Origin of the sequence: Pseudoalteromonas sp. MMG024 (genome assembly GCF_021654175.1) — a bacterium.
Classification (GTDB): domain Bacteria; phylum Pseudomonadota; class Gammaproteobacteria; order Enterobacterales; family Alteromonadaceae; genus Pseudoalteromonas.
On record NZ_JAKFZO010000002.1, the window covers coordinates 57,672 to 115,342 of the forward strand.

At 40.0% G+C, this 57,671-nt stretch carries 50 protein-coding genes (2 of these 50 cut by a window edge); 20 read left to right on the plus strand and 30 right to left on the minus strand.

The genetic code is table 11. The features are described from left to right. Window positions 1-2,274 carry the 5' portion of a DUF2339 domain-containing protein gene (locus tag L1068_RS02070; RefSeq protein ID WP_237128842.1) on the minus strand. It extends 420 nt beyond the left edge of the window, so the window shows 2,274 of its 2,694 coding nt (coding positions 1-2,274); its start codon is at window positions 2,272-2,274; its stop codon lies off the left edge, out of view. Between the two features lie 57 nt (window positions 2,275-2,331). Between L1068_RS02070 and L1068_RS02075 the strand changes: the two genes are divergently transcribed. After that, the gene (locus tag L1068_RS02075) at window positions 2,332-3,147 is read left to right on the plus strand and encodes an SDR family NAD(P)-dependent oxidoreductase (protein ID WP_237128843.1); all 816 of its coding nucleotides are present in this window, start codon (window positions 2,332-2,334) and stop codon (window positions 3,145-3,147) included. Here L1068_RS02075 and L1068_RS02080 read toward each other — a convergent pair. Next, on the minus strand, window positions 3,144-4,685 hold the full coding sequence (locus L1068_RS02080) for an HD domain-containing phosphohydrolase (RefSeq protein WP_237128844.1): 1,542 nt from the start codon (window positions 4,683-4,685) through the stop codon (window positions 3,144-3,146). The two genes, L1068_RS02075 and L1068_RS02080, sit on opposite strands and share 4 nt — an antisense overlap. 497 nt (window positions 4,686-5,182) lie before the next feature. Here L1068_RS02080 and L1068_RS02085 point away from each other — a divergent pair, with 497 nt between their 5' ends. Further along, the gene (locus L1068_RS02085) at window positions 5,183-5,575 is read left to right on the plus strand and encodes a DUF4019 domain-containing protein (RefSeq protein ID WP_010559018.1); all 393 of its coding nucleotides are present in this window, start codon (window positions 5,183-5,185) and stop codon (window positions 5,573-5,575) included. Window positions 5,576-5,642: 67 nt separating this feature from the next. Here the strand turns inward: L1068_RS02085 and L1068_RS02090 are convergent, their stop codons facing one another. Together L1068_RS02090 and L1068_RS02095 are read right to left on the minus strand one after the other, a co-directional pair. After that, complete coding sequence (locus L1068_RS02090; protein WP_237128845.1) at window positions 5,643-8,999, minus strand: methyl-accepting chemotaxis protein; 3,357 nt, start codon at window positions 8,997-8,999, stop codon at window positions 5,643-5,645. 221 nt (window positions 9,000-9,220) lie between these two features. Continuing rightward, complete coding sequence (locus L1068_RS02095; protein ID WP_237128846.1) at window positions 9,221-10,459, minus strand: DEAD/DEAH box helicase; 1,239 nt, start codon at window positions 10,457-10,459, stop codon at window positions 9,221-9,223. Window positions 10,460-10,661: 202 nt separating this feature from the next. Here L1068_RS02095 and L1068_RS02100 point away from each other — a divergent pair, with 202 nt between their 5' ends. The 5 genes from L1068_RS02100 (at window position 10,662) to nhaD (ending at window position 18,083) form a co-directional block, all read left to right on the plus strand. Next, window positions 10,662-11,198, plus strand: a complete 537-nt coding sequence (locus L1068_RS02100) for a hypothetical protein (protein WP_237128847.1) — start codon at window positions 10,662-10,664, stop codon at window positions 11,196-11,198. Between the two features lie 14 nt (window positions 11,199-11,212). After that, complete coding sequence (locus L1068_RS02105; RefSeq protein WP_237128848.1) at window positions 11,213-12,289, plus strand: MBL fold metallo-hydrolase; 1,077 nt, start codon at window positions 11,213-11,215, stop codon at window positions 12,287-12,289. Window positions 12,290-12,372: 83 nt separating this feature from the next. Beyond that, on the plus strand, window positions 12,373-14,055 hold the full coding sequence (locus tag L1068_RS02110) for a diguanylate cyclase (RefSeq protein WP_237128849.1): 1,683 nt from the start codon (window positions 12,373-12,375) through the stop codon (window positions 14,053-14,055). Window positions 14,056-14,205: 150 nt separating this feature from the next. Next, window positions 14,206-16,302 carry a M13 family metallopeptidase gene (locus tag L1068_RS02115; protein WP_237128850.1) on the plus strand — a complete coding sequence of 699 codons (2,097 nt, stop codon included), beginning with the start codon at window positions 14,206-14,208 and terminating at the stop codon, window positions 16,300-16,302. A 368-nt stretch (window positions 16,303-16,670) separates the two neighbouring features. Then, window positions 16,671-18,083, plus strand: a complete 1,413-nt coding sequence (gene nhaD / locus L1068_RS02120; protein WP_237129087.1) for a sodium:proton antiporter NhaD — start codon at window positions 16,671-16,673, stop codon at window positions 18,081-18,083. A 36-nt stretch (window positions 18,084-18,119) separates the two neighbouring features. Here nhaD and L1068_RS02125 read toward each other — a convergent pair whose 3' ends face one another. Next, on the minus strand, window positions 18,120-19,016 hold the full coding sequence (locus tag L1068_RS02125; protein ID WP_237128851.1) for a LysR family transcriptional regulator: 897 nt from the start codon (window positions 19,014-19,016) through the stop codon (window positions 18,120-18,122). Window positions 19,017-19,129: 113 nt separating this feature from the next. Here L1068_RS02125 and L1068_RS02130 point away from each other — a divergent pair, with 113 nt between their 5' ends. Then, entirely contained in the window at window positions 19,130-19,819 is a 690-nt protein-coding gene (locus L1068_RS02130) for a pirin family protein (RefSeq protein ID WP_237128852.1), read from the plus strand. On the opposite strand, the gene L1068_RS02135 is transcribed toward L1068_RS02130, so the two are convergent. Continuing rightward, window positions 19,820-20,155 (minus strand): hypothetical protein, encoded by a 336-nt coding sequence (locus L1068_RS02135; protein WP_237128853.1) that lies wholly within the window; start codon window positions 20,153-20,155, stop codon window positions 19,820-19,822. A gap of 225 nt (window positions 20,156-20,380) precedes the next feature. Continuing rightward, a complete protein-coding gene (yegD, locus tag L1068_RS02140; RefSeq protein WP_237128854.1) occupies window positions 20,381-21,745 on the minus strand; it encodes a molecular chaperone in 1,365 nt (454 codons plus the stop codon). A 272-nt stretch (window positions 21,746-22,017) separates the two neighbouring features. On the opposite strand from yegD, the gene L1068_RS02145 reads away from it, so the two are divergent. The 5 genes from L1068_RS02145 (at window position 22,018) to L1068_RS02165 (ending at window position 25,868) form a co-directional block, all read left to right on the plus strand. Next, window positions 22,018-22,968 (plus strand): endonuclease/exonuclease/phosphatase family protein, encoded by a 951-nt coding sequence (locus tag L1068_RS02145; protein ID WP_237128855.1) that lies wholly within the window; start codon window positions 22,018-22,020, stop codon window positions 22,966-22,968. Window positions 22,969-23,030: 62 nt separating this feature from the next. After that, window positions 23,031-23,186, plus strand: a complete 156-nt coding sequence (locus tag L1068_RS02150; protein ID WP_237128856.1) for a DUF2986 domain-containing protein — start codon at window positions 23,031-23,033, stop codon at window positions 23,184-23,186. Window positions 23,187-23,511: 325 nt separating this feature from the next. Beyond that, window positions 23,512-24,243: a transporter substrate-binding domain-containing protein gene (locus L1068_RS02155; protein WP_237128857.1), complete on the plus strand. Its 732-nt coding sequence runs from the start codon at window positions 23,512-23,514 to the stop codon at window positions 24,241-24,243. Window positions 24,244-24,610: 367 nt separating this feature from the next. Next, window positions 24,611-24,922, plus strand: a complete 312-nt coding sequence (locus L1068_RS02160) for a hypothetical protein (RefSeq protein WP_237128858.1) — start codon at window positions 24,611-24,613, stop codon at window positions 24,920-24,922. 19 nt (window positions 24,923-24,941) lie between these two features. Beyond that, on the plus strand, window positions 24,942-25,868 hold the full coding sequence (locus L1068_RS02165; protein ID WP_237128859.1) for a hypothetical protein: 927 nt from the start codon (window positions 24,942-24,944) through the stop codon (window positions 25,866-25,868). Window positions 25,869-25,991: 123 nt separating this feature from the next. On the opposite strand, the gene dbpA is transcribed toward L1068_RS02165, so the two are convergent. After that, complete coding sequence (gene dbpA, locus L1068_RS02170) at window positions 25,992-27,392, minus strand: ATP-dependent RNA helicase DbpA (protein ID WP_237128860.1); 1,401 nt, start codon at window positions 27,390-27,392, stop codon at window positions 25,992-25,994. Between the two features lie 101 nt (window positions 27,393-27,493). On the opposite strand from dbpA, the gene L1068_RS02175 reads away from it, so the two are divergent. Continuing rightward, window positions 27,494-27,970 carry an NYN domain-containing protein gene (locus L1068_RS02175; RefSeq protein WP_237128861.1) on the plus strand — a complete coding sequence of 159 codons (477 nt, stop codon included), beginning with the start codon at window positions 27,494-27,496 and terminating at the stop codon, window positions 27,968-27,970. Between the two features lie 208 nt (window positions 27,971-28,178). On the opposite strand, the gene L1068_RS02180 is transcribed toward L1068_RS02175, so the two are convergent. From L1068_RS02180 to L1068_RS02190, 3 genes are read right to left on the minus strand one after another with little or no spacing between them, the layout of a single operon-like run. After that, window positions 28,179-30,257, minus strand: a complete 2,079-nt coding sequence (locus tag L1068_RS02180; protein ID WP_237128862.1) for a polysaccharide biosynthesis tyrosine autokinase — start codon at window positions 30,255-30,257, stop codon at window positions 28,179-28,181. Continuing rightward, window positions 30,258-30,782: a polysaccharide biosynthesis/export family protein gene (locus L1068_RS02185; protein WP_237128863.1), complete on the minus strand. Its 525-nt coding sequence runs from the start codon at window positions 30,780-30,782 to the stop codon at window positions 30,258-30,260. Further along, a complete protein-coding gene (locus L1068_RS02190) occupies window positions 30,776-31,912 on the minus strand; it encodes a hypothetical protein (RefSeq protein ID WP_237128864.1) in 1,137 nt (378 codons plus the stop codon). The genes L1068_RS02185 and L1068_RS02190 overlap by 7 nt, the downstream gene beginning before the upstream one ends. 389 nt (window positions 31,913-32,301) lie before the next feature. Between L1068_RS02190 and L1068_RS02195 the strand changes: the two genes are divergently transcribed. The 5 genes from L1068_RS02195 to L1068_RS02215 are packed head-to-tail and all read left to right on the plus strand — an operon-like array spanning window position 32,302 to window position 37,241. Continuing rightward, window positions 32,302-33,285, plus strand: coding sequence for a sugar transferase (locus L1068_RS02195; protein WP_237128865.1), 984 nt, complete (start codon window positions 32,302-32,304; stop codon window positions 33,283-33,285). A 22-nt stretch (window positions 33,286-33,307) separates the two neighbouring features. Beyond that, complete coding sequence (locus tag L1068_RS02200) at window positions 33,308-34,441, plus strand: hypothetical protein (protein ID WP_237128866.1); 1,134 nt, start codon at window positions 33,308-33,310, stop codon at window positions 34,439-34,441. After that, on the plus strand, window positions 34,434-35,456 hold the full coding sequence (locus L1068_RS02205) for a hypothetical protein (RefSeq protein ID WP_237128867.1): 1,023 nt from the start codon (window positions 34,434-34,436) through the stop codon (window positions 35,454-35,456). Before L1068_RS02200 ends, L1068_RS02205 begins: the two co-directional genes overlap by 8 nt. Further along, window positions 35,453-36,331, plus strand: coding sequence for a polysialyltransferase family glycosyltransferase (locus L1068_RS02210; protein ID WP_237128868.1), 879 nt, complete (start codon window positions 35,453-35,455; stop codon window positions 36,329-36,331). Before L1068_RS02205 ends, L1068_RS02210 begins: the two co-directional genes overlap by 4 nt. Continuing rightward, entirely contained in the window at window positions 36,321-37,241 is a 921-nt protein-coding gene (locus tag L1068_RS02215) for a glycosyltransferase (protein WP_237128869.1), read from the plus strand. The genes L1068_RS02210 and L1068_RS02215 overlap by 11 nt, the downstream gene beginning before the upstream one ends. A 164-nt stretch (window positions 37,242-37,405) precedes the next feature. On the opposite strand, the gene L1068_RS02220 is transcribed toward L1068_RS02215, so the two are convergent. Then, window positions 37,406-40,216: a bifunctional aconitate hydratase 2/2-methylisocitrate dehydratase gene (locus tag L1068_RS02220; RefSeq protein WP_237128870.1), complete on the minus strand. Its 2,811-nt coding sequence runs from the start codon at window positions 40,214-40,216 to the stop codon at window positions 37,406-37,408. A gap of 411 nt (window positions 40,217-40,627) precedes the next feature. Next, on the minus strand, window positions 40,628-42,664 hold the full coding sequence (locus L1068_RS02225; protein WP_237128871.1) for a winged helix-turn-helix domain-containing protein: 2,037 nt from the start codon (window positions 42,662-42,664) through the stop codon (window positions 40,628-40,630). A 238-nt stretch (window positions 42,665-42,902) separates the two neighbouring features. Here L1068_RS02225 and L1068_RS02230 point away from each other — a divergent pair, with 238 nt between their 5' ends. Then, the gene (locus tag L1068_RS02230; RefSeq protein WP_237128872.1) at window positions 42,903-43,100 is read left to right on the plus strand and encodes a hypothetical protein; all 198 of its coding nucleotides are present in this window, start codon (window positions 42,903-42,905) and stop codon (window positions 43,098-43,100) included. 124 nt (window positions 43,101-43,224) lie between these two features. Here the strand turns inward: L1068_RS02230 and L1068_RS02235 are convergent, their stop codons facing one another. The 17 genes from L1068_RS02235 to L1068_RS02315 form a co-directional block, all read right to left on the minus strand. After that, window positions 43,225-44,178 (minus strand): hypothetical protein, encoded by a 954-nt coding sequence (locus L1068_RS02235; protein WP_237128873.1) that lies wholly within the window; start codon window positions 44,176-44,178, stop codon window positions 43,225-43,227. 176 nt (window positions 44,179-44,354) lie between these two features. Next, complete coding sequence (gene sctU / locus L1068_RS02240) at window positions 44,355-45,434, minus strand: type III secretion system export apparatus subunit SctU (protein WP_237128874.1); 1,080 nt, start codon at window positions 45,432-45,434, stop codon at window positions 44,355-44,357. Window positions 45,435-45,442: 8 nt separating this feature from the next. Then, window positions 45,443-46,228: a type III secretion system export apparatus subunit SctT gene (gene sctT, locus L1068_RS02245; RefSeq protein WP_237128875.1), complete on the minus strand. Its 786-nt coding sequence runs from the start codon at window positions 46,226-46,228 to the stop codon at window positions 45,443-45,445. A 2-nt stretch (window positions 46,229-46,230) separates the two neighbouring features. Next, window positions 46,231-46,497 (minus strand): type III secretion system export apparatus subunit SctS, encoded by a 267-nt coding sequence (gene sctS, locus L1068_RS02250; protein ID WP_010558991.1) that lies wholly within the window; start codon window positions 46,495-46,497, stop codon window positions 46,231-46,233. A gap of 3 nt (window positions 46,498-46,500) precedes the next feature. Beyond that, window positions 46,501-47,151 carry a type III secretion system export apparatus subunit SctR gene (sctR, locus tag L1068_RS02255; RefSeq protein ID WP_010558990.1) on the minus strand — a complete coding sequence of 217 codons (651 nt, stop codon included), beginning with the start codon at window positions 47,149-47,151 and terminating at the stop codon, window positions 46,501-46,503. A 1-nt stretch (window position 47,152) separates the two neighbouring features. Beyond that, the gene (gene sctQ, locus L1068_RS02260; protein WP_237128876.1) at window positions 47,153-48,136 is read right to left on the minus strand and encodes a type III secretion system cytoplasmic ring protein SctQ; all 984 of its coding nucleotides are present in this window, start codon (window positions 48,134-48,136) and stop codon (window positions 47,153-47,155) included. Then, a complete protein-coding gene (locus L1068_RS02265; RefSeq protein WP_237128877.1) occupies window positions 48,133-49,641 on the minus strand; it encodes a hypothetical protein in 1,509 nt (502 codons plus the stop codon). Before L1068_RS02265 ends, sctQ begins: the two co-directional genes overlap by 4 nt. Next, complete coding sequence (locus L1068_RS02270) at window positions 49,638-50,117, minus strand: YscO family type III secretion system apparatus protein (RefSeq protein WP_237128878.1); 480 nt, start codon at window positions 50,115-50,117, stop codon at window positions 49,638-49,640. The genes L1068_RS02265 and L1068_RS02270 overlap by 4 nt, the downstream gene beginning before the upstream one ends. After that, window positions 50,114-51,484, minus strand: coding sequence for a type III secretion system ATPase SctN (gene sctN / locus L1068_RS02275; protein ID WP_343221822.1), 1,371 nt, complete (start codon window positions 51,482-51,484; stop codon window positions 50,114-50,116). Before sctN ends, L1068_RS02270 begins: the two co-directional genes overlap by 4 nt. Window positions 51,485-51,621: 137 nt before the next feature. Next, on the minus strand, window positions 51,622-53,736 hold the full coding sequence (sctV, locus tag L1068_RS02280; RefSeq protein ID WP_237128879.1) for a type III secretion system export apparatus subunit SctV: 2,115 nt from the start codon (window positions 53,734-53,736) through the stop codon (window positions 51,622-51,624). Then, complete coding sequence (locus L1068_RS02285) at window positions 53,717-54,121, minus strand: hypothetical protein (protein ID WP_010558984.1); 405 nt, start codon at window positions 54,119-54,121, stop codon at window positions 53,717-53,719. The genes sctV and L1068_RS02285 overlap by 20 nt, the downstream gene beginning before the upstream one ends. Next, window positions 54,121-54,501, minus strand: a complete 381-nt coding sequence (locus L1068_RS02290; protein ID WP_010558983.1) for a hypothetical protein — start codon at window positions 54,499-54,501, stop codon at window positions 54,121-54,123. The genes L1068_RS02285 and L1068_RS02290 overlap by 1 nt, the downstream gene beginning before the upstream one ends. Next, the gene (locus L1068_RS02295; RefSeq protein WP_237128880.1) at window positions 54,501-54,875 is read right to left on the minus strand and encodes a hypothetical protein; all 375 of its coding nucleotides are present in this window, start codon (window positions 54,873-54,875) and stop codon (window positions 54,501-54,503) included. Before L1068_RS02295 ends, L1068_RS02290 begins: the two co-directional genes overlap by 1 nt. Next, window positions 54,872-55,972: a type III secretion system gatekeeper subunit SctW gene (gene sctW, locus L1068_RS02300; RefSeq protein WP_237128881.1), complete on the minus strand. Its 1,101-nt coding sequence runs from the start codon at window positions 55,970-55,972 to the stop codon at window positions 54,872-54,874. The genes L1068_RS02295 and sctW overlap by 4 nt, the downstream gene beginning before the upstream one ends. Window positions 55,973-56,059: 87 nt before the next feature. Continuing rightward, window positions 56,060-56,782, minus strand: coding sequence for a winged helix-turn-helix domain-containing protein (locus L1068_RS02305; RefSeq protein ID WP_237128882.1), 723 nt, complete (start codon window positions 56,780-56,782; stop codon window positions 56,060-56,062). A gap of 27 nt (window positions 56,783-56,809) precedes the next feature. Then, window positions 56,810-57,253: a type III secretion system chaperone gene (locus L1068_RS02310; RefSeq protein ID WP_237128883.1), complete on the minus strand. Its 444-nt coding sequence runs from the start codon at window positions 57,251-57,253 to the stop codon at window positions 56,810-56,812. Window positions 57,254-57,271: 18 nt separating this feature from the next. After that, window positions 57,272-57,671, minus strand: partial view of a type III secretion system chaperone gene (locus tag L1068_RS02315; RefSeq protein ID WP_237128884.1) — the 3' portion only. It continues 59 nt past the right edge of the window; the window shows 400 of its 459 coding nt (coding positions 60-459); the start codon falls outside the window, past its right edge; its stop codon occupies window positions 57,272-57,274.

Consider the following 57,671-nt stretch of genomic DNA (forward strand, 5'->3'; position numbering starts at 1 on the left):
AAGCGCAATTATTACCGCAGGCACAGCCCACATCACCAATAACCAATTAAACAAGAAGATATCACCAATCAAAATAGCTTCTAAGAACGGGTTATACTGCGTATTCAAAGTTAAATGACACAAACCACTTGCCGCAGCCAATGCACAACCAGCGTACAAATATAAAGAACGCGAACTGATTTTGAATCGCCACCAATAAACCACGGCTAGTATCAACCAATTCATTGATAACACGCAAAGTTCTGCAAAGTTTAAGTTACTAAAATCAGGGTAATGACCGACTAAGACATAACTGGTTTCGGTCGTTACAAATAACGCGATTAAATGCAGTAATGCTCCTTCATACCACTTTTTAAGTTCAGAATTTGAATGTAACCGATAAGCATAAAACACCATGGCAAACATCATGGGCAGTACCACCAAACTCCAGTGCACACCAAACACGAGCTCATTACTGTATTGCTGAGTCCAAGGAGCGAGCGTGATACGCATAAGCACTAATGACAGAGCTATTTTACTCAGCCACAACGGCAACTCGACTTTAAAGCGCTGTTGTCCATAAGCGATTAACACTAGTTGTGCACAAATTGCCAACGATAACGTACTAGCATTCAACCACATGGTAAATACTAACGCTAAAAAACTGTTCGCAGTGAGCCAAAACGTGATTGTTGCTAGGGCATGATGTGCTTTGGTTATTTGCCACAGCGCATAGCCTGCCATCACCATCAGGTATACCGTCCAAAGTGGGTATAAGGTTGTTTCAACTGTTTGCGGCGTTACTATGTACGACACGGCAAACACCAACAGAGGTGCAATGCCTAACAACAAACTAAAACTGGCACGCTTTATAAATAGTTTTTGCATTACTATGCTATACACAAAATACGCTACCCCCACTAATTGCGCATATAAAAATACACTGCTAAAAACCAGCATAGGGTCATCGAGCTGATGCACGATAGGATAGCTTACTATCGCAAAACAACTGAAGATTAACGATACAAACGGCCAAGAATCAAATGCACTGTGCCTTAGTGGCAAATACATGCAAAGTGCACTTAATAACACACTTACAATCAATAAACTGCTACTAAAGCCGTGCAAACTATAAAACAGTACTAGCAGTAGTATGTTAAGCACTAACGCTAATTGCTCTTTGCGCGGCATTAATAGTACTTTTATTGCTAGTGGCGTTAAGTTTTTATTAGTTAAGCGCCAACCTAGCACACTGGATAATACATACAGGTAAAATGCAATTGCCATGGTCGCTGCAATTACCCAAATATCGCTTTTATGTGCAATCGCAACACTAATGGTAAGCCATACAAAATGCCCGACAAAACTTTGCCACCACAGCCACTCTCGTTTGACTTTATTGGCAACCCAAATCGCCGCAATTGATACAAAGTTGACGTACATTAGTAAGGCAAACACATTGTTGCTGCCAGTGTTAACCAAAGCCGGCACCGTATATGCGCCAATAATACCAATCACCGCAAGCAATGGGCCAAACCGTAATGCGAGCGCTGTGGCGATTAAAGAAATTGCTGCAAGTGCAGCAAAAGCAACAACAGGCGAGATAAAATGATAATAACTAAAGGTGGCAAGTACCAATGCAAATCCAGTAATAATGCCCCCGCTGGCAAGCGCAGCACTGGTATTTGTAACATGATTGCTGGCACCGTGTTTGCGATACAAATATTCCGCCAATATCACTAATGCCAAAGCAAACACACCACCCAAAATTAAGCGTAACGTAATTGAAATAAGTCCCGATTCAATTGAGTACTTCGCAAGGAAAATACCACCGAGCGCTAAAATACCGGCACCAATCCAAAGCAAACCATTATTTGCTAAAAATTGCTCTAATCGCTGCGCTAAGCTTACAGTCTCTAAAGCCTTGGGCTTAGGTCTTGGTTTTTCGTTTAACGAGGTTTCTGCCTGCTCTTGGTGAGTTGCCAGCGCTACGCTCACATTGCTTATGCTATCCACATGTGGTGTTTGCGGTTGTGAATCGTCGGCAGCTTGGGTGCTACTTTCTGCGCTTTGTTCGACAACAGATTCTTGCGATGACTTTACAGATGTTGCATGTAGCGTATTGGTTTCGCTCAACTTTTTAACGAGCGATTTTAAGTGTAATACCGCGATCGTTAATTCCTTTATTTTTGCGTCGGCGCTGCGTAATTTTAAAAAGCTGTACCAGGCAACTATTAACCCGCCTAACATAAACACAGCAAACACCAGCGCAAAAAGTCCTAATAGAGTTTCCATACTTTTTACGATAAATTAAAACAATCTTGCACTAATGTACCTTGAATGGCTGACGAAATGAATAACTATAAAAATAAAACCGTTTTAATAACAGGTGCTTCGAAAGGTGTAGGCGCTGAAACTGCAAAGCAATTTGCCAAACTTGGGGCTAACGTTGCACTGGTTGCTAGAAACAAAGCGCCACTTGAAGCACTGGCAGCTGAAATTAATCAATATGGTCATGCTGCGGTATTTCCCTGTGATATTGGCGAGATATCCAGCCTTGAAACCTTAGTAACGCAAGTAGTCGCCACCTTTGGTGCAATCGATGTGCTCGTTAATAACGCGGGACTGCACCATCGCGGCGACTTTGAAAAACTAACGCAAACTCAGGTTTCAAATATGGTGAATGTGAACTTAAATGCGCCGCTAACACTCACTCACCTTTGTTTAGATCAGCTTAAACAATCAAATAATGGCGCGGTGATTATGGTAGGGTCGTTAGCGGGACGCGCGCCACTGCAAGGTGCCGCGGTTTATTCAGCAACAAAAGCAGCACTAAGGGCATTTAGTTATGCACTTCACGATGAACTTAAGCCTCACAAGGTTAAAGTTGCGGTAGTGTCACCGGGTCCAATTGATACTGGTTTTATAATGGATGAGATTGATCACGTTGAAGACATTGTATATTCGCAGCCAATGAGCAGCGCATTAGAGGTTGCAAATGAGATTATCGCATTGTCGATAAACGACGATGAAGAAAGCGCTATGCCATGGTTTAGCGGCAAGCTAACCACCCTCGCCTATCTATTTCCAAAATTGCGACGTGCCCTACGCCCCTATCTTTATAAAAAGGGCGCAAAAGCGAAGTTGAAATATAAAAGCCGACGCTAACTATCAAAAGGTATATCGTCGCTGATTTGGTGTTTTATCGCTACTAACTCACAAAAGTGATCTGTTGCGATTTTTGCTAACTGCGGATCAAACTTAATACCCGCATTTTGCTCAACATACTGACGAATTTGATCATCGCTCCACGGCGCTTTATAACTACGTACACTACCGAGTGCATCAATTACATCCGCAATCGCGACAACGCGTGCTTCAAGTGGAATATCGTCACCTTTAAGCCCCTGCGGATAACCACTTCCGTCATAATTTTCATGATGAAAACGCGCCATCGTTGCGCCTAGTTTTGCAATTGGCATACTTGATTTATCGAGCAGTTGGCCGCCCTTTTCAGCATGCGTTTTAATTAATTCAAACTCATCTTGCGTAAGCTCACCTTGCTTATGCAAAATGGCATCAGGAATGGTTGTTTTTCCAATATCGTGTAACGGCGCAGCAATGCGTATTGCATCGCATAACGAATTTGGTAACCCCGCTTTTATCGCAATAAACTCAGCCATTGCGGCAACGCGCTTAACATGACTGCCTGTTTCTTTGCTACGTGCTTCTATTGCATCACCCACAATATAAAGTAACTCTTTTTGTGTAGTTTGTGTTTGATGTTGGCGTACTAAACTTTCAAGCATCGCGGAATTATTTATAAATAATTCCGCGATGCTGGCTTTAAAGTCACTGGGTTGATGATCAAATTCAATATACAACACTGCTTTGGAGTCAGTTGATGTGCTAATACATGCCACATAATAGTCGTCTGAAAAGTGACTTTGACCACTGCTCAGCGCTTCTTCCACAATAGCATTAACGTTTTTAGGGAATGGCTGATTAGCTTTTTTAAGTTCGTTAAAGCGACCAGAACTTGCGAGCAGTATTTTATGAGATTGATTAAAGATATCATTTTCATGGCGCATTATGTAAATTGCTGAACTGTCCACTTCCATTAACGATAGAAAGTTATCAAGGGCAGCACATGCAAAAACGTTAATATTCTGAATTTTTAGTAAGTCACCAGACACTTCTATTAAATTGCGAAATGACTTCAGGGATTTTTCAACCGTGTTTAAGTCGCGAAATCCGCGTAACGCCCCATAAGTACAGCTTACCAACTTAGTCGCTGTTAACTCGGTTTTTGTACGATAATCATTTATATCGTACTTTTCAATCACTTCTTGCTCGGGTGCATAACCAGCTTGCCCTGTACGAATTAATAACCTTACTAAGTGATTGTTAAGTGTATTTCGGATCCAGTTAACCAGCTTCAATCCTGCATAGGTAGACTCCATCACGACATCTATAAATACACATGCCCAATTAGTATCGGACATCAAGAGTGTTTTAGCTTGCTCAGATGAAAACGCACTGGTGCAACTAATGGTACGCCCCAATATTTCTTTGCCTTCAAGCACTAACTTGGTTACATCATGAATATTTTTATCATCATCCACGATCAAAATATGCCATTTAAGTGTTTTAGGCTTTTCTGTTTTGTCTGGCCTCTCGCCCTGACTAAACAGGTAATTATCCATAAGGTAATGTAATTTATTTGACTAAACTGTTGGCTGACTGCCGCTGATTATTTAAGTTGAACCAGCCCGATAAATACGCAGTACGACAACGTTAAAACGTTAAGGTGAAAGTGTAATTTCAATCTAACCCCACACTTTAAAAAAGGTTATTCACATTTAATCACATGTGAATATTTCATATATATCCACACTATTTCTAAAGTGCTATTAATTTACAATAAGTAACATACGGCACCACGCATGAAACTTTATTAAGTAATAGATATTAAGCAACTTTTATAAAAAACCAAATCAATACTAAAACCCACATTATTAAAGTAACGCTTAAATAAAATCGATTAAAAGCGTATCCATTTTAGGGCGACACGTTACGTTTGTAAGAATTTGGAAAAGCGTTAAAACATGCACGTCAAATTGTTAACGCACTGTTTTAATACTATTTATTATTTCAATATTTTGCTAACGTGATGACAGTTTTAAGAAAAAGGTATTTCAAAATGAAACAATTATTGATCCTTATTTGTTTTATCGCATTCAGTGCCGTAGCTAACGACAAAGCCTATGAGCAAAGTGCAAATAATTGGCTTGAACTGATTGATAGCGGCGATTATCAGGCTTCGTGGCAAGACACCAGTGATCGCTTTAAAAATCAAGTCAGTGAAGCACAATGGCAACTTGCCCTAGAACAAGTACGTACGCCATTAGGTAAAGTCGTAAAACGAAGCCCGCTTGATAGTACTCGTCACACTAGCCTACCCGGTATGCCAGATGGCACATACCAAGTAATGCAATTTAGTACCCAGTATGAAAATAAGCGCGAAAGTATCGAAACCTTGTCTATGACATTGATTGATGGAAAATGGCAAGCAATCGGTTATTTTATTAAATAAGTCACTAACAGACTGCATCTCCTAGTCACTCTTAGCTAACACATTCAATGGATAGCAAACTATGTTGCTATCCAACTTTAAAGAAGTTCACTTCATCCACCATGCGCTTTGTTTCTTCATTAAGCGCGGCTGCTGAGCTGGCAATTTGTTCTACCATTGCGGCGTTTTGTTGCGTACTTTCTTCAATATTTGTGACTGCAATATTTATCTCGTTATAACTTGCAGTTTGTCGTTTATTTGCTTCTGCAATTTCTTCCATTTTTTGGTTAGCATTGTTAATAGAATTTGCGATACCAACAAGCGCTTCACTTGATTGATCAACATGCAGGTTACCATGTGAAACCTGCTCAACACTCGATGTGATTAAAGACTTTATTTCGTTTGCTGACTGGGCGCTGCGCTGTGCGAGGCTCCTTACTTCGCTCGCTACCACACTAAAACCGCGACCGTGCTCGCCTGCTCGTGCAGCTTCTACAGCGGCATTCAATGCGAGTAAGTTAGTTTGAAACGCAATTTCATCAATAACGCCAATAATGTTTTTAATACGATCGCTTGATGCGCTCACTTGTTGCATCGTTTCTTTCGCCTCAAGCGCAATAACCTGCCCGTTTTGCGCACTAGTTTGCATCGTTAGCATAAGTTTCTCAGTATCCAGTAAGTTAGATTGCGCTACTTTTGCTGACTCATGTACTCGTTGTACGCTCACACTCGTTTCTTCTACCGCGCTTGCTTGGGATTCTGTGCGGCGTCTCAAATCTTCATTTGCATGCGCAATTTCATGAACACTATTTGACACAGACTGCGCTAGATTAAGTAAATTTGATAACAGCGAGTTCAACTTACCAACTGAGGTATTCGCGTTATCTTTCAAACGTTTAAATTGACCATCATAGTGATTCGTAACACTCGCCCTTAGATCCCCTGCAACCAAGCTCTCAAATAGGTGATCTAGATCGTTCAGTACTCGGCTAACAACCTCTATAATTTCATTTACGCCATCACTCAGTTGTAAAAAGCAACCTTGTTTATTTGCGCTATCAATGCGTTTGTCTAGATTGCCTACTTGTAACGCACCGATAACATCTTTAACTTCTACTTCAATAACTTGGCTTAGCTGCTCAAGTGATTTATTTATATTCGTTTTTAGTATGTTGAATTCACCGGTATAATCACCATTTACATGTATGTTTAGATTGCCATTCGCTAGCGCATTAGCAACCGAGTTTAGCTCACTTATAACATTTTGATTTAGTGCTACTAAATTGTTTAACGATTCACTCAACGACAAGAAAAATCCTGATTTATCTTCGGTATTAATCCGTTTCGTCAATTCGCCCGATAGACAACTTTGTACTATTTCAGTAATTTCATTCTCAATGATGTGATTAAGCGTAGAAATGGTTTTATTGGCGTTAAGTTGTAAGCGAGCGTACGCACCTTCATATTCCCCGTCTATTTTTACTGCCAAATTGCCTTGAGCCAAATTTGCAAAAACATTATCCACTTCATCTATCACATTGCGGTTAATTTGTTGTAATTTATTAATGCTTTGCGTGAGGGTTAAGAAACCGCCTTGTTTATTTTTCTCATTAATAGAGACGTCTAACTCGCCTGAAGTTGCACAATCCACCAGCTGTTGAATGTCTTTTTCAATAATTTGCTGTAGCGTATCGCGACAATTGATAGCCGAATCCAGTAAAACCGCAAACTCCCCTTGTAGTTGATGAGTATATTGATTGCTTAGATTGCCACACGCTAAATCGTTAACAACGTTTGATATTGCACTAAACGACCGATTGCAGGTATTAACCGTGCTATTTACATCGTCTTTTAGTTGCCCTAGCTCTCCTTGTAAATTCTCGCTAATGGAATTTGAAAAGTCGCCCTGTTTTACCGCCGACATCACTTTTCGTATTTCCCCAACACCTATACCTACTTGATTGCCTGCAGTTTCAATTTGCGACACCACTTTTGCCAAGTCGCCGTTGTATTTGCCACTGTAATTAATTTGGTTGTATCGGCCATTAGCTAGCGCGTTACTCATATCGCCTATTTCACTAAACGCATTGCTCAAGTTTTCAAGTAACGCATTAACATTTTTAGCGGTATTACCAATTTCGTCTCGCTGATCAATCGCAATTCGTAAACTGTAATCGTTGTCTTGTTGTATTTGCTGAATGGTTTGTTGAATTATGTTCAGCGCCTTTTTAAATGAGTTCGCAATCACAAAACCAACAATCAAACTGACCAGTAAAAATGCAAGCGCTGTATAAAACGCATTTTGTAATGTCTGCTCTGTGCTATTTAAATTTTGTTTTGCGCTATTTGCTATTTCAGTTGCCAACGATTTAATAAGCTCATTAACCAATTTTATTTCGTCCGTAGCACTAGCAAACCAAGTTTTTGCGTCAACATGTGGCAATATAACGGCAGTAGCAAGTCGCTTACTAATGGCGCTTTTTTGTTTACCTGTAATGTTACGCTCAGCCTTTATGTCGCTCACATCATTTCGAAGCGCCGAAAATACATCCGCGGGTAAATACGGCTTCATATTCAATACAATCGCATTCAACTCATCAATTGACTGCGCGTTCAAAGCGTCTTGACTGAGTAACAGCAGTAATGATTTTTTATCGTTCCTAAGTGCAACATTATTGGTAAATATGGCGGACATTGCTTTTACGTTTACCACTTGTTGCTCAGTTTTTAGCGCTTCAAAACGCTGCAAATAATCGTTATTGGCATAATGGCTAAATTGCTTTTCACGCTTTCGTATTTCGCCTAAAAAGCGACTTACTGCTTCTGCACGCTGCGGCGTGTAATCACCTTTTGCAAATACCCCGTTTAAGGCGCCACGCACTTGGCCCAAATGCTCTTTTAACCAAATTAACTGAATTGACGATTTAAATTTAGCTGACAACTCTGGCTCAGTAACATAAACCGATAGCTTTTCAGTGAGCGTAATTGCATGTGCATTAATCGTTGAGTAAAAGTGAAAAAAGCCAGAGTCAGGTGAAAGTGCATCTACATTAGTTCTTATTTCGGTACGTTTAGAAAACAGCTGTTGTAGTTGCTGCAACACATCCAAGGAGTGCTTGTTCAGTGATAAGGATTGTATTTTATCGATATTCAATAAGAGTGCATCTGCTGCGCTATCGGCATTTTTACGTTGCGATTGCAACGCTTGTTTACCTTGAGTGCCACCAGAACCTAAGTACCCGGCGCTTAACCCACGCTCTACTGCAAAGTTATGCGCCACATTGTTAAGTAATTGGGTTAACTCAATGACCTCATTTATGTGAGTTTGCGCCGCAACTTGTACTTCACTGCTTTTGTTTAACTGGTAAATTAAAAACCCGCTAAGCACACTCGGTATAAGCAAAATAAGAAAGAGCTTAAGAACAATCGGTAGGTTTTTTAGCATTGTGTGCATCCCTAAATTTGGCAAGCAAAGCGATTAAATGATACGACTCCTCTTTCACAATAGTTTAATTTCAGCAAAACAAAATTTATTAATACAAATAAATTAGTTATCTATTCGCAACCGATAACTTAGGCTAATTAAAAAAGCGCGTAAAACGCGCCTTTAGATAAATTACTGTCGTTATTAACGACCAATTACATTAGAAACAAACAAGTGCACAGTTAATTATTTTTACGGCGACGATTACTACGTTGACCTAAAATACGCTTTTTATCTCGCTGTTTGCGAGATTTTGCGGTATTTTTTCTATTGTTTTTTGGCTCTCGGGTTAAATCCGGTTCAAACCCCGTTAACCATTGTGGGGTTAAACGTTCATCCAGTAATACTTCAATTTCTTCCAATAACCAATTTTCGTCTAAGCTAACCAATGAAATTGCGGTTCCTGCTTTCCCTGCACGTCCTGTTCTGCCAATACGGTGTACGTAATCCTCCGCGATATACGGCAACTCAGCATTAATCACATAATCCAAACTCGGAATATCGATGCCACGCGCCGCGACATCGGTTGCCACTAAAACACGTAACTCGCCGGCGCGAAACTGCTCAAGCGCTTTATTTCGCGCCCCTTGAGATTTGTCACCATGAATCGCCGTTGTTGGCAAGCCGTCTTTATTAAGTTCTTTCGCAAGTTCATCGGCATAATGTTTGGTACGCGTAAAAACCAATACTTGGTGCCAGTTGTTTTTACCTATGGTGTAAGCGATTAACTCGCGCTTTCGTTCATCGTCAACAGCATAAAATAATTGCTCAACTTTGGTTGCCGCGGTGTTAGGCGCATCTACCCCGATGCGTTTTGGTTCATTTAGCCATTGCGATACATTATTGAGTACTTGCTCATCAACCGTGGCTGAAAACAGCAAGGTTTGTCGCGTTAAAGGTACATGACGCATAATGCGCTTTATTTCACCCATAAAACCCATATCCAGCATGCGATCGGCTTCATCGAATACTAAATACGCTAAATCTGACAGCGAAAGCGTGCCTTTAATCAAATGATCGAGCAAACGGCCTGGCGTTGCTACAACAATTTGCGCGCCTTGTTTAAGTTGTTTCTCTTGTTGGCCAATATTTGCGCCACCATACAAGCACGCCACACTTAACCCACAGTTTTCGCTGTACTGAGTACTCGCTTTTGCAACTTGTTGCGCAAGCTCTCGTGTTGGCACTAAGATTAAGGCACTTACCGTATTGGATATCGACTGACGAGATAACAGCTTATCGATAATGGGTAACATAAACGCTGCGGTTTTACCGGTTCCTGTTTGCGCGTGCGCAATGATATCGTGGCCGGCCATAATTTCTGGAATAGCCAATGATTGAATAGGTGTTGCCGTGTGATAATCCAATCGCGTTAAGGTTTCGGATAAGTGAGAATTTAGGTTAAATGCTGAAAATGACATGACGTTACAAGTGAAAAACACATGTGTAAAATTATACCATTAATCGTTGTGAAAAAGGCTAACGCACTAGCCTATTTGCCTAAAATCTAACAAAAAAATAAACATACACATATCACCTTAAATCTAAGCTACTGATTTTCAATAACTTTCGTTTTGGCTTAATTATTGCCATAGTTAATAAAAACACCAAACGAGAATTCCTATGATAAAAAATAAATTTCTATGGTGCGTTACTGCGTTGGTAGCATTGTTACAAGCTGCTGTTTTATGCTGGCATTACTTCAATCCTGAGATTGTATTTATTGGTGTATTGGATGCGCCTTACCTACTTGATGTGCCATCTTGGTTTTCACTGGTTGTCATGCCTATCTTTTCATTGTGTTGTTTACTTTTAATGCGAAAACGCCTTCAAAGCACGACCGTTAATCGTGGTAAAGCAACCACCTACGCACTAATTGGATTTGTATTTTCATTCAACTACGGTGCTACGCTTGCTGGCAGCTACTATTGGGCAATGGAGTTATACACCGCAACTTTAATTATTGGCATCGCAGTAACTGCCTGTGTCGTAAAATCATATCGTGCAGAATCTGTTTTTGGTTTTGCTTTAAGCCTTAGCTTTGTAATTGGTGCACTTCAAGCCATACTATTTACGTTAGCGACTGCCACAGTGTGCTGGCTGCTTTACAAATGCCGTAAACTGCCATTACACTTCGCCCGAGATAATTCATTTACATAATTATAAAAATATTAATGAATCCAAGGTATAAGTTGGCGCTCTGCGCCACGATTTTGCTGCTTGTTGGTTGCGCATCAAATAGAATCACAACAACAAATAACCTAAACGCAGAAGGTGCTAGCCTAAAGCAAGGTCGCTATATTAATCGTTACCCCGGTAATAAAACATATCCCTACAGCTGTGAAGAAAATTGCTACTCCCCTACTGACGATATCGACTGCGAAAGTGATATGGAGCAATGCCAATACATTGGTAAAAATCCAAAACTAAAGACAAACTCAGGCTATAAAATTCATTGGCTTGGTCATGCAAGCTTTGAAATTACAACGCCATCAGGCAAACGATTTTTGTTTGATCCGGTATTTGGTGAATTTGATTGGCCAGTGAATTGGGCGTTTCAGATGGCAAATGGCTTTGAGCGTCAATCGCCCAAAAACAAAGTGCAAAACCTAAGCGATATCGATGCGGTGTTATATTCCCACTTACATTATGATCATTTTAATAAGCAGGATATTGCGTTAATTGGTAATAAACCAAAATATTTAGTGCCGCTAAACTTTGCCAGTCACTTTGACGACAACCACTACACCATTCACGAAATGGATTGGTTTACAACGCATCTCGTTGGGCAAACCAAAGTCCACTTTGCGCCAGCCCATCATTTTAATAGTCGAATTTGGGTGCCGTTTTTATACAACGACGATAATCAGACGCTTTGGGGCGGTTGGGTATTAGAAGAAAACGGCAACACTTTATTTTTTGCCGGCGACACAGGTTATTCAGATCATTTTAAAGATATTCAACGTCAATATGGTGATATTGATGTATGTTTACTACCAATCGCCTCTTATTTTCACCAAGAGCACGAGGCTTGGTATCGCTATGTACATACACGACCTGAGGACGCTATTGCGGCGGCAAACGACCTTAACTGCAAAGTGACCATTCCTTGGGGTTATGGCAATGCTAGCTGGCAAATGGGCGATCACAGTTCTCACTCCGCTCTTTTTAGGCTGTTACACAACTTGAAAATCATTGAAACAGACCGTCAATTTTACATTATGAATGAAGGCGAAACACTTTCTTTGTAGCACTAACTGATGTAATAAAGTGTGTTAGTTTTATGGTTTCTTTAAGGCTATAAATACCAAAAAAAAAGATGCCTTTAGCTACCATGTTGTTATTTTTACTACTATTTTTAAGTTTTTCAGCAAATGCCAAAATTACAGTAAACCAATATCCAATTGCATTAACGCAATTTGATACACACTTTTATATTGATGGATCTCGTACGCAAAGTATCGCTGATATACAAAATGCGCCGTTTTCCAGAGCGACCAACCGGCTTACCCTCGGTACAAATGCAAAAACAACTTGGGTTCGATTTACTTTGCACAATTCCTCAGCCTCAGAAAAGCAACTGTTTTTGCATGTGCCAGAGGCTTACCACACCCAGCACTTAACCCTTTATCTAATTAGAGATAGCAACATACAAATACGCCATTCTATTGACCTAGAAAACAATCAAGCTCAAGAGATGTTATATGGTGGAACCGCAGTGTTTCCATTAATACTTTTACCTAACGAGCGGTATCAGGTTTACTTAAAAAGTGATGTATTTTCACACCAATGGTTTACGCTTGCCATATACGATGAAACACAATCTAAACATGCCCTTGTAAGCGAAAATTATGATATTGCCATCATGGTCGGCATGCTGTTGGCGCTGATGTTTTACAACGTCATATTGTTTTTATCATCACGTAAAAAAGAAAATATTTTCTATGCGCTGTATTTAGTCTCGGGTACAACGTGGATTGCCCTTTCCTATGGTTTTTTAGCAACCTTATTTGGCATTTACGGCAAATCCATGATGCATCTACACCTTTCGCTACTTACCATGCCAAGCTTTCTGATCCTATTTATGATCAGTATTTTTGAAACCAAACGCCTGTACCCGACTGAGCACAAAGCACTTATGTTTGTTTTACTGCTACTGGTATCTGATTTAGTGTTTGGCGTATTTGATATTATTGCAGCATTAAAACCAGCAAGCACATTAGCCGCAATAATGATTGTAGTGACATTAAGTGTCAGCCTCTCAATTCTAAAAAAAGGGAATCCGTTGGCAAAATACTTCTTATTTGGTCACGGTTTGTTTTTCACTTTTAACCTATTAGCCATCGGCTATTATAAAGGCCTATTACCAAATACTTATGTGACAAGTCACGGTGTCGGCATTGGCATTATGCTCGAATCATTTATGTTAGCGTTTATTATTTCGTACCGTATTCGTGTGTTAGAGCGCATAGAAAAGCAACAGGCGGAGCTACAAGTGCAAGCAAACACCGACCCGCTAACGCAACTTTATAATCGTCGTTACTTTGACCAAGCAACCGAAACGTTATTAACTGATGATACGCAAACTTGTCCTGTTTGTATTGCCATCGCTGATATTGATTTTTTTAAGAAGTTTAACGACAAATACGGACACCAGGTAGGTGATGAAGTACTTGTGGTTTTTGCCGATATATTGCAAAAATTCATGCCAGATAATGCCATCGTCGCGCGACTTGGCGGTGAAGAATTTATCATTGCCCTACCTAATCACAGCGAAAGCCAAGCATTTGCCTTAATTGATAAAGTACGCAAGCAAATCGAAAACACTACCATTAGCTCGCATACTCATGATGCCTTATCAATAACTGCAAGCTTTGGTGTGTGTGAAATTAAGTCGTTACTTAAACCAAGCATTATTAATGCTGACAAAGCTCTTTACCGTGCTAAAGAAAATGGGCGAAATCAAGTGATGCCTTTTAGCACACTGAACAAACCTAGATTAACGTTACAAACATAATAACTTAAGCAATAAAAACATATTTATTTACAAAACAGCGCGTTGTTAAACGTGTTCTATTTGCTATCTTGACGTATTTTCGTTAAAAACAAGCTAAGTTTTGCAGTTTTTAACGCAAAATAGAAATATTTAACGCTAAGGGAAATCTTAATGAAAAAATCAATTCTTGCAGTTGCACTTGCAACTGCGTTTCTTGGTGGTTGTGGTGACCAACAAGCTGATACCGCTAAAGTAGAAAAAGAACAACAAGCGAAAGCGCCTGTAGCCACAAAAACAGCAGCACAAACTAAAGCAGAGCTTGGCAGCTTTGGTGTTGATCTTACTGCACGTAATTTAGACGTGAAACCAGGTGACGACTTCTTTATGTACGCAAGTGGTACATGGTACGACAACTATGTAATGCCAGCAGATAAAACGCGCTTTGGTGCGTTTACTGCGCTAGCTGAACGCAGTGAAAAACAAGTTAAAGAAATCATCGACGATATCACAAGCCGTAAAGACCTAAACGCAGAAGAGCAAATGATTGCTGATTTCTACAATGCGTATATGGATGTTGAAACAATCAATAAAAAAGGCATTACGCCAATCCAAGGTTTACTCGATGAAATTGCTTCAGTTAAAAACACGGATGACTTAACGCGTATATTTGGTAATGCATGGCTAACAAGTGTGTCATCACCGATTGGCGGTGGCATGTGGTTTAACCGTTTAGACCCGAATCAATATGAAATGTCGATGGGCGCTGGCGGTTTAGGTTTACCAGATCGTTCATATTACCTTGAAGACAGTGAGCGTTTTGCTAAGACACGTGACGCATATGTTGCGCACATTGCAAGTGCACTTAAATTTGCCGGCGTTGACAACACCGAAGAACGCGCAAAAGCAATTTTAGCGCTTGAAACTAAAATTGCAGAAGGTCATTGGCCCCGTGAAAAGCGTCGTAATCGCGATTTAACATTAAACCAAATTAAGCGCACTGACCTTGCAAAAGAATACCCTGGCTTTAACTGGGACCTGTATTTTGAGCAAACTGGTTATAAAGTACCGCAGCTAAATATGGCGCAGCCAGAACCAATCAAATCAATGATTTCACTGATTAACGGTGAAGACATAAACGTTTGGAAAGATTACCTAACGTTCCACGCGATCCGTGGTAATGCAAGCCTACTTTCTGAAGAAATCTATGCAAATAACTTCGAATTCTTCGGTAAAGAATTAAGTGGTCAACAAGAGCCGCGTCCACGTTGGAAGCGTGCAATTGGTGCAATGTCAGGCACTGAATCAATGGGCTTTGCAATTGGTAAAGTATACGTAAAACGTTATTTCCCAGAGTCATCAAAAGCGCAAATGGCTGAGCTTGTAGAAAACCTTCGCACCGCACTTGGTGAGCGTATCGATGGTTTAGACTGGATGGGCGCAGAAACAAAGGTAAACGCAAAAGCGAAACTTGCTGCGTTTAACCCTAAAATTGGTTACCCAGATGTATGGCAAGAGTTCGACGGCCTGAAAATCGCTAAAGATGATTTAATGGGCAATGTGCGTAACACGCGTCAATTCTTCCGTGCAGAAAGTGCAGCAAAAGAGCTTGAAAAAACAGATCGTAATCGTTGGGGCATGACACCACAGCGCGTAAACGCATACTACAACAGTTCGTTTAATGAGATTGTATTCCCAGCCGCTATCTTACAGCCGCCATTCTTTGATCCAAACGCTGACGCTGCCGTTAACTATGGTGCGATTGGTGCGGTAATTGGTCACGAAATGGGTCATGGTTTTGATGATCAGGGTTCGAAATCTGATGCTAACGGTATTCAACGTAACTGGTGGACTGATTCAGACCGTTCTGCCTTTGAAGCAAAAGCAGACAAACTAGCTGAGCAGTACAGCAAGTACGAACCAATTCCAGATAACTTTGTAAACGGTCGTAACAGCTTAGGTGAAAACATCGGTGATGTGGGCGGCCTTGCAATGGCTTATCACGCGTATAAATTAAGCCTTAACGGTAAAGAAGCCGAAGTAATTGATGGCTTAACAGGCGATCAGCGTTTCTTCTTAGCGTGGGCACAAGTGTGGAAAGAAAAACGCACTGAGCAAAGCATGCTAAACCAATTACGCGCGGGTACTCACGCACCAGGTCGTTTCCGTGCACTTGCGCCACGTAACCATGATGCATGGTACAAAGCGTTTGACGTAAAAGAAGGTGATGCACTTTACCTTAAACCAGAAGAGCGTGTTCGCATCTGGTAATCAAAATAGTACATTTAAAAGCCCGGCTTAAGCTGGGCTTTTTTGTTAACACCACATGTTAATTTAACAAACGGCTGGATACTGTTATTGAACTTCATTCTAAACCGCCTTAATCACCTTTATTTTTGTATATGGCGTAATCACTTAGCATAAACGCTCGTCAACTTAGCGTAGCACTCATAAATCACACATTCTTTTGATCTATTTCCGCTATTTGTCAATATTTTAGCCACTTAGACCTCTGTACTATGCAACTTGTTAAATATTTGTGTTAATGTTCGCGCGCTTTTTAACAAACGCTGCAATTTTAATACAAGGCTTCACTCATGAATAACAAGCTGTTTTTGTGTCTACTGTTATTCAGCTTTATGCTGTTTACTCCGACTTCAATGGCCGCCTCCTCGGTCGGCTCTTCTCTTGATTTAACTGCGAGCACACTGGGCTACATCTGTATCGCAATTTTCGTTTTAGCATACGCATTTGTGATGCTTGAAGAAAAGTTACATATGCGCAAGTCCAAGCCGGTACTGGTTGCCGCAGGTTTGATTTGGATTTTAATTGGTAGTTATTATGTAAATAATGACTTGCCAGGGATCACTGAAGCAGCGTTTAGACACAACTTGCTAGAATTTGCCGAGTTAATGTTGTTCTTGTTAGTTGCCATGACCTACATTAATGCACTTGAAGAACGCAGAGTATTTGATGCATTGCGCGCGTGGATGATCCGTAAAGGCTTTAGTTATCCTGTGCTATTTTGGTTAACTGGTTGGTTGTCATTCTTTATCTCACCAATTGCAGACAACTTAACCACCGCACTACTCATGTGTGCTGTTGTAATGAAAGTGGCTGAAGGCGACAAGAAGTTTATTAATTTATGCTGTATTAACATTGTTATTGCAGCTAATGCGGGTGGCGCATTTAGTCCATTTGGCGATATTACAACACTTATGGTGTGGCAAGCGGGCAAAGTCGAATTCCTTGAATTCTTTGCGTTATTCTTACCGTCAGTAGTTAATTACCTTGTACCAGCTGCGATTATGAGCTTCTTTGTTGAGCGTAAACAGCCAGCTGCAGCGCAAGTGGATGTTGAACTAAAGCGCGGTGCTATCCGCATATTATGCCTATTTTTACTTACCGTAACCACAGCTGTATTGTGTCATAGCTTACTTCACTTACCACCGGTACTTGGCATGATGATGGGTCTTGGTTATTTACAATTCTTTGGTTATTTCCTGCGTATGACATTACCAGGTTCTCTTGCACGTAAAAAAGCGCTTGCTGAAAGTAAAGGCGATGAAAGACGCTTAAAATCACTGGGTAGCGTAGTACCGTTTGATGTATTTGCTAAAGTATCACGCGCAGAATGGGACACCTTATTATTCTTCTACGGCATCGTGGTATGTGTTGGCGGCCTTGGTTTCTTAGGCTATTTAACATTAATGTCTGAAGCGCTATACGGCGGTATGTCAGCAACGACGGCAAACGTATTGCTGGGGATGATTTCTGCGGTTATCGATAATATTCCTGTCATGTTTGCGGTACTTGCCATGTCGCCTGAATTATCACACGGTCAGTGGTTATTAATTACGCTTACAGCAGGCGTGGGCGGTAGCTTGTTATCAATTGGTTCTGCGGCGGGTGTGGCATTAATGGGTCAGGCGCGTGGTTACTACACCTTCTTTGGTCATTTAAAATGGGCACCAGTGATTGCACTGGGTTATGCTGCAAGTATTTTGGTGCATTTATGGGTTAACTCTGAGTTATTTACCATTTACACCTAACACACATTAAGGGAAGCAAATGCTTCCCTTTTTTTACTAGCACGCTAACTTCTCAGTAAATACACTTTCCAAAAACTGCAGTAATATTTTTATTTTTGGTAAATTTATACGGTTTTTAGGATAAATCGCGTACATATCTGACGGCGTCAATTGCCAATTTGGTAATACCTTAACCAAACACCCAGAGTTTAAATCATCCTGACACATATAATTGGGTAAGGCGGTTATACCTAGCCCGTCGATACACGCTTGCTTAATCACACTAAAATCATCAGCAACCAGTTTAGGCGAAAAACTAATTTCCTGTGTCTGACGTTTGTTATATAGCGTAATGCCCGACACGCTAATACTGCTGCTTATTACGAGCCAATTTAATGTGTTTAAAGAGTTAATGTCGGGTTTAGTTGCTAACGCGCTTAAGTATTTTGGACTTGCGTACAACCCTCGGGTCGCGCAGCCTAACTTTTTAGCTATTAAGTTCGAATCGTCAAGCTTACCAATGCGCACTAACATATCAAATCCACCTTCAACTAAGTCAACACGTTGATTAGTTAAATTAAGTCGCAATGATAGCTCGGGATATTGAGATAAAAATTCAGTGATCTTGGGCTTTAAAATCTCTTGACAAATCGACACAGATGCGCCGATTTTTATTTCACCAGAAACCGTATTTCGTGCCTTATCAATAACCGCATAGGCTAGTGCTGCTTCTTCATATATACGTTTGCAGTGTGCTATATAGTGTTTGCCCGCTTCTGTTAATTTTTGCGATCGCGTGGTTCTTTCAAGTAAGGTAATACCTAACGTTGACTCTAGCTTTGCTATTTTTCGACTGACGTTAGCTTTAGGCATTGCTAACCTTTGTGCTGCTGCGGTAAAGCCACCGCTTTCTACCACAGCAAGAAACACCATCATATCATTTAAGTTAAACATTGATTTTTATTGTTGTTATAAATGAATTTATCTTAATCACAAATAGGTATTTTTAAAACAATTATTACATTCTACTATGTATCTATCGAAGCAGAAAATGAATAGGAAATACCATGCAAGTATTAACACGTAATGAATTACCACTTGGTGGTTTTGCCGGTTTAGTTGAGCACCGTTTTGTCACGGATAGTCGATTATTCGGTTCACGTAAATCGCCGTTAACATTCGAAGGACTGGGTCAATTTGTTTATTTGGCTGATGCCAAATTTAACCCATTTGGTGAAACCACAATGCACCCCCATAAAGAGATAGACGTCATCACTATCATGCTTGATGGGCAAGTCACCCACGAAGGCTCATTAGAGCACGGTAAAAGTTTGCAAGCGGGTGATGCGCAAGTACAGCGCGCCGGTGGTGAAGGCTTCTCACACAATGAAATAAACCCAAGTTCGTCAACTAATCGTTTATTACAATTGTGGGCGTTACCAGAAACATTCGGCGAACCTGCAGCGTATAAATACTATAAAACAGACAAACAGGGCATTACACATATCTACGGCGGTGATAAAACTCAAAACGCTACGTTTGATAGTAAAACCCATATTTACATCGTTAAACTCGCCGCTGGCGAAAGCTACCGTGTTGACACTGAAACATTAGCATATGTCTATAAGGGTAACCTTGATGTTGAAACCACCGAGCGACAAATAGTGGCAACGGATGGCACGCTTATACGTACTAAACACGCGACCTTTAGCGCACAAACACTAAGCGAGTTTGTCGTAATAAATCACGTCGAATAGTTAAAACGCCAATGCCAGTAGCGGCACGTTTGACACAAACACAATTGCAGATGTAAGTGTTAACACTTTTATTTGCGTTGAAAGCATTCTCATTGAAGGAAAAAGCAAGGTCGCTGCTACTGCAACAAACGGTAAACCAAATGTGGTACCAAGAATAAACGCAATTTGCTTGCTGGGAACATCAAATGCGCCATGGTTTATTGTGGCGTAATGGGCAAGATACGCATTTGCGATAATTAAAACGGTTAATAACAACACAATTACCCAATCGAGCTTGCGTTGAAAGGTGGGGTTAACCAACGAGTGTGAAGTATTGGTTTGTGCTGGCGTATTCATAAGTCATCCTTGATAAGTTAGGTAGCAACTGGCTTAATATTGCGCGACTCCATTTGTAATAATTTAATATAAGCAAAGGGTGTACCTAATTTCAAGGAAATACGTCACTTAAAACATAATGCGTTATTGTGTTTATGATTACGCAGTGTTGCGTCGCTTTTGCATTAGCGCAACAAATCCTTATGCAACGCTAATTTTAAGCTGATTAACCTTTGGAAAACCGGGCTATTTAAAGATTTTATTCGCCCACTTCGTTAAGCCAGCAGTTACACTGCCAAAGTTGTCACCATTTAACATTGGGATATCACCCAAAGCCTGTTGTAATGCCTGTTTTAGTAATGGCGATTGTGCACTGCCGCCAGTAAGATAAATCACATCTGGGCGGGTACCGGCTGCACAAATTGCGTCGTTCGCAAGATTCACCATTTGCTTTAAACTGTCATTAATTGCATCGCTCAAATCATGATGTTCAATTAACTGCATAAAATCAGATTCAACAAACGAAAGATCTGCATAATGCGTACACTGTTCCGATAACCCAATTTTCGCCAACTCCCCTTGCCTAACGACTTGGTGAGATTGTTTATTCTCAAGCACTTTAATTAAACGCGAAAGTAAATTAGGCTGCTCTACATCACGCAATAAACGCGTTAATTCGCGATGATTTGCATCGCTGTAAAACTCACTTTGCAAATGAATATCGTTGATTTTACACGCCTGCCAATAAAGTGGATGTGGCATAGGTAAACCCGTTTTCATTTGTGTTCCTAAACCAAATAGCGGCATCAATTTATGAAAACTCAGGGCGATGTCTAAATCATTTCCGCCAATACGTTTACCTGTATGCGAAAGAAAGTCGTTGCTGCGGTCATGGTTTTCGCGAAACGATGGACCCATTTGCACAAATGAGCAATCCGACGTACCACCGCCAATATCAACCACCAACACTTTAGTATTTTCAGTGAGGGAGGTTTCAAAGTCGATACCAGCAGCCAGTGGCTCATACAAGAACTCTACGTGTTTAAACCCTGCTCGCTGTGCTGCTTTGGTTAATATACCAATCGCTTGTTGATTGCTTTCTTCTCCGCCAACGGCTTGAAAGTTAACTGGGCGACCTATTACCGTATGCGATAAACTATGTTTTAAATGGCTTTCGGCGCGGGTTTTAATTGCCATAATCATGGCTGTAGCAATGTCTTCAAAAAATGCGATTTGCTCTGGTTTTAATCCGGTTGCACCGAAAAATGATTTAGGAGATTTAACGTAAAAGCCTTCTTCGGGGAATTCGATATACTCATCGATGGCTTCTCGCCCAATGTAAATTCCGCTTTCATTATTTGCTAAGTCAAGATCGCTGCGAATTGCAGGAATACCAGCCAACAGTCCTTTTCGTTGACTAAAGTAGGTCTCAGCCAGGTCGCCCTTAGCTAAATTTTTAGCAACATAGTCAACAATTAAACTGTTGTGCTGTGCATATAAAGTGGATGGTAAATACGGTTTGCCACTCTCTAGCGGTACAAGCTTAGGAACACTTTGCTCTAAAACACCCATAGCGCAATTTGAACTACCATAATCAAAACCAACAATCATCGCATACTCCTAGGCAAAAAAAGGTCGCGCAGAGTAGCACAGAGCGTTAGCAAGTACCATGGTTTTTAAAGTTGATTGTGTATTATCCAATAAAAGCTGCTCTAGTGAGTTAAATAAGACGTTAGTTTTTAACATGTGCTTATTTCTTAATACATTTAAATTGTGAACTGTTCACTTAAAACTCGATTATACGGCAAATAACAAGTTGAAAATGCTTACTATACTATTAGTTAAATTACCGAAAGAGTTAAGCTACTTGTCCTTGCGTAATCATGGTTAAATATTTACTGCTTATAATTATCAGCGTTGCCTTCGCGTTGGCGCTAGTTGCAATGTCGTCGCTTTCAGCCACTTATTATTGGCTTGATTTAGCGACAAGTTTTATTCCACATCTATTGATGCTAATCCTTTGCTTATCGTTGATACTCTTTTTTATAAAGCCAAAATTAGCAACTAGCATCGCTGTTATTACATTCGCTACACTACTTATTAATATACCAATCACTCCGTCATTTAATTACTACAGCGACCCCAGCATTAAGGTAAGCCAGCTTAACCTTAATTATTACAACGCAGATATTGAAGGCGTTTACAACATACTTGTCAACGAAGGTAGCGATATAACAGCAATATTTGAAGTGAATGATACGGATCGCGCACGCTTTATCGCACTGCGTGGAGATTACTTTGATTATGGCTCTGCCGAAATCGAAGGGTTTCCAGATGGTATCGGCATCATTACTAAATTCCCAATTTTGCAACGTATCACCCACTCAGTTTTTGAAAACAGCGTACGGGGTGTCATTGTCGAACTGCATTTAGCCATAGGACATGAAAAGTTACGTGTATTTGCGCTGCACCCACCCTCGCCGCGTACTCAAAAATTGTGGCATAAACGCAATATGATGATGTTGTATTTAACAAACCTATTACACCAACCCCATGACATCAAGCACACATTAGTATTAGGTGATTTTAATACCGGACCGTTGTCACAACACTTTACACGTGTTGAGCGTTTCAACACTTGCTATCAATTAGCTGGCCATTATGCATCTTGGTCACCTGTTAAATTACCGCAACCGTTATATTCGATTTTTGGACTTACCATTGACCACTGCTTGTTAAGTGACTCACTATTACTCGATACATTAACCACCCAATATATCCCAGGTAGTGACCATGCTATGTTGAAATATAACATTGTATTACCAAAGCAATAAAAATACATTGAGATATGGCAGACTATGCTAAACTCCGCGGCGATTTATTAAGTGAGAATACTATGAACCGCCGCAAAAAAATTTATGAAAAGCTGAAAAAGAAAGACAAGAAAGCAAATGAAAAGCTGAATAAAAGTAATAAACCTAAGTACATATCTAAAGCAGAGCGTGAAAAACTGACACAATCAGCACCTAACAGCGTTCAGTCAGAAGACTAGAGCGTAAAGTAAAACACGCTCTACATTGTTGATATTGGGCTTTTTAAACAGCAATAAAATAAAGTAACTCTCGTGTGCAGCAAAGCGTTAAACGCACCGAATACAGAAACAAAGAAGTAACACATTAAATAAGTATTTTGTCGGTTTATTTAGATTTAACTACGTTATATATTAATAATGAGAATAATAGTTAAATTATGCCAAACACTAAAAACATTTATATGCCAAACACTAAAAACATTTAATTGTTATATAATTGAATATAAAACTGTTTTTAACTGAAAAGTAGGTTATTAAACACATAACGCATGGAGTGGGTACGAGTTTGTATCGAATAGCTATTTGTAATGTTTGTTTAATACTTTGCACGTTTTCGCTGTATGTAGCGGCAAGTGCAAAGCTCAATGTGGTTACCGAAGAGTGGCGACCATATAATTATACAAATGAGCACGGTGAAGTGGTTGGTCGCGCGACTGAACGCGTTAAAGCTATTTTAGACAGTATTGATGTTGAGTACCAAATTACGTCTTACCCGTGGGCCCGTTCTATGATTTTAACCGCTAACGACGAAAACACCCTTATTTATACCATTCTTAAAACAAAAGAGCGCGAAAATTTGTTTCAATGGGTTTGTCCGCTTATTGGTCCAGTTAAAGTTAATTTTTACAAGTTAGCGAAGCGCAAAGAAATAAATATAACCACACTTGAACACGCCAAGCGCTATGTTACATCCATCGAAAAGGGCGAATCTGATCATGAGTATTTACTGGCAAATGGCTTCAAAAATGGCGTTAACCTCGATGTAACGAGCGATCCTTACGCAGGCGCACGAAAGTTTTTTGCAGGACGTGTCGACTTGGTATTACAAACGGAGTGGGAAATGTCAGAGAATCTGCGTCATTTTAATCATACAGAGTCCGAAATCGAAAAGCTGATTGAGGTAACCAAGGCCAGTGACGCCGAAGGATGCTTAGCGTTTAGTAATAAAACAGATAAAGCATTAGTAGAGAAAGTTAGAAATGCATTAAAAGCGTACAATCAAAAACATGGCTTATAATTGCAACTTACCGCGACAGCAATCCCCCTTCACGGCAATACACATTTGTTAACACTTATTGTGATGAGTTTATAGTAAAGCGCCTTTAAATTTGATAAGTATATCAATTATATAGAATGCCCATAAAGCATATTATTTTAACTTCAAAAGGGTTTGACCTTGCAATACGTTGAAATTTTTACGCTCGTTATGTTTGCTGTGCTCTTTAGAATTGGGTACAAGAAAAATAACCGCAATATGATGTTAACTGCCTCATTATGTTTATTAATTGGTTTTGCTATCGAACCTTTTGTAATCGGATTTGAGCAGGGCTTAGCACATGCGCGAAATTAAAAAATTAACAGTATCACAATAAAAGGACATTAAAATGAGACTTAAACTGACTCCCCTCTTAGTAATCAATCTGTTTTTTGTTACATACTCGATGAGTGCAAGTGCAGAAGACTGCTCTGTAAAACTCAGCGCTAAAGAACAAACGCGTTGTTTAGAGCGAAAAATTGTTAAATTAGAAAAAGTGATTGAAACATTAAGCAAACAGTCACGTTTGCTGCCAAAAAACACCATTGTTGAACTTGATGCGACACAATGCCCACTTGGTTGGACTAAATATCAATCACATCAAAATAACATAAGCAGTCGTTCTGTCGCGCCAACAACCATTAAATGCAAAAAGAACTAGCGCTTCTTAATTGGTGACTATGAAAGCATTTACTTATATTGCAATTTCTCTGTGCGTTGTGACTTCGCTTATTTTGTTTTTAAACGGCGAAAACACAACGCAAGATATCACAAATACATCACTTAAAACGCAGCAGAACATTAAACGGTTTGAGCATGAAAAAATCACCACACCTCATCCTATTACTAACGCGTTACCCACACAATCAAAGCACACCAAGCAAGGCCATTTAATTGAAATTACCAAACCACAATGGCGTTTTGAAGGTGGTATAAAAAGCCAGTTAAGCGCATTAAAGTTACGTGCAAAATCAGGGGACGCTGAAGCGAGTTACCTTCTTGCCCGTAATTTTCGTTATTGTTTATTCGCACCGTTAAATGAGCAAATGTTTGAAGACAAGCTTGAGCAAGCCTACCAATTTACAGACAGCACTGTGGCAATTGAGCGAGTCGAGGAGCAATATAGTTATTGCCAGGGGCTTGAGTCAGAAAACTTAAACACCTTTTACACCTACTTAGAAACTTCAGCAAATCAAGGATTTGTGCCTGCGCAGGAAACATTAGGTCGCGTCACTACTGAGTTTTACATGCAATCACAAGGCTATGCATCATTATCGCGCGATGATTATATTGCAACGCGCAATGCATTTACGACACAAAAACTAGCGCTATTGGAGCAAGCGGGTAAAAAAGGCAGTATTGATGCATTAATTCAATTGTCGAATCTGCATCACTCACAAAACGCGGGCAAATTTGGTCATGTTAAGTCATTTGCTCTAAACCAATTGATCACCCAATTTACCAACAATGACGAAATTTATAATCGCTTCTCTCGGTTCGTTAACAGACAGTACGATAAGCTCTCTGCTGAAGAGCATGATAAAGCGAGTGAACTGCTGGAGCAGTGGTCAACCGATATTTATAAAAACGGTACGCTCTATCATTAGCAGTCTTTTTATAAAATATAACGCTAAGCGATTAGATAGATTAGCGAAAACAATTATTAACATGCGCGCGTATTTTAAAGGTGTGTGACTTTGTCACACACCTGTATAACAGATTGAGTACGACTACTTAGTGACTTTGCGTACTCTAAAGTTACGGCCTTTCATTTTGCCTTCGCTAATGGTTTTTACAGCCGTATTAGCAATTTTTCGTGTTACTGCGACATACGATGTCATCGCCGTTACTTTAATTTTACCAATGTGTTCACCGGTAATTGCGCTGTTCGATGTAAGCGCCCCCAGAATATCGCCCGGGCGAAGTTTTGCTTTTTTACCACCATCGATTTGCAGCGTAATATTTGGCGCGCGCTCAATCGCGTTTGCAAATACTTCATCGCCTGGCAAATCAGTTGGCAACGCTTCCATCTTTAAATAGTCTTCTAACGCATTCACTTTATGGGATTCTTTATAACTCATAAGTGAACAGGCAATACCTTTATTACCAGCACGGCCTGTACGGCCAATTCGGTGAACATGCACTTCAGGATCGTGGGCAATGTGGTAATTCACCACCATATCAACATGGTCAACATCAATACCACGGGCCGCAACATCGGTTGCAACCAAAATCGTTAAACTCTTGTTAGCAAAGCGCACTAAAGTACGGTCACGATCTTTTTGTTCTAAATCACCATGTAGCGCAGCACTATCAAAGCCAAATTGGCTTAGGTCATCGCACACACTTTGGCATTCATTTTTGGTATTACAAAACACCACGGCTGATTTTGGCTGAAACTTAAGTAATAGGCGATTCACTGCATCTAAGCGTGCATCGTTATTCTCGACTTCATAAAAGTATTGGCTAATTGAGCTGTGATCGTGTGTTGCTTCTACTACAATTTTTTCAGGATTAACCATCACATGCTGTGCTAACTGCTCGATTTTAGCTGGGTAAGTGGCACTAAATAATAAATTTTGTCTTGCTGTTGGTAAGTGCTCAATAATGCAATTAAGCGACTCTTCAAACCCCATTTCTAGCATACGATCGGCTTCATCAAGCACAAAGGTATTGACTTCATCTAAGATTAAGCGCCCTTTTCGCAAGTGTTCTTCAATACGACCTGGCGTACCAACCACAATGTGGGCGCCATGTTCGAGAGAACCAATTTGCGGCCCCATCGGTGCGCCACCACATAACGCAAGCACTTTAATATTGTGAATAGTACGCGCGAGTTTTCTTATTTCTACTGCCACTTGATCGGCAAGTTCACGTGTTGGGCACACAACCACTGCTTGCACGCGAAAACGTTTCACATTTAAGTTATGCAACAAGCCAAGTGAAAACGCAGCCGTTTTACCCGAACCTGTTTTGCCCTGCCCAATCACATCTTTGCCCGCAAGAATAAGCGGCAAGGTTTGCGCCTGAATATCGGTCATTGTGGTATAACCTAAACTGGTTAAGTTTTCTAAAAGCGCGGGCGATAACACCGTAGTTGAAAAACAAGAAGTTGAAGACAAAGCGAACACTCAAATATTGCAAAAAGAGAAGTATATCACAGCATGCCATCACTGTTAGTCTCAAACTTTGCTTGCTATAGTGTGACAAACAATTAAATGAACTAATCACTTTGAAAAAAATCGCGCTCTTTGTAGACATTCAAAATATCTACTACACCACACGTCAAGCCTATCAACGCCAGTTTAATTACCGTGAGTTATGGCAACAATTATCTAATCAAGGAGAGATTGTACTCGCCAATGCATACGCAATCTCGCGCCAAGACGACCAACAACATAAATTTCAAAAAGCACTTAAGCACATTGGCTTTGACGTAAAACTAAAGCCCTTTATTCAACGCGCTGATGGCTCAGCAAAAGGCGATTGGGATGTAGGTATTACCATTGATGTATTAGAACATGCGCCAAATGTTGATGTGGTGTGTTTACTCTCTGGCGATGGGGATTTTGATTTATTACTGCAAAAAATCGCATCTAAACATGGTATTGAAACTTGGGTATATGGTGTTGAAAAACTCACCGCACAGTCTCTCATTTACAGTGCCAGTCGTTTTCAACCGATTAAAGAGGGGCTTTTACTTAAATAGGCTCTGTTGACCTTTTACGTCCTGCCGAACGATTCTTTTGAGCACGCTTTTCTCATTGTTGCCTGCATGGATGCAAATAATGGGCGTTAGCAATACACGGTAGAGTTGCTCGATATTCGCTTTGATTGCTAGGCCACTCATTGAGCGCCGTGATAAAAGCACGCTCAAAAGAATAAAAATAGAACAGCAAAGATCAACAGACCCTATCTTATTTCTTATTTTTAGGGTGTTTTACGCGGCGATAATAGTTTTTGTGCTCTACCTTTATTTTGTTGAATATCACACTATTTACTTTGCTTTTTGTATACACCAACTGATCTAATTCATTTTCAAGCTCTGTAACGGTATGTTTTTGAACATCTACTATTAAGTTAATGGTATTTACATGTTTACTGATCAGCATAATGTCTGAAGCAAAAAAAAGTGGCGGACAATTCAGAATAACGCGGTCGTACTTTTTACTCAGCGCCTTCAGCATACTTTCAAAGCGGCTCAAAGATAAAAATAACTGTGGCTTTTTAGGTAAAATACCACTGGCAAACACGTCAGCTTTAAGGGTAGGATCCTTTATAACGCACTGCTCGAATGAGTGGGTTTTTGCTAGGAAATTTGTGAGTCCTGGGTGACTTGGTTCATAACCCAGCTTTACTGTTATCGAATGCTCTCTCAGATCGGCATCGATAACAATCACATCTTCCACTTCAGAGATAGACTTAGCCAGTAATAGTGCAAAATTTGATTTACCCTCACCTGGCTCAAGCGAGCTAATTGCGATAATTTTATCTTGTTCATTACCATCACTGAGCAACATTCTCGTGCGTATAGAACGGATACATTCTTCAAATAATCGATAGTCTCCCTCATTTTCATTGCTAAATATATGCCCGCGTTTATAGCGGCGAAAGCGACTCACAACGGGCAATTCACCCAGTACATCTAAATCGTACGCACGTACTAATTGGTAATATTTTTTATGACTGTTACCGAGGATCTTAGCGATAAAGATAACAAGTAAAGATAACGCTAAGCCAATAAAGAATACGACAGCTGCAAGTAAAATACGCTTGGGTCTAACCGGTTTTTCTGGTTCTAAGGCAGGATCAACAATAATAATACTACTTGCGTGGTGAATATCTTTGAATAATTCGACTTCCTTTTGTTTAGCCGTTATTGACTCTAAAAGTTGCGTTGTCGCCGAGACGCTGCGCTTAATTTTTTCGAATGCTAAGTTTTTTAATATGGCTTGTTCTAATTGCTGCTCTGCCGCAATGCGGTTTAAATCCAAACTTTTAATGGATTGATTTATTTCGCTTAGTTTATGCTTGAGCCCATCCGATAATTTTTCAAACTCCAATGCAAGTTGCTGTCGAGTACCTTCAATTTCGGTTACTTTTGCTTTGTATTTAGGGTGTTTTTCAAGGTAACGAAGCTTTATTTGCGAAAGTTCAGTTTCAAGTTTGGCTTGCTGCTTGGACAATATTTTAAGGGTTTCTACGTCACTCCATTGCGAAATAACCAATGCGCTATCTGGGTTTGCATGATTTGCTAATGTGTTGATCACTCTTGCTAACTTTTCAGCTTCTAAAGTTAACGCTCTTTTTTGCTCATGTAATTGAGATATATCTTGTTTTGCTAGACTGACAAAACTCACAATATCAACAATATTGTTATTTTGGCGAAAGTCATTTAGTTTACTTTCTTCTTCATCAAGCTTGTCTTTTACCTCTTGGATTTTGGTTCGGATCCACTCATCACTCTTATCTGCATGGGGTTGCATCAAAGATAATTCGTATTCAATAAAGCTCGTGGCGATCAGATTCACGACAAAAGCAGCAAACTTGGCATCAGTGTGTTCAAATGACAACTCAAGCATATGCGTATTGGGGACTGGTTGAATACTCAATACTTTCAGAAACTCTTTTTCATCATTAAGTACTTTGTCATATTGAAGTCCATTACTATATTGCTGCTTAATTTTATCAATGAGTACATTTGCAAATTGAATGGATTTAATGAGTTTTATGGTCGTATCGAGCTCTTCTTGGATGCCTATTTGACCCGTCACAAGTGTTTGTAGTGGATTATCGGTTCGCTCAGCTTTCACCATAATGGTGGTAGACGCGCGGTAAACATCTGGCAATTTAGATATAAATAGCAGCCCCAGTAAGAACACACTGCCCGTCATTAAAATGATCACCCATTTTTTGACCCAAAGTAAACCTAGTAAATCGCCTACATTAATACTTGTATCTACATTATTTGACGAAACATTTGTTGGCTTATTCATTTAAAAGAAACTCTTTTCAACCTTAATCACATCACCAGGTTGCACAATACTGTCAGCTGAGGCTTTGAAAATATTGGATTTTTCACCCCGTTGAATGGTCCATTGTTCACGCGATGCCCGATCTTTTAATCCACCAGCTAAAACAATTGCCTGCTCTAAAGTGATGTTGGGCTGATAAGGGTAGCTACCGGGTTTTCGCACTTCACCATAAATGAAAAAAGGGCGATAATTTATGATTCTAACGGAGACATTGGGAGATACTAAATACCCATTTTTTAATTGCTGCTCAATGAAATGCTTTGCTTCTTGTTGTGTTAACCCCTTGAGAGTCAAACTCCCTAATAATGGGAAATCAATACTGCCCTGTTGTGATATTTGACCTTCAAAATACAAGTCACTTTCCAAGTATACTGATACTCTTATGGTGTCACCCGGCCCAAAGCGGTAGATTTGTTCATTTGCATCGCATGTAACACTGAATAAAAAAGAGAAAATGAACGCACATAGTAACTTGTTAACTACCATAAATACTCCATTGCAACTTGCGCACTCTGTTGGGTGACATGCTTATCAAGCAAGCTTGTGTCGATACGTTCAAGTGCCAGTGATGTATCCACATCAAACCCTTCATACGGTCGCCATTGCCAATCGAATGATGCCACCTGACGTTTGTGAAACCCATCTGATTGGTCAAACGTTTGGTCAATTTGTGCAAGTGATAAACGAATATAATGTGCATTACTTAATTGGTACTGCAATGAAATATCATTCTCTGTAGTTAATTGAGTAAGGGATTGTTGAGAAAGTGACACTTCAGAGTGTTGCTCTGATAGGAATGTTAGTTCAAGCTCATCAGATAAACGCCATTTGTCGCTGAGCAACCAATAATAGCCATCACTTGCGGTATCGCCCGTTCGCTCAAAGTATCCAACAACAATATTAAACTGATGTGAACCACCTAAACGCGTATATAACCCAAAGCCTAATTCTACCAACGAAGATGTTAAGTCATCACGTTGTTCATCTTTGTAGGTACCATCTGCTAATGCGTAACTATCTTCAGAAATTTTATGTCCATAACGCGCTGATATAACTTTCGACTCTGTTTGAGACAACGTTAAGTCTTCAAACGCTTGCTGGTATTGTTTCGTTGCGATCTCAATATTCAAATATTGCTTTTCAGGGGCACGCCCTAAACCTAAATTCAATGCAGCAGAGTGCGCTTGCTCATCAACATAATCTGCAAACTCTGGTAAAAATTCGGCATTTTCTTCACCTTTTATTTTCTGCGCTTGATAGGCATTTGCTTTAAACGTAATGTCTGATTGCTCTGATAAAAATATATTTAATGCTGGCGTGAATTTGTAATCAAAATGGTTTAGGGAAGATTCAGAAAAATAATTTTTTTGCGTTAACTCGAAAGGGATATGAATACCAAAGCCTTCAAATAACGCGACTCTGTCATAACCCAATTGCAGCACTGATGAAAACGATGACTGTGGGTTACTCTCTTGATAGTAAAGGTTGTCGGTAACTTTAGTTGCAACAGATACACCTACGTCATTCTTAGATTGGTGCCAGTCATTTGCTTTTACGATAACAGGCATCATTAACACGAAAGCAAGTGACAAGGAAAATAGCGGTTTTTGGGTCATTGAATACTCTTTACTGCAAAAATAGTGTAATCAAAACTTTATTGAGATTGTTTCAACGCATCCCAGCAACTTTCAATAAAAATACACGAGATTAACAAAAAATCAATATTTTTATTCTGAATCAACTATATGTACATATAGTTACATTTTTACATGCGCACAAGCTCAAACCCCAAAAAACCAATACTAAAATCGTACCTTTGTATTCTCCCGCTAACAATACTGTTAAAATAGTAAATAAAAAGTTACTGGAAGTTACGTTCTGTTTCCAATATGATGACTTCGAATTTAATACTTTAGTAATAGTTTAAGGTAATAATAGAGGGAATTACACAAAGGAGTTATTTGTCGTCACGGAATGTCATTATTTAGGTCATGTGGTAGGTAGTATGTCATTCGATATAATAACAAAAAACTTAGAAGCTGCTAATGAACCCAATGAGGTTCTGCAGAATAAGAAAAAAAATCTCACTAAATATAAAAACACATATTTCATTTATTGCCCTAAAAGGCATATTGAAAACATTTTAACAACGGCTAATAATTTACCTTTCAATTGTATTTTTAACGATTTTCAGCTTAATAACTTCGACGGTAAAACCATCTTATTTTATGGCATGGAAGATCTTTGTGCATCGCAGAAAGATTTTTTATTACATGCTGCATCGCAAGGCGCCCGTGTTGAGCAACTCACCGCTTTTTTAGACAAACAGCTTGGTTATACGGAAGTGTCACTTCTAAGCACACAATATTTTATCAATGAAGAAGCTATCGGAATGTTGTGGTGTAAAAAGTCACAATTCATAAAGTCTTTTATGGATAAACTGATTGCACTATTGCTACTCACTTTTACATTTCCGGTCATGCTGTTAGCTGCACTTGCCATTCGCCTTGAAAGTAAAGGCCCCACTTTCTACCGCCAACTCCGTGTTGGACAATACAATCGAGAATATAACGTATATAAATTCCGTTCGATGCGTATCGATGCAGAAAAAAATGGTCCTCAATGGGCGAAAAGTAATGATGTTCGTATAACGCGAGTGGGTCGCTTTATTAGGGCCACTCGCATTGATGAGTTACCTCAGCTTTTCAATGTATTAAATGGTGATATGTCAATGGTAGGCCCTCGTCCTGAACGCGAAGTGTTTATCAAAGATCTTGAACAACACATCCCCTATTATCGTTTTCGACATGCCATTAAACCGGGCATTACGGGTCATGCCCAAGTGTGTTATCAATATGGCTCCTCCATTGACGATGCAATCTGGAAACATAAATATGATGTGCATTATATTAAACATCAGAGCCTATGGTTTGATATAAAAATCATGCTTAAAACAATCCCGACTGTACTTTTTGGCATGGGGAGATAAGGGGTTGAAGGCACTCACAACTATGTACCATAACAGCTTTGATCTATCCAAGCTGCTCGATATCCTTTATCGTTTGGTGCCAGCAGTTATTCTTTTTACATTTATTAAGAGCTTAGATCTGGTTGAACACGCGAATGTGCGTAATGTTTTGCTGGATATTTTATTATATTCACCGCTTTTACTGCCATTTTTCCGATTGGGAGTGCCTGTTTATCTGCAGCAAAACCTTAACCCAAGTGTAAAACGGCAACACCTTGAAAATGTGTTTTTAATTCAGGTCAGTTTATTAGTTGCTGCGCAAGTGATGGTGTTAGTTAACCGCCATGCGTATATTATTTTATTGGTTTCAATAACCGCAGCGATGTTGTTTAACATTGGCAGTTATATGATTAGACAAGGTAATCGCAATGGGTTCTTCTTGCAAAATGGCCTGTTGAATTTTTGTTTACTATCGCTAGTGTGTTTATTTGTCATGGTAGGTGATTACCAAAGTGCAAAATTTCATATTGCTGCTATTTGCTTATTTTTAGCCTGTGTGGTTTTCTTTTTTATCTCACCCGATGAATTCAGTTATAACTGGAAACAAATCCCTAATTTAAAAATCTATATTTTAGATAGCTTAAGTACATTCTTCATTCCACTGGTTACCCTGCTTGCAGTAAAGCTGTGTACCGATTCGCAGACAGATTACTTAATTCTTATCAAAATCAGTGCTTTTATTTCGGGTACATTAGGTGCTCTCATATTGCTTCGTGTTCATCACTTAGACACTAAAGACAGCAAGACTTTGCTGACCCATTATAACAAGATAAAGCAGAGCCAATTTAAGCTTCTGTTTTTGCTTTCCATTTTCGGTTCCTTTGCAGCGTATATTTTTATCCCAAATCTTTTGTTTTATTTCATTCTCTTTATGTTGTTTGAAGCCATCTTACTGAAGTTTGGTCAAATGAACATTCTACTGAATTATAAAGGGCTTCATACCAAAGCGTTAAAAGCAACTGCGGTTTCTGCATTCTGTTGTCTTGTTTTGTATTTCTTATTTGACGCAATTGCACTGGCATACCCTGATGCTTCAGCATTGATTTTTTACGCACTCGCAATTGCTTTATTTCATGGTAGTTGTCGGTACTTTCTGCTAAGGCATTGTAATGACTAGCTATCTCTATGCATTATCCATTAGTCTAGCGACTGTGCCACTCCCGTTTGTAGGGTTAAAACTGTTTTTTCCCTTCGCGCTTTTGCTTGCGTTAGTATCTACAAAGACCTATGACATCTATAAAATTATCAATACACTGTTAGTCGCGCTGTTGCTATCTATTTGTGCTTTTATATACAAAGACGACCCCGTTAAGATTTTGATTATTGTGTACTGTGCTTTGTCTATCAGTTTTTTATTGTTCGATTTTGACGTTCACGAAAAACATTGGCTATCTGTCGCTTATCTACTAATCATGTTTTTCATTCTGTCTATCTTAAGTATTCAGTTCTTAGGCTATGACATCATTGCCAAAATAATATATGGCGAATCACGTCATGAGATAGGTGCATTTGAATTAATTAGTTTTAGGGGATCCGGTGTTTACCAAGAACCGTCGACTTATGCGTACCATTTAATCGCGATAGTGTGCTTGTTACACCTTGCAAATTCAAAAGACTATTTTTTGCAAAAATGCATTATTCTTATTTTTGCACTACTTAGCTTTTCTGCAGCTGCTGCAGTTGCTTTACTCATGTTGGCTTACCTACTCATTTATGCACCCATTCGCTTTAACTTAAAGCTTTCGCTGTTACTGCTTTTATCTCCGGCGATAGTTTACTTAGGGTATATCGTTGTCACTTTCTTACAATACAAAGTTGGTCATTACGCAACAACGGGTTTTGACGAAGTAACACGTTTTCATGCCATATCTTTATTTAGCGCCACCACACCTGCCCTAGGTTTAAGTGCAGAACAGTTAAGTAACTTAGTAATATTTGATATGGGGCCATTAATTTCAAGTGTGTTGATTTTTGGACTACTTGCGATTCCTGTGGTGTTTGTGTTGCTTTTATGCAGTGTAAAAAATCCACCAAGTTTCTGCTTGCTATTGACCAAGATACCACTAACCGATCCGTTACTGTGGTGTGTAGTTAGTCGTATTTTTAAACAGAACAAAACAGGTAAATTATGAAGCTCTCTGTAAACATAGATGCTTTGGAGAAAGAGCGCTTTGCCCGCCATGTATTACACAATCAGTGTGATTTTTATTATCACGAAGATAAACGTTCGATATTTGGAAAATGTAAATTTAGTCATGCAAAGCACGTGTTTATTTGGGGTCGTCGCCCTCCTGACATCGAGGCGTTTAAATTAGCAAGCAGGAGTGCTGACACCATTGTTATTCTTCAGCACGCTAAAAACCCAAGAAGAGATCAGGTACCTCTAAGTTATTATAAACAAAACTTTAAAAAACTCGTTTATTGGCTCTCCTCTATTGGCCGTTTAAAACTTTCTCGCTGGTATTTGGCACACAAAGCTCACCAACCTAAAGTGTTGCTGTTTTATTTTACCGAGGCCTATAAAACGGAGTGGCAACAGCATTTTACTGAACAACATAATGTCGAGTACATTTTATGTAATGCGCCTGATGTGAGCAGCTTTGGTGCTAAAACTGACGCCAAAGTATGCGCCACTCCTGTGCCCTGCTTTTACGTGGATGAACCGCTGACAAAAACACTGGGGATTTCTGAACAACAAGAGATTACTTTGTTGGTTGAGCTGCAACAGCTAATTGGCGACACTATCTATGTTAAATTACACCCACGCTCAAACATTGATAAGTTTAACCACCTAAACTTATTTAAAGTTGTCGATTGTATTTATCAAAACGCCTCTACCGTAGCGGGATATCGCTCAGGATTACTCGACTATCGATTTAAAAACCATACATGGTTAACATTGCAAAAGGATCTATCGTGGCAAAAAAAGTTAAAAAAGCACACACCCCACAGCCAAAAAGATTATGCGACCCAAGTTAAAGAGTACCTTTTAAAACATGATTTATAATGTTCTTTGGAGTGATAAAAGCTTCGGTGGCGCCGAGATATATGTAAGAAAAATGCAGAGCGAATTTGCTATTCCTTTTATTACTTTAAAAGATAAATCTGTGTGGCAATTAATCTGTTTCTTTTTCACTTTATTAAGTCCGGCTAACCAATATATTTTCCATGATACAAGAGCGTCTCTATTTTCAGCGTTTAGATTTTTTTATAGAAAAGATATATGTGTGCTGCATGGGCCGGGAAAGCATGCAAAATTTATATTTTTATTGCATAAGCTTTTTAATAGCTATTGTTATCGCGTCATTTTAGTTAACAGCGGTATTTTCTCTACACAAGCTAGTAAGGCATTTCATATTATTGAAAACGAGTCAGCATTGGACTCACACTCAAGCCCAACATCAAAAGATGTGATTTACTTCGGACGCCTTGAAAAATCAAAAGGTGTTGACGTACTTTGCGAGTATTGGCAAAAACATGCCCACCTTGCCTCTCTCCATATTGTTGGCGATGGCAGCTTACATGAAGCATTAAAAGACCAATACCCTAATATTCAATTTTATGGTGCTCTGAATCATCAACAACTTAACAAGGTGATTAATAATGTGGCTTTTTACATTAGTTGCAGTAACCGTGAAGGTAAGTCACTTGCACTTATGGAGGCAATGAGTACAGGGCTCATTCCCATTGTGTGTGACATTCAAAGCCAACATTTTCTCTATCAGGATCTGAGTCTTCCCTTATTACACGAAGATTTATCCAATTTTGATTCGGTGGTGTCAACATGGTTAAATCAAAAAGACGAACCAAAGATGATCACCATGCAAAAAGTAAAAAACTACTCTAAAACCCACTTTCAGGGTAATTGGGCAAATCAATGGCGTGAAGTTTTAAAGCCAACAGGAAAACCGTACTAATGGCACTTATCTCGAGAATTGAAAATGGTAAAGTTGCGGTTATTCGTAAATATCATGAATAGCGGCTCACATCAGAGCGGTGATAAGAACACTTAAATGATTCGTTAGATAATAAAAAAGCGCGGTAAGTAGAACTTACCGCGCTTTTTCGTTAAATCGGTTTATTAAACCATTTTAACAGGTACTGCTTGCTCAGAACCAAACTTAGTCGTTAGTTCTTCTTCAAGTGGTGTAAACGCTGTTAGGTCAATGCCTTCAACTGCTGCTGAGTATTCAGCCATAGTTGGGAAACGACCAAGAATTGAAGATAGTACTACTAATGGTGTTGAACCAAGTAGTGACTCACCTTTCTTGTCAGATGTATCAGCTACTACACGGCCTTGGAAAAGACGTGTTGATGTTGCGATTACAGTGTCACCCGGCTCAGCTTTCTCTTGGTTACCCATACATAAGTTACAGCCTGGGCGTTCTAGGTATAGGATGTTTTCGTACTTAGTACGTGCAGCTGTTTTCGGATTTGCATCGTCAAACTCAAAACCTGCGTACTTAGCAAGTACTTCCCAATCACCTTCTGCTTTAAGCTCATCAACAATGTTGTATGTTGGTGGCGCAACAACTAGTGGCGCTTTAAATTCGATTGAACCGTTTTGCTTTTCTAGGTTACGTAGCATTTGCGCGATGATCTGCATGTCACCTTTGTGAACCATACACGAACCAACGAAACCAAGGTCAACTGGTTTGCCATCGTAGAAAGAAACTGGACGAATAACATCGTGCGTGTAACGCTTAGAAACGTCATCGTTGTTTACATCTGGGTCAGCGATCATTGGCTCAACGATTTCGTCAAGGTTAACCACAACTTCTGCGTAGTACTTAGCGTTATCATCTGGTGCAAGTGCTGGTTGCTCACCAGACTTAATACCTGCGATACGCTCGTCAGCTAAGTCGATAAGACCTTGAAGCGTCTTCGCTTCGTTTTCCATACCCTTGTTGATCATGATTTGGATACGGCTCTTAGCAAGTTCGATTGACTTGATAAGTGTTTCGTCGTTTGAAATACAGATTGACGCTTTCGCTTTCATTTCTGCAGTCCAGTCAGTGAAAGTAAACGCTTGGTCAGCCATTAGCGTACCAATGTGAACTTCGATAATACGACCTTGGAAGACGTTCTCGCCGCCAAATTGCTTAAGCATTTGCGCTTGCGTTGCGTGTACTACGTCACGGAAGTCCATGTGCTTAGCCATTTTTCCTTTAAACGTTACTTTAACTGAATCAGGAATTGGCATTGCCGATTCACCTGTTGCTAAAGCAAGTGCTACAGTACCTGAGTCGGCACCGAATGCGACACCTTTAGACATACGCGTGTGTGAGTCACCACCGATGATGATTGCACGGTCGTCCACTGTAATATCGTTTAATACTTTGTGGATTACGTCAGTCATTGAGTGGTAAATGCCTTTTGGATCACGTGCAGTGATAAGGCCAAACTTGTTCATGAACGCCATTAGTTTAGGAATGTTTGCTTGCGCTTTTGCATCCCAAACTGATGCTGTGTGACAACCAGACTGATAAGCACCATCTACAAGTGGTGAAATCGTTGAAGCAGCCATCGCTTCAAGTTCCTGACATGTCATAGGACCCGTTGTATCTTGTGAACCTACGATGTTAACTTTAACACGTACGTTTGAACCAGCGTGAAGTGACGTTTCAGATTGAACACCTACCGCATTACGGTTAAAGATTTTCTCAACCGCAGTAAGACCTTGGCCTTCGTGTGAAATCTCTTTTGAAGCAGCGTAAACTGCTGGTGCATCAACGCCTAACGTTTCTGCAGCTAGCGTTTGAAGTTTCTTACCGAATACAACCGCGTAAGAACCACCTGCGCGCATAAATTCTACTTTCTGTGGAGTGAATGCAGATGACACATCTACAAGCTCTTTGTCACCGTTGTATAGTTTCTTCGCTTGAGTGTCGATAGTTAATACCGTACCCGTTGCAACTGAGTAAGCTTCTTCTAGTACTGGGTCGCCATTTGCGTCTGTAACTGTTTTACCGTCAGCGTCTACTTTCTTAACCCAGTTTTTAAGGTCAAGACCGATACCACCAGTTACGTCAACCGTAGTAAGGAAGATAGGCGCAATACCGTTTGTACCGGCAACTACAGGTGCAATGTTAATAAATGGAACGTATGGGCTCGCTTGCTCACCCGCCCAAAGTGCTACGTTGTTCACACCAGACATACGTGAAGAACCAACACCCATCGTCCCTTTTTCAGCGATAAGCATTACTTTCGCGTTAGGGTGCTTTTCTTTAAGTGCAACGATTTCTTGTTGTGCTTCAGGTGTAATCATACATTGGCCGTGTAATTCACGGTCAGCACGTGAGTGCGCTTGGTTACCTGGAGAAAGTAAGTCAGTTGAGATATCACCTTCACCTGCAATGTAAGTTACAACTTCAATCTTCTCTGGAATGTTAGGAAGTTTTGTGAAGAACTCAGCATTTGCGTAGCTTTCTAAGATTTCTTTAGCAACTGCGTTGCCTGCTTTGAACGCATCTTGTAAACGCGTTGTATCAGCATCGTATAAGAATACTTGTGTTTTAAGTACGTCAGCAGCTTGCTTTGCAACTGCTTCATCATTACCTAGTGCAAGATCAAGTAATACTGCGATTGATGGACCACCTTTCATGTGTGAAAGTAGTTCAAACGCAAAGTCAGCTGAAATTTCAGCAACACTTTCTTCACCAAGAATGATTTCTTTTAAGAATTGCGCTTTAACGCCTGCCGCTGGTGTAGTACCAGGGAGTGTGTTGTAGATGAAGAATTTTAATGAATCTTCACGGTGCTCATTTGTTGTATCTTTAATTTGAGCGATGATCTCAGATAGTAGCTCTGCACTATCAATTGGCTTTGGGCTTAAACCAAGGTCTTTTTGACGAACCTCAATTTCTTCCATGTATTCTGTGTACAAACTCATAAAAAACTCTCGACGTGTTTTTGAAAAGATATGAACTAAGTATTTTACATGATTTTTACTCACTCACTAAACTGTCGAGTCTAAAAAACATGAAAAACTCAGTAAATTAATACTAATTGATAACCTTACTGGTCATAATCGTGAAGTCGTCAATAACTCATTGATAATAGTTATTATTACCAAACAAAAACCTAACCACTTTGCAACCAATTAAAGCACGTTAATGGGATTACGCAACAGTCTGTTTTATCTGTCGGCTTCACTTTATATATTCATTTTCTGGCATTGTAACACGAGGATATCGCAAGCAGGATTTAGCCAAATAATACCCACTATAAATGATACTTATATTAGGGTGAAAAAATATAATTTAGGTTGATATTTGAACGCAAAAAAGCGTTAAATAGCGATTTACCACCAGATCCGTTCGATATTTATATCTTTCATGGTTCTACTACCAAGTAATATTTGGTGCTTATTTGTTATGTCCATACTGTGAATATTAAAATCGAGCTTACTGACATCGGCTTCTTTATCACCAGCTTTAAAACGATAAACCGTTTTAATTCGGTCAGTTGCGTAAAAGTAATCATCTACGGAGCTAAATCGCATATTTAAATCGACAATAATATTGTCAGGCAACGTAACTAATTCTTTCGTATCTAGATTAACTAAGCCTTTATCAGTTGCGGCATAAGGCACACCGTTATTACTATTAAATAGTGACAAAGAGTTTACTGATAATATGGTTTGCTGTTCCTCTGTTATAAAGTCATATCGCTTTACCCGTGCATCATCACCTTTTTCTACATACAACAAAGTATTACTGTTTTCGCCCCATATGATCGACAAGAGTTCTTTTTTCGCTAAAAAATCAACGCTGCGTAATTTCCCCGATTCTACATTTAAAATTTCAATGCAGTTATTTCGTTCAAACAACAAATGGTTGCTGTTCGGGCTTAATTTTAACTTTGATAATGCAGTTGCTTTATCTTCAAAATGGGTTAATTGCTTAACGCCTAATTTGTTGCCATGCCATACCTGCGGTATGCCACTTCGTTTAGAAATAAAATAGGATTGCTGGCGCTCATTATCGTACTGAATAAAATATGAGTTTTGTTTTGATTCATAAATAATGTACGCATCATGCCCACGGCCAAAGTCATCAACCTGTTTAAAACCGTAGTGTTGGGTGTTACCTGTTGTGTAATAAAGATCTGTTTTGCTTCTGTGACTTATATAATAAGGCAACACAAAATCAGGTAGTGATAGGCGTTCAATGACACTTGATGAGTTAATATCGATTGTTACAATTTGATCATAATCGATAAATCGCAACGTTTTTGCATCGACCCAATCTAATGCAAATGAATACGTTGCTGACTTATTTTGATATAGCCTTTTTGACTCTAGCGTTTCGAATGAATGTAAAAACACTTGCACACGCTTATTTTTCTCAAAAATTAAATAAGCCAACCATTTTCCGTCTTGTGACAGCTTTGGCATCGCTGGGCCAAACAAATCAGGGCGCGCCGGAACCAATGCATGTGATATCTTGGTTTCTGTATCGTACTTTAACAACGCTTTTGTTTTTAGTTCGTTATTACTCGATGTGTAATACAAATACCGCCCTTGTTTATCTAGCGCTACGTAGCCATCTGTTTGGTAATTACAATTTGATAGATGAGTAAAATCCGAACGTGCTTTAAAACCCGATACATTTGCTAACAGAAGCTCGCATTTACCCAAGCTTATGTCTACAGCCTGCACAATTAAACTGTGCTGCTGATTTTGCCACGCCAAAGCGGAAATCATCATTGTTGGGTGAACCAACGTAATTTCTTGTTTATCCGCCATCCGTCTAATATGGACTTTTCTCTCTTTGGTATCTGGATAAGAACGAGTGTAAGCCATAAAGGCTTTATCAAAACTAAATAACGGAAGCATTTCAGCGCCGCTATCGTTAGTTGCAAGTTCAGTATTAAAATCTGCCGTCGCCACATAATCGCTACTTTGTTTTGGCCAAAAATACCAATAAAGTAACCCAACAACACATAGTAATACACCGATAATAAGCAAAGTACTTAGACGTACATTCGTTCGCGTTGGTTTTTCGTTAACTTCAGTGCTTTGGGTTTCAATTACGTTTGGCTGGAGTTGTAAGCTGTACCCTTTACGATAGTGGGTTTTGATTAGCGGCGCTTCAAGCTCAGAATGTTGGAGTTGTTTTCTCAGTTCAGACATTGCACGATTTATCGCATTGTCATCTACAAATGATTGCTGCCAAACATAATCAACCAACATTTGGCGAGAAATAATTTGCTTTGGATGTGCAATAAAATACCGCAATAACCTAACAAGAAGTGGGTCTAATTCCGTTTTAATATCACCATTCGATAGCAAACATAAATCGCTATCAAAAAGCCAAGGTCCTAACTGATAAATCACGTTGGTCGCAGTTAACAAAAAATAAACGCGATATTAGCATAACTCACTTTATTTTCTATAAGTAATATTATTTATTTAAAAAATACTCAAATAAGGTTTTATGTAATACATTGAAATAGCTGTGTAATTTTCAGTTAAACCTTATATTTCACGATATAATAGTTTGATAAGAGACAAGGATTAATTTAATCGGCATCATGGCACCACAAACGTAATTTATGTAAAGCGGAAACAACCAATGTCACTTATTGCACTTATTTTTTCAGCACAATTAGCGTTACCTGAGCTCAATCAGAATGAAGTGTTACAAGCTTCAAATACAAACCAGTACACACAAGCAAAGCAGACGAATACGCAACAAGTAAAAAAGAAGCAAGTGGAAAAGAAAAAAGACACTGGTAGCCTTTTTTCAGTGTCTTTTAAGATTAGGTTTTAGCCTTTAGTTTTTGATTGGTAATTTAACCAGGTAGATACCGCTTTTCACGTTAAACTTCGCTTGAGTATATTTAACCATTTCAAGAAACATAAAGGCGGTCAACATTAACCGCCTGTGTAACTAATTACTGTTCACCATATTGGTCGTTTCCTATTGTTTCCTTTGGTTGCGAACTTGCTTCTTCCATATCCTCAACAATATCATCTAATGCTGCATTCATTGCATCCAAATCAGCTTTAAGGTTATCAGCAAATTTTGATTCATTCGCTTTACTTTGCTGTGCAATTACCTCTTGTCTTAATGCATCGACATCAATGCTTTTACCCTCACCTGCTTCGCCAAACACATCTTCGAAATTAGTATCTTTAGCGGCAATATTTTGGTCAACTGCAATTTGTCTGTTCACTGGTGAATCACTTTGATTCACAACATCATCAATATAGCCAGCCGTAGCGCCTAAATTAATGTTATCTGGTATGCCTTCAATGCTGCCTTCTCGGCTAAGTTGCGGTCCATTTGCCACAATATTAACATCTGCATTTTCACCGCTTTGGTTCATCATGGCTTCTATATTTGCCTGAATTTGATTTGGCACATCATCCATTGCCATCATGTTATTAACAGCGGCTCCGGGTCCCATACCAGCACCCGGTTGGTCATTCTGATCAACAACAATAGAAACTCCCGCCTCGAGATTGGCGTGGCTATCAATGGAAAGACCATTATTGTTACTTGAAATCATGCTTTTAATACTATTAAAAATTGAAGTCGCAGTATTGCTAATGGCGTTCCCCATAGACGCTAGCGTATCCGATGCATTGCCACACCATTGTACTGCGCTATCTTTCACATTACTTAGCGTCGCAACAATCGAGTTTTTAATCGAAGTGCAGGCATTACTAAACTTATCTTGCCAGCTCACAGACACAGGGTCATTTGACACTTGTTGCACATCACGGTGACCTAATTCAGCACTGTTAATCTGAGAATTAGCATCATTATTACTATTAATTTGTGATGGGTTAATCACATTTGTTTGTGAAGCGGATTGTGTACCGCCTAAATCAGGTATTGGCATATTCGTTCCTAATAAGTAACTAACTTAATGTTGTTTTCCTAAATTAAGACTTATTATGGTGAGTAAAATACGATGAATTATGCAGAAATGTGCGCAATTAACGAAATTTGTTTTTTATTTCATTTTAAACTCAAGATACTGATTTATTTGAATTTATGTTAGCTACACTGTTAAAGTCAGTAGCCAGGTTCGTCCTCTGCAAAATCATCATCTTCTAAACTGCGCACAAAACGGATAATATCTGCAACTGCTTCAATGTATTCCTCTGTAATAAAGTTATCCATTTCAACCTTTGCAAACAAACCTCGCGCTAAATATTTTTGGCGGATAACTGGCACACCATGTTTTTCAGCAATGGTTCTAATTTTCTTTGCCGAGAGTAGTTCACCTTTAATCGTGACATAGGGCAATGGTGCTGCGGTTGCATCATATTTTAAGCCTACAGCTATTCGCGTTGGGTTCGTCACAATCACATCGGAAGATTTAACTCTCGCTTCGACTTGCTCATCCATCAACTCTTGATGCAATTGTTTGCGGCGCCCTTTAATTTCTGGGCTGCCTTCCATCTCTTTATATTCACGTTTAACTTCATCATGACTCATCATCAGCTGTTTTTTATGCTGTTTCATTTCGAGCAAATAGTCAGCTGCGGCCAAAAAGATAAACACACCTAAGCAATACAAAATTAATTTAAATACTAAGCTGCCTGATAACGTAAACGCACACGCAGCGCCACAATGAGGTATCGCCATCAGCGTTTTCATTTCATTGGTGAGAATAAAATAGGCGGTGTAGCTAAGCACAATAATTTTAATCAGTGACTTAATGAACTCCATTAAGTTCTTAAAGCTAAATATTTTTTTTGCGCCTTCTTTGGGGCTTATTTTTTTAAGCTCAGGTTTGATTGGTTTGGCGCTCATAATCCAGCCACTTTGTACTAAATTACTTATGATGCCAGTGAGAAAAACAATTGAAAGTAATGGCGCAAGCATTTTCATCGTCTGCAATAAAAACAATAATAAAATTTGGCCAATGGTTTTGTTAAATGTGTGATTATCGACGCGAGCATAGAAATGCGTTGGTAAACTAAACAATGTCATAATCTGTTCGAGTAACACTGTGCCAAAAATATAAAAATAGCCCATTACAGCTAGCAGCATAGCAAGTGACACTATTTCTTTGCTTTTCGCAACTTGGCCGTCTTTTTTAGCATCTTTGAGCTTTTTCGGGGTGGGTTGTTCGGTTTTTTCAGACACAAAGATACCTAAAACGAGCTAATCATAAATTCAATGATTTGACTGGGTGTTTTTTCGATTAAATCGTATAAATGCTCTACTAAGTATTTTAGGTATAAAATTAATACAAAGAGCGCAATCGCACTTTTCACTGGCATGGCAAGAAAAAACACATTCAGCTGGGGTGCAAATCGGCTAATTAAAGCCAGCGAAAATTCAGATAAAAACATGGCTAGAATTACTGGTGCAGACAACACAACAACCAACTCCATCACTAAATCTAATTGGCTCAAAATAAACGTGTCCAACCCTGTCATAAACTGTGGCAACAGCACTCCAACAGGCCACACGGCGTAACTTTGCACCATAACAAGGATAAGCGATAAAAACGCGCCACTAATAACAAAAATAGTGACCATTATTTGTGTCATAAAAATACCTAGCGGTGAAGTCTGCTCGCCCATAATCGGGTTGACCGAGCTCGCCATCGCAGCGCCGCGTTGGTTATCAATAAAAAAGCCAACGCCTTCGGCAATCCAAAATGGCACAGCCGCCATATATCCAATCACCAGCCCTAACGTCATTTCTTTGATTAATATCGTAAAATAGTCCGCCAACGATAAATCTGGTGGCAATGAGTCTGCGGTCATTGGGTAGATAAAAAGTGCAAACGACAACATGGCGCCATTTCGTACCATGCTGCCACCCAGCACAGACTTACTTAATACCGGTAGTATCATAAACGCTACCGTTAAACGCGGTACACCGAGCAGATAGGTTTTGATGATTTGTTCAAGCCCTGGTGCATCTAGCATGTTTAACCACCAATCGCTTTAAAGATATTGTCGGTCAAAGTACTAATCTCTTGTCCCATCCAATTGCCTGTAATCATCAAAGTGACAACTACAGCAATAAGCTTTAGCACAAACGATAGGGTTTGCTCTTGGATTTGCGTTAATGCTTGCACCAAACTTGTCAGGGTACCTACTAATGATGCGGCAACAATGGTCGGCAATGATAAAATCAAGGTTAAATAAAGTGCTTCATTCGCTAGTTGGATAAGTTCCGCTGTCGACAAATTCACTTGCTAGTACCCCGCGATTAAACCATGAGTAAGACGTGTCCAACCATCAAGCAACACAAATACTAATAATTTAAATGGTAATGAAATTGTCATCGGCGACACCATCATCATACCCATTGCCAATAAGATGTTTGACACAATTAAATCGATTACAAGAAACGGTAAGTAGATTAAAAAGCCTATTTTAAATGCTTCTGTGATTTGTGTGACTGTAAACGCTGGCATCAGTACTAATAGGCTGTTTTCATTCAATGTTTTAGCATGTTTCTCAGGCCATAGCTCATGTGCTTTATTTATAAAAAAATCACGTTCCGTTTCGGTGGTATTTTTATGAAGAAATTGTAAATACGGCTTAAGCCCATTATCAATTAATTCGCCAAAACGTTCTGGCGATTCAACTACTTCAGGGTTGTTATCCATGTACTCTTTTACTTCAAAACCCACAGGGGCCATCACGTACAAGGTCAGCACCATCGCAACACCGTAAAGCGCCATATTCGGTGGTGTTTGCTGCACACCTAGCGCATTTCTTAATAGTGAAAATACAATCACTATTTTTATAAATGAGGTCGCCATCACTGCTAAAAAGGGCACAAGGGCTAATGCGCCTAAAGCAATAATTAACGAGACGTAATCTAAATCATTGCCGAGCATATTAGTTTCCAGCTACATCCAAGATACGTACACCCAGTTTTTCGCCTACCTTGACTAATTCGCCATTAGCAATCACTTGATTATTCACTTTTATCAAAATGGGAGAATCGGGGTTGCAATCACTTTCAAACACATAACCTGGTTGAAGGTTTTGCACGTCCGGTAATGACAAGGTCTGTGACGGTAAAGAAAAATCCAATTCAACTTGAACAGTATTTAAATCAAATACCGCATTAGGTTGTGCAAGTTGTTCTTCGCTCATGGTATTACTCCAAGAATGTTCAATTGTGATGGTGTGGTTATTCAGCTTTGCTTGCCAAGCAGGTGTGTTTTCTATTAAAAGACAAACACGCTGCTCTTTGTCGAAATAACATTGGTCAAAAAATACAACATCGCCGCAAGCAAGCGCTAAATAGTCGGTTTGAGGCAAAGTTGTTTTACCCATGCTGACACTAAGCTTGAGGTCGATTGCCAAAAGGCCTTGTCTTACTGATGTTGGGTTTTGTGAAATTAAGCGCGCTAGCTGGTGTTGTTTTAACGCGATGAACAAGACTAAATCGTCGGGTGTGCTTAATGTAAATTCGCAGCAAAAAGACGCTTCATCTGCTTTATAAGGTGAAGAAAGTGAGATCGATGCAATCGCTACAAATTCGCCTAATAATTGTTTAAAACTGCCCTGTAGTGGTGACAGCAGTTTTTCAATCAAAGCTTCAAGTAAAGCCGAAGGTAAGGAGGTTATACTTAATGCATACTCTTTTTTTTCAAGCCATGACTGCAATGCAGTGTGGGTTGCGAATAAACTAAATGACTGTTGCCCAACTGCACACTCAATTTTAACCAGCTCCCCCTGCGGCTTTGAGATTTGGCGCAATTGATGACAGGTTACCTGCTCTGATACGAGTCTTAGCGGTTGTTTTAGTAATAAATTAGCAAACCTAACTTGTTCAGGTGCTGTCGCGGCTAATTCGAATTTTTCTACCATCATGATTGCTCACCCTCAGCCTGCTCGTCTCGCTCTTCCTGATGCTGTCTTTGCTGGTCAGAGTCATTCATTGAAAATTGGGTATTAAATTGCGGATAGCGTTCATTCAGTACTAGTTTTAAATCCGGTAAAGACTGCGTAAGCTGCGCCAAAACGTGTGATGACGACACATCAAAATGAATTGTTAAACGCCCTTGTTCAATGTCAATTTGTACTTTACCGCCTTGTAAATATTGACTTTCTAACGAAATCGACAATGACGGCGATTGCTTAAGTATTGCTTCGTCAATCTGGGCAAAGTGTGATTTAAAATTTTCTACAATATGGATTTGGTCAATAGACTTTAAATGGGCACGAAAAACTTGCTCAACCGATGGCAAAGCGTGCGGTGTACTTTGCAATGACACTGAGCTTGCCACTTCATTTATTGAGTCGCTCAAGTTTTCTAATGCTGCTTCAAGGCTTGGCATTACTTTTTGCGGAGCATGAGCCCAGTGAATAGTCTTAGGTAGTTCACCTTTGACGGTAATATTTAGCTGATTGTTATGTAATAAATCATTTACGTCTTTAGAAAACGCAATATCGTTCAACACACTACCATGAAAACCATGCGAAGGTTCAGGCATGAAAATTTGACTGGCAACCGCATTACTGTTTGTCACAGGCGCTTTAATCAAACTAACGGTATTGATGTTTGCACTGGTTAATAAGTCGACTGAGCTAACGTTCGGATTATTATACTGCGTTTTAGTTAATATTTTTTGCAAAGGAAGCGTGATCGCATCAAATTGGTTAATGTTTCCTCTAGTGTCACTTGCTTTGACTGATGCTAATTCAAATACAACTGAATGGGGAGCAAGTTCAAACATTTTACTTGGAAAGATTGGGCGACTTTCAATAGTTTCGACAGCATTGTCTTGCTTTGGGGTAAACGCGGTATCACTCAGCTTAATGTTGCTGTGTGGGTTCTGGTTTAACAGTTGAACTATTGGTTGAGCTTGCACTGAGCAAGTTGAATGCGCAATATCGCCAACTTTAGTATTAACGTGTGTGGTTGTTTTATCTTCCAGCGGAATAATTAAGTGCTCAAAACCCTCACAACAGGCAACTGTCAGCTCATGGCATGAAAAAGAAGATTCAAAAGCTTGATAGCTTGCAGTAACCTTATTTACACCGCCTGTTTGTGCACTCACATTATCATCAACACCTTTAGCAGCAATTATCGGGTTTTGCTGCTGTTTAGGAACATCATAATCTGACGTCAGAAATTCATCCAGTTGGGAGTGTGATATCACACGCTGTTCTTGCTTTATTGTCGTTTTCTCAAGCATATTTTCAATCGGCTTATGCACCAAACCATCATTAATCTGGTGGTATTTAGTCTGTTTTTTTTCATTTATTAAATGACTAAAGCGACTGCCCTGTTCAGTTAGTTGAGCGCCGTGATTTGTTGGCGCATCAACTCCATTAGAAGGTCGATTTTGCATCGTATCATTAGTAATTTTCATATGGATTTCATTCCCGAAAAGCGCGATGTCACAAATTCATCGAGTTGGTTTTCTTCGTTGCGATTGGCCAGTAATGCACGCTTTGTATTTTCAAGTGCAATTAAAGAAGCAAACTTTTCCATCGCTTTATTCGCTGTTTGTAACCCAGCCTGACATACCTGAACGGTGTTTTTTGCCGCTTCAATCTGCTGTTCACACGTCGCTATATTTTTTTTCAAGGTCGCATCATGGCTGCGAAGGTTCGCAATTTTGAGGCGAAACTTATCAACGCCAGAACGTGTTAAAAACGCATCATGTGCCTGCTGATAGAGGGCTTTTTCTTGTTCTTTTCGCCACACGATATACTCTTCTAACGTTTCAATGTGCCCCTTAAGTTCCGTTTCTAACGCACGCAACCTTGCCCCAGCTTGCAACAGTGCTTGCTCTGATTTGGCTCGTTGGCGTTGTTTGATTTGTTGTAAGCGTTCAAGCATCATTTAAATAACGCCTGTAACATCTCGGCAGACTTATCAAACGGAATGTTTTCTTCTGTGCCTTGTTGTAAAAATGCTTTCACCCGGTCAATGACCTCCACAGCCTTATCCGTTTCTTGGTCTTGTCCTTTTTGGTATTCACCAATTCGAATAAGCAGTTCGACTTCTTTGTATTTAGCAAGCGCATTTCGTAAACTTAGTGCCGCCTGTTTATGGCCTGAACTAACAAAATGATTCATCACACGACTTGCACTTTGTAATACATCAATTGCGGGATAATGTGCCGCAGCAGCAAGCTCTCGTGACAGTACAATATGGCCATCTAATATTGAGCGCGTTTCATCGGCAACTGGCTCGGTCATATCATCACCTTCAACTAAAACTGTGTATAAAGCCGTAATCGAACTGGTATTTGATTGACCTGCGCGCTCCATTAATTGTGGTAGTGCAGCAAATACTGAAGGCGGGTAACCACGACGTGTTGGCGGCTCGCCTGCTGCGAGACCAATTTCGCGAAGCGCCCGTGCATAGCGCGTTACAGAATCCATTAACAGCAGAACTTTTTTACCCTGATCACGAAAATGCTCTGCTATTGAAGTAGCAACTAGGGCTGCTTTTGCCCGTTCCATCGCGGGTCTATCTGAGGTAGCTACAACAAGTACTGCTTTTTTACGGCCTTCTTCGCCTAAATCACGCTCTATAAACTCACGTACTTCACGTCCACGTTCACCAATAAGCGCAAGTACTGTGATATCAACATCGGCATTACGAATAAGCATGGCAAGTAAGGTACTTTTACCACCGCCAGCAGCCGCAAAAACCCCAAGACGTTGCCCCTCGCCACAACTCAGCACACTGTCAATGGCTTTAACACCCAAAGAGAGATGTTTTTCGATGGTATTTCGCGTCATTGCATTTGGCGCATCAGCATACACACTGATTAACGAGCCTTTTTCAGAGTCAGCGTGTTCCTCTTTATTCATTGGTTGGCCAAGGCCGTCAACCACTTCACCGAGTAGATGCTCACCCACCCTAATTTGGTGAGGTTTGCCTGTTGGGATCACCTCTGTGCTGTTTGAGATCCCCATCATGTCACCCATCGGGGTCAAGAGTGCTTGGTGTTCGTCAAAGCCAATCACTTCTGCAAGGACAAAGCTATTATTTTCGGGGTCAACTAAACGACATAATTCGCCAATTTTCACCCCAGGCACCACAGCCCTAATAATGGTTCCGGAAACCTGAGACACCCATCCCCTTACGCGCAATGGACGTGCAACAGATAAATTCGCATTCATCTGTGCCATACGCTTTGCGTTAGCATCTTTTTGCTCGTTAATTAACTCGGTTAGGGTATTACTGAATTCTGACACGGAATATCGTTAGTTAGTTTTGCTTAGCGTTATTATGTAAAAACGTAAGGGATAACGATTTTAACCAAGGGCGGCTTTTTTTATAGTTTAGGCAATAATAGAAATTGAAGGCGTGGACAATTGCCCACGCTTAACCATTACACGACAACTTTACCAACCGGTTGCACATTAATTTCTTTGGTTAATTCTTGAAAGGAAACAACCGGTAACTCATAAAGTTCACTTTCAAGTAACTTGCGCACATAGCGACGAATATCCATCGCTACCAGCAACACAGGTTTACGTTGATATTTCTTTAAATCACCCACAGTACTCACAGCATTCGCAATAAATTTTTGCGAGGTACTTGGGTCAAGCGCTAAATAACAGCCTGTTGACGTTTGTCTAATGGCTCCACGGATTTGCTCCTCAATTTGCTGATCGAGCATAAATGCTGGTAATACATTTTGCCCAGCAGCATACTTGTAGCAAATAAATCTTCGTTGACTCGCACGAATGTACTCGGTGAGCTGCACAACATCTTTTTCTTTTTGACCCCATTCAACCAGAGATTCTAGGATAACGCGCAAATTTCGAATCGAGATATCTTCTGACACTAAACGTTGCATCACTTCACTCATTTTATGAATAGGCACAACTCGCTGGGCTTCTTTTACTAATTCGCCGTAATGAGGTTCGAGCTTTTCAAGTAAAAAACGGGTTTCTTGAATACCAATAAACTCTTCTGCATATTTACGTAACACATGGGCTAAGTGAAAAGTCATCACTTTATCGATTGAAAAATACGATAATGAGCCTGCTATCACTTCTTCAAGATCTTCTTTATCAACCCATAAACTCGGCATATTTGGCAAGAATGCCTGCTCTTGTTGATAGGCAATGCCAAGCATATCTAACTGTTGCGCCGGCTCGGAAACTAATATCTTATTGGGTACAAGTTTGCCACGAGCCACAGGCAGCTCTTGCATCAAAATCGCGTATTCATCTTTTGGCATAGCTGCATTAAAACGCAAATGCACGCCGGGAAACGGTACGCCCATGTCTAAATAAAGTGCTCGCCTGACTTCTGCAAGCTCAGCATTTAAATTGGTAGCATCAAGTGCTGTTTCTAAATTTGCGGATACATCAACCAAGAGCGGAACAGTAATCGAAAAGTCATCTCCTTGCGCTTTACTTTTAGCCGTTGCTTTTTTGCTTTCAGCGGAACTTGTCGCTGCTGCGCCACTGCCTTTGGACAAGACTTCTGGCAAGGTCTCAACGGTTTGAACCGCTTCTTGATTATGCTTTATTAAATAGACGCCACCTGCACCAATCACAGCAGCAAAGCCTAAGAAGATAAATGTGGGAAAACCAGGGATGAGCGCAAAACCAGTTAATAGTGCTGCGCCAATAAGCAGCGCTTTTGGTTGAGCTGTCACCTGCGAGCCAATATCACCACCTAAGTTTTGTTGATCTTCTTCGTCTTCATCACCTGCTGAAACACGGGTAACGATAATACCGGCAGTAATTGAAATAAACAGTGCTGGTATTTGCGAAATAAGTCCATCACCTATGGTTAAAATTGAATACACCTCAAGGGCTTCGCCTGCCGACATCGCGGCTTGACTCATACCAATGGTAATACCGCCTAAAATATTAACGAAAATAATAATTAAACCAGCGACAGCATCGCCTTTCACAAACTTCATTGCACCGTCCATTGAGCCAAATAACTGGCTCTCACGGCTTAGGGCATTTCGCTTTACTCGCGCTTCATCAACGTCTAATACACCTGCGCGCATATCACCATCGATACTCATTTGTTTGCCCGGCATGGCATCAAGTGAAAAGCGTGCACTTACCTCAGCGACACGCTCTGCCCCTTTAGTGATGACCATAAATTGCACAATAGTAATAATTAAGAAAATAACCACACCGACCACTAAATTACCACCCACAACAAAGTTACCAAAGGTGGTAATAATATCACCAGCATCGCCATCCATTAGGATAAGGCGGGTAGTCGTAATGGAAAGTGCCAAACGAAAAAGTGTAGTGATCAACAACACGGCTGGAAATGCAGTAAACTCAAGCGGTGATTTGATGTATACCGACATCATCAGTAGCACCACAGCAATTGAAAGGTTCATTGCAATTAAGCCATCAACTAAGCCAGTTGGTAGCGGTAGAATCATCATAAAAATGATGGCGACAAGTAACACTGCAAGTGCTAAGTCACTGCGTTGACTCATTTTAAGCAGAAGGTTTTTCATCACTTTCCTGATTTATATTTGAGGCTAAAGAAAGGTACAACTGATGGGCTCTTCGTGCACCGATAAGATCGTCCGCTTGGAATCGTGAAAAGCTTAAACAATAATAAATTGCTGCACGCTGCTCACAGTTCAATTGGTTATCCGCAAGCAATCGCTCTACGCGTTGTTCTAATAAGGTTAATTCGCCAAGATCTGCCCAAGCGCGACAGAGCATCAGACCTGTTTCTAAATCGGCACCATAAACCGACTCAACCAAGTTAATTAACGACACCGCCTTTTCATTACTGGCATAGTCTTGTTGCAGCTGCGCTTGCATCAATAGCCATTGACGATACTCGCGATGAGGTCGCTCTATTTTATTGTGTTGAACTGGTGTTTCGGTCATCATTGCACCAACAATTTACTACTAATATTCAAGATTAAAGACAACTCTGCAATTTCATTTAACACCGCTCTGGCTTCTCGCTCTGTCTTAGCGTCTACATCGCCACTTTTTTTCATTTCGCCTAACCATTGCAAAGTATCGGTAGGCATATTGAATAAATTGAGATGCGCAATTTCTTTACATGTTGCGTCGGATAACCGGCAGGTATTTTCGACTAACGTTTGGCCTTGGTAAACGTGAAAAAGCGCATCAAAATGCGAGTCAATCGCTTCACCTAGCTGGGGCAATTCTGACTTTTCAGGCAGTTTGGTGGGCACTTCGTCATGTCGTATATGACTGATGGAGGTTAAACCCACTTTTAAATCAATCGGTGTGCTCATTACAATGCCTTAATCGTTTGGCTTTCATTAAGTAAGGCGGTAAAGGCTTGCTCTAGCGCAATTTCGGTAATCTCTTCGTGAGCTAAATTTAGCTGCACAATGGCTTGGTTTTGATACCAGTGATAACGGAAAAACAGCCCTTTTTGGAAGTGTACGGGGTTCATCTTGGTTAAATACGCAAGTACTTGCGTCTGGCTCGATAACACGATAGGTGTTAAAAAGCTCACCATTAATTGCGCATCGAGAACAGATATTTCACAGGTTATGTCTCCATCGAATTGCAAAGACAAATGAGGAGAACTCTGCCACGGCTGCATAGGTAAACCGAGCTTGGCTAAAAAACCATTTAAGCTGCTCTCTAACCAATCACTCATAGCGCTTCCTCTATTGCAATTACCGCATGACGCGCTGCTTCTAACGCCAAAACACATTGCCCGTGCAGCTCTGGATCTTTGAACGCATCTTGTGGAATGTTATTCACAATATTACGCACCTCAGCAAACAAATTGATTTGTGTACCAAGCGGTAAATCACTTACATTGAGTGCTCTTTCCACGTCAGCTTGTTCAGCCCACGGCATATCATTTATGGTAATGACACTTTGCATTAGTCCACGTGGCGTGACTTGTGCTTGGTCGAGCTTTTGCGCAACCTCGTTACACTGATCAAACATCGCCGCCAGCATTTTCAGTCGGTTCATATCTTTCATAATCACACTAAGCTGCGACTTATCGATACTGCTGCCTTGCGCTTCATAATCGGCCGCTAGCGCCTGCAACATAAAAGCAATGGCAGTCTCAAAACGACTTTCACCATACTTTTCAATTAAATCCGAAAATGCAGCAGCAGTGCCTTGGTAATCCATTACCGAATCAGCATAGAATTGGCGCAGCTGACTACCTTCATCTAAACCGGCATTGGCAGCTTCAATCGTTGGAATAAAGGTGTTAACACCTAAGGTCAATGTTTGACCGTATTTGCGCTCTAGTTCAGCTAACTGTTGGTTAACCAGTTGAAGAATGGCTTCATTACCCTCGCCTGCACTAAGTTGCTCACGCACACTTAATAAGCCAATGTATTGCTCCGTTACATCATCGCTGAATTCTTGTAATTTTTGTCTAAGCGCTTGATGGTCGGTTTTGCCACCTGATAGTAAATCTGCCGCTAATTCATCTAATTGATTGCGTTTTTCAACCTTAAACGCCATTTCCATTAATTGTTGAATTTTTTCAACACGGTCAGCATTTGACTGGCGCATGTCTTTGGCTTTACTTTGCGTAAATTGAGCTGATGCTTTATCGCCCAACGCTTTGGTCAGCTCTTCTAGTGCATTTAGATGGTTTTGCGCACTGTTTCCAATCACTCCAACAGAAGTGTTTTGAAACTGGCTGGTTGTTTTCGTTTCGACATTTGCTCCCGCCAGTTTTGCATTAAACTGATTTGGGTTTATCGGCGCTGCATTTATAGACATATTTCACTCCTTAGGGTAAGAGTAAATCAATTAATAAGGCGATTTTTGTGAAAAAAGACGAGTTTTTATTAAGTTTTGGCCCAAGTATTAGGTTTGTGTTGTATTTGCTGATGTAAACACATAGCCATGGCCATAAAGCGATAAGATAAACTGTGTGTTAGGACACACTTTCTTAAACTTTTTACGTAAATTACAGATCAACCTATCTAACGTGCGGTCTTCAGGGTTAGGTCTAAAGCGCCCTAAAGTCATCATTAATCGCTCTCTTGATAAGGTCTCGTTGTGATTATCAATCAGCATTTTTAATATTTTTGCTTCACTGTATGACAGTGAGCCGATAACTTTTTCATCAACACTGAGCACACGGCTTTGTGAACAAAAATGCCACTTTTTATCATCAACTACTGGCGCAGTGGCTGGCAGTGATTGCATCAATTGTTGTTGCTGTAAGGTGGTAATCACGGTTCTAATTTCAAGTGCAAGCGCTTGTTTAGAAAACACGTGATTCACGCCCAGGTTATAAAATGCTAATCGTTGATTCTCAGTCAATATATTCGACAAAACAAATAACATGCCTCGCGTTTTAATTTTTAGAGACTCAACATCACTCGTCAGAGCTGAGTCTTCATCGAAAATCATAACCGTAGAGACCGTTAAATTAGCCAATAAGCTAAGTGCGCGTTGACAATTTTGTTCAATTAAAACAAACCAGCCAACCTCAGAAAAACCTACTCGAAGGCGTTCTACAGCAAGATGGTCCGATCCAATAATCAGTATTGTTTGCGGAATCGCTTCAACATTGAGAACCATAGAATACCCCCGTTTAAAATCGAACCATTAAACCGGTAACATGCTCGAATGTAACGGCACGACATCGTCGTTCGCTTCATCTTTTGCGGTCGCTAAGGTCATTTGCCAAAACAGCGCTATCTGAGTAAAAGATAAAATCTTTTGCGCTAATTGTTCACCTTCTTGAATTACCGAAGGTAATAGTTTTGCTAATACAATTTGATTGGTTGCGGAATCAATTCCCACTTTGCACCCTTGTAACTGAACGCCCGTTGCATTGGCATTAAGCATTAAGTTATAAACAGAAGAAGGTAAGTCACCTTTCGATTTTGCTAATGCAGCCTTTAAGCCAAATGTGCCGTCACTCGGATGAAACGAGATACGAAACACTAACTGCTCTAAATTTACTTGATAATCTTCATCTGACAGTGCGTGTGGTGTGACTTCTAATAAAGCGCACGCTTCTTCAACCATTAATTTGAATTGTTTCATATTAATTACTCCTTCGCGCTAAACTGATAACAGTGTGTTATCTAATGGCTGGTTTGTTGATGTCGGTAAGTATTTAACTTCGGCGATGTCTTTTTTCACTTGTTCAGCAATGTCGACAAACTTATTTAACTCTGCGATAACCAATTCTGCACGGTCTAACTCACTTGGTAACAATTGATAAATTGTCACGATATTGTCATTCGGTAAAACACCAATCGACGTGCCACCAGTTGCGCTAAATTCTGCATTTTTTTGCAGAATAAATGTGCTTACTGGCGGAACCTCATCATCATTCAGCGTTTCTAGTTGAGCGTAGAAAAAGAGACTTTCTTTTTCCGTCTCGGTGGCATCAGCGGGTTCTATTAACACTCGAATGCGATCAATCAAAAGTGCATAAAAGTCTTCTTTTACATCAGGT

Excerpts from the sequence above, each read along its gene's own strand:
- L1068_RS02075 (WP_237128843.1), top strand. The coding sequence starts at position 2,332 with ATGAATAACTATAAAAATAAAACCGTTTTAATAACAGGTGCTTCGAAA.
- L1068_RS02080 (WP_237128844.1), bottom strand. The coding sequence starts at position 4,685 with ATGGATAATTACCTGTTTAGTCAGGGCGAGAGGCCAGACAAAACAGAA.
- L1068_RS02085 (WP_010559018.1), top strand. The coding sequence starts at position 5,183 with ATGAAACAATTATTGATCCTTATTTGTTTTATCGCATTCAGTGCCGTA.
- L1068_RS02090 (WP_237128845.1), bottom strand. The coding sequence starts at position 8,999 with ATGCTAAAAAACCTACCGATTGTTCTTAAGCTCTTTCTTATTTTGCTT.
- L1068_RS02095 (WP_237128846.1), bottom strand. The coding sequence starts at position 10,459 with ATGTCATTTTCAGCATTTAACCTAAATTCTCACTTATCCGAAACCTTA.
- L1068_RS02100 (WP_237128847.1), top strand. The coding sequence starts at position 10,662 with ATGATAAAAAATAAATTTCTATGGTGCGTTACTGCGTTGGTAGCATTG.
- L1068_RS02105 (WP_237128848.1), top strand. The coding sequence starts at position 11,213 with ATGAATCCAAGGTATAAGTTGGCGCTCTGCGCCACGATTTTGCTGCTT.
- L1068_RS02110 (WP_237128849.1), top strand. The coding sequence starts at position 12,373 with ATGTTGTTATTTTTACTACTATTTTTAAGTTTTTCAGCAAATGCCAAA.
- L1068_RS02115 (WP_237128850.1), top strand. The coding sequence starts at position 14,206 with ATGAAAAAATCAATTCTTGCAGTTGCACTTGCAACTGCGTTTCTTGGT.
- nhaD (WP_237129087.1), top strand. The coding sequence starts at position 16,671 with ATGCTGTTTACTCCGACTTCAATGGCCGCCTCCTCGGTCGGCTCTTCT.
- L1068_RS02125 (WP_237128851.1), bottom strand. The coding sequence starts at position 19,016 with ATGTTTAACTTAAATGATATGATGGTGTTTCTTGCTGTGGTAGAAAGC.
- L1068_RS02130 (WP_237128852.1), top strand. The coding sequence starts at position 19,130 with ATGCAAGTATTAACACGTAATGAATTACCACTTGGTGGTTTTGCCGGT.
- L1068_RS02135 (WP_237128853.1), bottom strand. The coding sequence starts at position 20,155 with ATGAATACGCCAGCACAAACCAATACTTCACACTCGTTGGTTAACCCC.
- yegD (WP_237128854.1), bottom strand. The coding sequence starts at position 21,745 with ATGATTGTTGGTTTTGATTATGGTAGTTCAAATTGCGCTATGGGTGTT.
- L1068_RS02145 (WP_237128855.1), top strand. The coding sequence starts at position 22,018 with ATGGTTAAATATTTACTGCTTATAATTATCAGCGTTGCCTTCGCGTTG.
- L1068_RS02150 (WP_237128856.1), top strand. The coding sequence starts at position 23,031 with ATGAACCGCCGCAAAAAAATTTATGAAAAGCTGAAAAAGAAAGACAAG.
- L1068_RS02160 (WP_237128858.1), top strand. The coding sequence starts at position 24,611 with ATGAGACTTAAACTGACTCCCCTCTTAGTAATCAATCTGTTTTTTGTT.
- L1068_RS02165 (WP_237128859.1), top strand. The coding sequence starts at position 24,942 with ATGAAAGCATTTACTTATATTGCAATTTCTCTGTGCGTTGTGACTTCG.
- L1068_RS02180 (WP_237128862.1), bottom strand. The coding sequence starts at position 30,257 with ATGAATAAGCCAACAAATGTTTCGTCAAATAATGTAGATACAAGTATT.
- L1068_RS02185 (WP_237128863.1), bottom strand. The coding sequence starts at position 30,782 with ATGGTAGTTAACAAGTTACTATGTGCGTTCATTTTCTCTTTTTTATTC.
- L1068_RS02190 (WP_237128864.1), bottom strand. The coding sequence starts at position 31,912 with ATGACCCAAAAACCGCTATTTTCCTTGTCACTTGCTTTCGTGTTAATG.
- L1068_RS02195 (WP_237128865.1), top strand. The coding sequence starts at position 32,302 with ATGTCATTCGATATAATAACAAAAAACTTAGAAGCTGCTAATGAACCC.
- L1068_RS02200 (WP_237128866.1), top strand. The coding sequence starts at position 33,308 with ATGTACCATAACAGCTTTGATCTATCCAAGCTGCTCGATATCCTTTAT.
- L1068_RS02205 (WP_237128867.1), top strand. The coding sequence starts at position 34,434 with ATGACTAGCTATCTCTATGCATTATCCATTAGTCTAGCGACTGTGCCA.
- L1068_RS02210 (WP_237128868.1), top strand. The coding sequence starts at position 35,453 with ATGAAGCTCTCTGTAAACATAGATGCTTTGGAGAAAGAGCGCTTTGCC.
- L1068_RS02215 (WP_237128869.1), top strand. The coding sequence starts at position 36,321 with ATGATTTATAATGTTCTTTGGAGTGATAAAAGCTTCGGTGGCGCCGAG.
- L1068_RS02220 (WP_237128870.1), bottom strand. The coding sequence starts at position 40,216 with ATGAGTTTGTACACAGAATACATGGAAGAAATTGAGGTTCGTCAAAAA.
- L1068_RS02230 (WP_237128872.1), top strand. The coding sequence starts at position 42,903 with ATGTCACTTATTGCACTTATTTTTTCAGCACAATTAGCGTTACCTGAG.
- L1068_RS02235 (WP_237128873.1), bottom strand. The coding sequence starts at position 44,178 with ATGCCAATACCTGATTTAGGCGGTACACAATCCGCTTCACAAACAAAT.
- sctT (WP_237128875.1), bottom strand. The coding sequence starts at position 46,228 with ATGCTAGATGCACCAGGGCTTGAACAAATCATCAAAACCTATCTGCTC.
- sctR (WP_010558990.1), bottom strand. The coding sequence starts at position 47,151 with ATGCTCGGCAATGATTTAGATTACGTCTCGTTAATTATTGCTTTAGGC.
- sctQ (WP_237128876.1), bottom strand. The coding sequence starts at position 48,136 with ATGATGGTAGAAAAATTCGAATTAGCCGCGACAGCACCTGAACAAGTT.
- L1068_RS02265 (WP_237128877.1), bottom strand. The coding sequence starts at position 49,641 with ATGAAAATTACTAATGATACGATGCAAAATCGACCTTCTAATGGAGTT.
- L1068_RS02270 (WP_237128878.1), bottom strand. The coding sequence starts at position 50,117 with ATGATGCTTGAACGCTTACAACAAATCAAACAACGCCAACGAGCCAAA.
- sctV (WP_237128879.1), bottom strand. The coding sequence starts at position 53,736 with ATGAAAAACCTTCTGCTTAAAATGAGTCAACGCAGTGACTTAGCACTT.
- L1068_RS02285 (WP_010558984.1), bottom strand. The coding sequence starts at position 54,121 with ATGACCGAAACACCAGTTCAACACAATAAAATAGAGCGACCTCATCGC.
- L1068_RS02290 (WP_010558983.1), bottom strand. The coding sequence starts at position 54,501 with ATGAGCACACCGATTGATTTAAAAGTGGGTTTAACCTCCATCAGTCAT.
- L1068_RS02295 (WP_237128880.1), bottom strand. The coding sequence starts at position 54,875 with ATGAGTGATTGGTTAGAGAGCAGCTTAAATGGTTTTTTAGCCAAGCTC.
- sctW (WP_237128881.1), bottom strand. The coding sequence starts at position 55,972 with ATGTCTATAAATGCAGCGCCGATAAACCCAAATCAGTTTAATGCAAAA.
- L1068_RS02305 (WP_237128882.1), bottom strand. The coding sequence starts at position 56,782 with ATGGTTCTCAATGTTGAAGCGATTCCGCAAACAATACTGATTATTGGA.
- L1068_RS02310 (WP_237128883.1), bottom strand. The coding sequence starts at position 57,253 with ATGAAACAATTCAAATTAATGGTTGAAGAAGCGTGCGCTTTATTAGAA.